51 protein-coding genes, 1 tRNA gene, 2 pseudogenes and 1 riboswitch (2 of these 55 running past the window's edge) are annotated in these 56,370 nt (G+C 58.9%); of the genes and pseudogenes, 35 read left to right on the forward strand and 19 right to left on the reverse strand.

Annotated features, from left to right (window positions below; genetic code table 11):
- From AADW57_RS03120 to AADW57_RS03145, 6 genes and pseudogenes are all read right to left on the reverse strand, one after another.
- A pseudogene (locus tag AADW57_RS03120) lies at window positions 1-135 on the reverse strand (type VI secretion system Vgr family protein); it reaches 2,653 nt to the left of the window's first position.
- Window positions 136-736: 601 nt separating this feature from the next.
- Window positions 737-1,735: a tyrosine recombinase XerC gene (gene xerC, locus AADW57_RS03125; protein WP_341668604.1), complete on the reverse strand. Its 999-nt coding sequence runs from the start codon at window positions 1,733-1,735 to the stop codon at window positions 737-739.
- The gene (locus AADW57_RS03130) at window positions 1,723-2,397 is read right to left on the reverse strand and encodes a DUF484 family protein (RefSeq protein WP_341668605.1); all 675 of its coding nucleotides are present in this window, start codon (window positions 2,395-2,397) and stop codon (window positions 1,723-1,725) included. The genes xerC and AADW57_RS03130 overlap by 13 nt, the downstream gene beginning before the upstream one ends.
- A gap of 1 nt (window position 2,398) precedes the next feature.
- Window positions 2,399-3,322: a diaminopimelate epimerase gene (gene dapF, locus AADW57_RS03135; protein WP_341668606.1), complete on the reverse strand. Its 924-nt coding sequence runs from the start codon at window positions 3,320-3,322 to the stop codon at window positions 2,399-2,401.
- A gap of 8 nt (window positions 3,323-3,330) precedes the next feature.
- A complete protein-coding gene (locus AADW57_RS03140; RefSeq protein WP_341668607.1) occupies window positions 3,331-4,221 on the reverse strand; it encodes a lysophospholipid acyltransferase family protein in 891 nt (296 codons plus the stop codon).
- On the reverse strand, window positions 4,218-5,072 hold the full coding sequence (locus AADW57_RS03145) for a lysophospholipid acyltransferase family protein (protein WP_341668608.1): 855 nt from the start codon (window positions 5,070-5,072) through the stop codon (window positions 4,218-4,220). Before AADW57_RS03145 ends, AADW57_RS03140 begins: the two co-directional genes overlap by 4 nt.
- Before the next feature lie 241 nt (window positions 5,073-5,313).
- On the opposite strand from AADW57_RS03145, the gene metK reads away from it, so the two are divergent.
- The 4 genes from metK to metF all read left to right on the forward strand — a co-directional run bounded on the left by metK (window position 5,314) and on the right by metF (window position 9,479).
- Window positions 5,314-6,477 (forward strand): methionine adenosyltransferase, encoded by a 1,164-nt coding sequence (gene metK, locus AADW57_RS03150; RefSeq protein WP_341668609.1) that lies wholly within the window; start codon window positions 5,314-5,316, stop codon window positions 6,475-6,477.
- A gap of 219 nt (window positions 6,478-6,696) precedes the next feature.
- Window positions 6,697-6,789: riboswitch (S-adenosyl-L-homocysteine riboswitch) on the forward strand.
- A 72-nt stretch (window positions 6,790-6,861) separates the two neighbouring features.
- Window positions 6,862-8,259 (forward strand): adenosylhomocysteinase, encoded by a 1,398-nt coding sequence (gene ahcY / locus AADW57_RS03155; RefSeq protein WP_341668610.1) that lies wholly within the window; start codon window positions 6,862-6,864, stop codon window positions 8,257-8,259.
- Between the two features lie 45 nt (window positions 8,260-8,304).
- On the forward strand, window positions 8,305-8,643 hold the full coding sequence (locus tag AADW57_RS03160) for a phage holin family protein (protein ID WP_341668611.1): 339 nt from the start codon (window positions 8,305-8,307) through the stop codon (window positions 8,641-8,643).
- Window positions 8,640-9,479, forward strand: coding sequence for a methylenetetrahydrofolate reductase [NAD(P)H] (gene metF / locus AADW57_RS03165; protein ID WP_341668612.1), 840 nt, complete (start codon window positions 8,640-8,642; stop codon window positions 9,477-9,479). Before AADW57_RS03160 ends, metF begins: the two co-directional genes overlap by 4 nt.
- A 154-nt stretch (window positions 9,480-9,633) precedes the next feature.
- Here the strand turns inward: metF and AADW57_RS03170 are convergent, their stop codons facing one another.
- A complete protein-coding gene (locus AADW57_RS03170; RefSeq protein WP_341668613.1) occupies window positions 9,634-10,263 on the reverse strand; it encodes a 5-formyltetrahydrofolate cyclo-ligase in 630 nt (209 codons plus the stop codon).
- On the opposite strand from AADW57_RS03170, the gene AADW57_RS03175 reads away from it, so the two are divergent.
- From AADW57_RS03175 to AADW57_RS03185, 3 genes are all read left to right on the forward strand, one after another.
- Entirely contained in the window at window positions 10,262-12,400 is a 2,139-nt protein-coding gene (locus AADW57_RS03175) for a lytic transglycosylase domain-containing protein (protein ID WP_341668614.1), read from the forward strand. The genes AADW57_RS03170 and AADW57_RS03175 overlap by 2 nt on opposite strands.
- 50 nt (window positions 12,401-12,450) lie before the next feature.
- Window positions 12,451-13,554, forward strand: a complete 1,104-nt coding sequence (locus AADW57_RS03180) for a tRNA CCA-pyrophosphorylase (protein ID WP_341669644.1) — start codon at window positions 12,451-12,453, stop codon at window positions 13,552-13,554.
- 83 nt (window positions 13,555-13,637) lie between these two features.
- Window positions 13,638-14,234: a glutathione S-transferase family protein gene (locus AADW57_RS03185; RefSeq protein ID WP_341668615.1), complete on the forward strand. Its 597-nt coding sequence runs from the start codon at window positions 13,638-13,640 to the stop codon at window positions 14,232-14,234.
- Window positions 14,235-14,266: 32 nt separating this feature from the next.
- On the opposite strand, the gene AADW57_RS03190 is transcribed toward AADW57_RS03185, so the two are convergent.
- Together AADW57_RS03190 and AADW57_RS03195 are read right to left on the reverse strand one after the other, a co-directional pair.
- A complete protein-coding gene (locus tag AADW57_RS03190) occupies window positions 14,267-15,481 on the reverse strand; it encodes a class I SAM-dependent methyltransferase (RefSeq protein ID WP_341668616.1) in 1,215 nt (404 codons plus the stop codon).
- Between the two features lie 4 nt (window positions 15,482-15,485).
- Window positions 15,486-15,695: a hypothetical protein gene (locus tag AADW57_RS03195; protein WP_341668617.1), complete on the reverse strand. Its 210-nt coding sequence runs from the start codon at window positions 15,693-15,695 to the stop codon at window positions 15,486-15,488.
- 120 nt (window positions 15,696-15,815) lie between these two features.
- On the opposite strand from AADW57_RS03195, the gene AADW57_RS03200 reads away from it, so the two are divergent.
- Window positions 15,816-16,388 carry a class I SAM-dependent methyltransferase gene (locus AADW57_RS03200; RefSeq protein WP_341668618.1) on the forward strand — a complete coding sequence of 191 codons (573 nt, stop codon included), beginning with the start codon at window positions 15,816-15,818 and terminating at the stop codon, window positions 16,386-16,388.
- A 781-nt stretch (window positions 16,389-17,169) separates the two neighbouring features.
- Here AADW57_RS03200 and AADW57_RS03205 read toward each other — a convergent pair.
- The 3 genes from AADW57_RS03205 to ppc all read right to left on the reverse strand — a co-directional run bounded on the left by AADW57_RS03205 (window position 17,170) and on the right by ppc (window position 21,531).
- Window positions 17,170-17,454, reverse strand: coding sequence for a hypothetical protein (locus tag AADW57_RS03205; RefSeq protein ID WP_341668619.1), 285 nt, complete (start codon window positions 17,452-17,454; stop codon window positions 17,170-17,172).
- Between the two features lie 320 nt (window positions 17,455-17,774).
- Window positions 17,775-18,557 carry a sulfite exporter TauE/SafE family protein gene (locus AADW57_RS03210; RefSeq protein ID WP_341669645.1) on the reverse strand — a complete coding sequence of 261 codons (783 nt, stop codon included), beginning with the start codon at window positions 18,555-18,557 and terminating at the stop codon, window positions 17,775-17,777.
- Window positions 18,558-18,693: 136 nt separating this feature from the next.
- On the reverse strand, window positions 18,694-21,531 hold the full coding sequence (gene ppc / locus AADW57_RS03215) for a phosphoenolpyruvate carboxylase (RefSeq protein ID WP_341668620.1): 2,838 nt from the start codon (window positions 21,529-21,531) through the stop codon (window positions 18,694-18,696).
- Window positions 21,532-21,693: 162 nt separating this feature from the next.
- Between ppc and ilvD the strand changes: the two genes are divergently transcribed.
- From ilvD to AADW57_RS03260, 9 genes and pseudogenes are all read left to right on the forward strand, one after another.
- Complete coding sequence (ilvD, locus tag AADW57_RS03220; protein WP_341668621.1) at window positions 21,694-23,553, forward strand: dihydroxy-acid dehydratase; 1,860 nt, start codon at window positions 21,694-21,696, stop codon at window positions 23,551-23,553.
- A gap of 126 nt (window positions 23,554-23,679) precedes the next feature.
- A complete protein-coding gene (nadE, locus tag AADW57_RS03225; RefSeq protein ID WP_341668622.1) occupies window positions 23,680-24,507 on the forward strand; it encodes an ammonia-dependent NAD(+) synthetase in 828 nt (275 codons plus the stop codon).
- Between the two features lie 237 nt (window positions 24,508-24,744).
- Window positions 24,745-25,821 (forward strand): AI-2E family transporter, encoded by a 1,077-nt coding sequence (locus tag AADW57_RS03230; protein WP_341668623.1) that lies wholly within the window; start codon window positions 24,745-24,747, stop codon window positions 25,819-25,821.
- Window positions 25,822-26,042: 221 nt separating this feature from the next.
- Window positions 26,043-26,127: transfer RNA gene (locus AADW57_RS03235), tRNA-Leu, on the forward strand.
- A gap of 135 nt (window positions 26,128-26,262) precedes the next feature.
- Window positions 26,263-26,973 (forward strand): annotated as a pseudogene (locus AADW57_RS03240) (site-specific integrase); the annotation flags it as partial.
- Window positions 26,974-27,684: 711 nt separating this feature from the next.
- The gene (locus tag AADW57_RS03245; protein WP_341668624.1) at window positions 27,685-27,909 is read left to right on the forward strand and encodes an antitoxin VbhA family protein; all 225 of its coding nucleotides are present in this window, start codon (window positions 27,685-27,687) and stop codon (window positions 27,907-27,909) included.
- A 250-nt stretch (window positions 27,910-28,159) separates the two neighbouring features.
- A complete protein-coding gene (locus AADW57_RS03250; RefSeq protein ID WP_341668625.1) occupies window positions 28,160-31,624 on the forward strand; it encodes a hypothetical protein in 3,465 nt (1,154 codons plus the stop codon).
- Window positions 31,621-32,091 carry a hypothetical protein gene (locus tag AADW57_RS03255; RefSeq protein ID WP_341668626.1) on the forward strand — a complete coding sequence of 157 codons (471 nt, stop codon included), beginning with the start codon at window positions 31,621-31,623 and terminating at the stop codon, window positions 32,089-32,091. Before AADW57_RS03250 ends, AADW57_RS03255 begins: the two co-directional genes overlap by 4 nt.
- Window positions 32,072-33,277 carry a phosphorylase family protein gene (locus AADW57_RS03260; protein WP_341668627.1) on the forward strand — a complete coding sequence of 402 codons (1,206 nt, stop codon included), beginning with the start codon at window positions 32,072-32,074 and terminating at the stop codon, window positions 33,275-33,277. Before AADW57_RS03255 ends, AADW57_RS03260 begins: the two co-directional genes overlap by 20 nt.
- A 371-nt stretch (window positions 33,278-33,648) precedes the next feature.
- Here AADW57_RS03260 and AADW57_RS03265 read toward each other — a convergent pair whose 3' ends face one another.
- Window positions 33,649-34,470 (reverse strand): lysozyme inhibitor LprI family protein, encoded by an 822-nt coding sequence (locus AADW57_RS03265; protein ID WP_341668628.1) that lies wholly within the window; start codon window positions 34,468-34,470, stop codon window positions 33,649-33,651.
- A 406-nt stretch (window positions 34,471-34,876) separates the two neighbouring features.
- Window positions 34,877-36,772, reverse strand: a complete 1,896-nt coding sequence (locus AADW57_RS03270) for an alkaline phosphatase family protein (protein ID WP_341669646.1) — start codon at window positions 36,770-36,772, stop codon at window positions 34,877-34,879.
- Between the two features lie 351 nt (window positions 36,773-37,123).
- Between AADW57_RS03270 and AADW57_RS03275 the strand changes: the two genes are divergently transcribed.
- From AADW57_RS03275 to AADW57_RS03305, 7 genes are all read left to right on the forward strand, one after another.
- Window positions 37,124-37,939 (forward strand): IclR family transcriptional regulator, encoded by an 816-nt coding sequence (locus AADW57_RS03275; RefSeq protein WP_341668629.1) that lies wholly within the window; start codon window positions 37,124-37,126, stop codon window positions 37,937-37,939.
- A 410-nt stretch (window positions 37,940-38,349) separates the two neighbouring features.
- The gene (locus AADW57_RS03280) at window positions 38,350-38,877 is read left to right on the forward strand and encodes a 2,4'-dihydroxyacetophenone dioxygenase family protein (protein WP_341668630.1); all 528 of its coding nucleotides are present in this window, start codon (window positions 38,350-38,352) and stop codon (window positions 38,875-38,877) included.
- 9 nt (window positions 38,878-38,886) lie between these two features.
- Window positions 38,887-39,615, forward strand: a complete 729-nt coding sequence (locus AADW57_RS03285) for an SDR family NAD(P)-dependent oxidoreductase (protein ID WP_341668631.1) — start codon at window positions 38,887-38,889, stop codon at window positions 39,613-39,615.
- Window positions 39,616-39,658: 43 nt separating this feature from the next.
- Window positions 39,659-40,633 carry a tripartite tricarboxylate transporter substrate binding protein gene (locus AADW57_RS03290; RefSeq protein ID WP_341668632.1) on the forward strand — a complete coding sequence of 325 codons (975 nt, stop codon included), beginning with the start codon at window positions 39,659-39,661 and terminating at the stop codon, window positions 40,631-40,633.
- Between the two features lie 19 nt (window positions 40,634-40,652).
- Window positions 40,653-41,120 carry a tripartite tricarboxylate transporter TctB family protein gene (locus AADW57_RS03295; protein ID WP_341668633.1) on the forward strand — a complete coding sequence of 156 codons (468 nt, stop codon included), beginning with the start codon at window positions 40,653-40,655 and terminating at the stop codon, window positions 41,118-41,120.
- A 21-nt stretch (window positions 41,121-41,141) separates the two neighbouring features.
- Window positions 41,142-42,659: a tripartite tricarboxylate transporter permease gene (locus AADW57_RS03300; protein ID WP_341668634.1), complete on the forward strand. Its 1,518-nt coding sequence runs from the start codon at window positions 41,142-41,144 to the stop codon at window positions 42,657-42,659.
- Between the two features lie 25 nt (window positions 42,660-42,684).
- Entirely contained in the window at window positions 42,685-43,404 is a 720-nt protein-coding gene (locus tag AADW57_RS03305) for an SDR family NAD(P)-dependent oxidoreductase (RefSeq protein ID WP_341668635.1), read from the forward strand.
- A gap of 9 nt (window positions 43,405-43,413) precedes the next feature.
- Here AADW57_RS03305 and AADW57_RS03310 read toward each other — a convergent pair whose 3' ends face one another.
- The 3 genes from AADW57_RS03310 to AADW57_RS03320 are packed head-to-tail and all read right to left on the reverse strand — an operon-like array spanning window position 43,414 to window position 46,346.
- Window positions 43,414-44,895, reverse strand: a complete 1,482-nt coding sequence (locus AADW57_RS03310; RefSeq protein WP_341668636.1) for a tripartite tricarboxylate transporter permease — start codon at window positions 44,893-44,895, stop codon at window positions 43,414-43,416.
- Entirely contained in the window at window positions 44,896-45,369 is a 474-nt protein-coding gene (locus AADW57_RS03315; protein ID WP_341668637.1) for a tripartite tricarboxylate transporter TctB family protein, read from the reverse strand. It lies immediately after the preceding gene.
- A gap of 17 nt (window positions 45,370-45,386) precedes the next feature.
- A complete protein-coding gene (locus tag AADW57_RS03320) occupies window positions 45,387-46,346 on the reverse strand; it encodes a Bug family tripartite tricarboxylate transporter substrate binding protein (protein ID WP_341668638.1) in 960 nt (319 codons plus the stop codon).
- 224 nt (window positions 46,347-46,570) lie between these two features.
- On the opposite strand from AADW57_RS03320, the gene AADW57_RS03325 reads away from it, so the two are divergent.
- The 8 genes from AADW57_RS03325 to AADW57_RS03360 all read left to right on the forward strand — a co-directional run bounded on the left by AADW57_RS03325 (window position 46,571) and on the right by AADW57_RS03360 (window position 53,659).
- The gene (locus AADW57_RS03325; protein WP_341668639.1) at window positions 46,571-47,341 is read left to right on the forward strand and encodes a DeoR/GlpR family DNA-binding transcription regulator; all 771 of its coding nucleotides are present in this window, start codon (window positions 46,571-46,573) and stop codon (window positions 47,339-47,341) included.
- The gene (locus AADW57_RS03330; protein ID WP_341668640.1) at window positions 47,338-48,408 is read left to right on the forward strand and encodes an ABC transporter ATP-binding protein; all 1,071 of its coding nucleotides are present in this window, start codon (window positions 47,338-47,340) and stop codon (window positions 48,406-48,408) included. Before AADW57_RS03325 ends, AADW57_RS03330 begins: the two co-directional genes overlap by 4 nt.
- An 18-nt stretch (window positions 48,409-48,426) precedes the next feature.
- Window positions 48,427-49,689 carry an ABC transporter substrate-binding protein gene (locus AADW57_RS03335; protein WP_341668641.1) on the forward strand — a complete coding sequence of 421 codons (1,263 nt, stop codon included), beginning with the start codon at window positions 48,427-48,429 and terminating at the stop codon, window positions 49,687-49,689.
- A 12-nt stretch (window positions 49,690-49,701) separates the two neighbouring features.
- Window positions 49,702-50,592, forward strand: coding sequence for a carbohydrate ABC transporter permease (locus AADW57_RS03340; RefSeq protein WP_341668642.1), 891 nt, complete (start codon window positions 49,702-49,704; stop codon window positions 50,590-50,592).
- Between the two features lie 5 nt (window positions 50,593-50,597).
- Window positions 50,598-51,440, forward strand: coding sequence for a carbohydrate ABC transporter permease (locus AADW57_RS03345; protein WP_341668643.1), 843 nt, complete (start codon window positions 50,598-50,600; stop codon window positions 51,438-51,440).
- A 9-nt stretch (window positions 51,441-51,449) separates the two neighbouring features.
- The gene (locus AADW57_RS03350) at window positions 51,450-52,259 is read left to right on the forward strand and encodes a phosphodiesterase (protein ID WP_341668644.1); all 810 of its coding nucleotides are present in this window, start codon (window positions 51,450-51,452) and stop codon (window positions 52,257-52,259) included.
- Between the two features lie 328 nt (window positions 52,260-52,587).
- On the forward strand, window positions 52,588-53,292 hold the full coding sequence (locus tag AADW57_RS03355; RefSeq protein WP_341668645.1) for a TerC family protein: 705 nt from the start codon (window positions 52,588-52,590) through the stop codon (window positions 53,290-53,292).
- An 85-nt stretch (window positions 53,293-53,377) separates the two neighbouring features.
- Window positions 53,378-53,659 (forward strand): peptidylprolyl isomerase, encoded by a 282-nt coding sequence (locus AADW57_RS03360; protein WP_341668646.1) that lies wholly within the window; start codon window positions 53,378-53,380, stop codon window positions 53,657-53,659.
- Window positions 53,660-53,872: 213 nt separating this feature from the next.
- Here AADW57_RS03360 and AADW57_RS03365 read toward each other — a convergent pair whose 3' ends face one another.
- A complete protein-coding gene (locus tag AADW57_RS03365) occupies window positions 53,873-54,106 on the reverse strand; it encodes a hypothetical protein (protein WP_341668647.1) in 234 nt (77 codons plus the stop codon).
- A gap of 582 nt (window positions 54,107-54,688) precedes the next feature.
- Between AADW57_RS03365 and AADW57_RS03370 the strand changes: the two genes are divergently transcribed.
- The 3 genes from AADW57_RS03370 (at window position 54,689) to AADW57_RS03380 (ending at window position 55,910) form a co-directional block, all read left to right on the forward strand.
- Complete coding sequence (locus tag AADW57_RS03370) at window positions 54,689-54,952, forward strand: hypothetical protein (RefSeq protein WP_341668648.1); 264 nt, start codon at window positions 54,689-54,691, stop codon at window positions 54,950-54,952.
- 3 nt (window positions 54,953-54,955) lie between these two features.
- The gene (locus AADW57_RS03375; protein WP_341668649.1) at window positions 54,956-55,417 is read left to right on the forward strand and encodes a YaiI/YqxD family protein; all 462 of its coding nucleotides are present in this window, start codon (window positions 54,956-54,958) and stop codon (window positions 55,415-55,417) included.
- A 142-nt stretch (window positions 55,418-55,559) separates the two neighbouring features.
- Window positions 55,560-55,910, forward strand: coding sequence for a nucleotide pyrophosphohydrolase (locus AADW57_RS03380; RefSeq protein ID WP_341669647.1), 351 nt, complete (start codon window positions 55,560-55,562; stop codon window positions 55,908-55,910).
- A 30-nt stretch (window positions 55,911-55,940) separates the two neighbouring features.
- On the opposite strand, the gene AADW57_RS03385 is transcribed toward AADW57_RS03380, so the two are convergent.
- On the reverse strand, window positions 55,941-56,370 hold the 3' portion of the coding sequence (locus AADW57_RS03385) for an HD domain-containing protein (protein WP_341668650.1). It continues 212 nt past the right edge of the window; 430 of the gene's 642 nt are visible here — the last part of the coding sequence; its start codon lies off the right edge, out of view; the stop codon is at window positions 55,941-55,943.

Below are 56,370 nucleotides of genomic sequence, written 5' to 3' on the forward strand. Positions count from 1 at the left end.
GCGTGCATGCTGCACAGCCAGAAAGCGTCCCAGCACATCCTGCGCCGGTCCGAAGGACAGTGTGACGGGACGCCGTTCCCACTGCAGGGCACCCTGTGCAAAACGATCGATGGTTTCCAAGAACGACACTGGCATTACCTCTCTATCAGGCCTGTGCGATGCGACAGCCACGGCGAGCTTCGGTAGAAAAGCCGGTTGCCGATGATGAGCAGAAAAGTACCGGTTTTTTCAACGCCGAATTAGATTTTTAAAGCCGTATGTTTGGGAGTTGAATGGAAGCTAATTTTTGGCAACGTATGGTAAGCCATTTTCTAGCGGAATTGAATAGTAATTATTTATTGAGCTAGATTTAGTTCTTTTTTTGTGTGTCTGTGAGTTTTTTGTGGGGTGGTTTAGTAAAGTAAATATTATTAAAAACAAGGTGTTAATTGGTTTTTTGGTTTATTTTGTTTATAAATAAAGTTTAATTTTATTTTTGAAACTAGTTATTTCAATTTCGACTATTTTATTTAGGTGGATATAATAAATAGCCTTATTATTATTTTATTTAAAGGGCTGGGTCGATTGATGGCTTTCTGTGAAGACGGCCGCTTTAGTGGTGGGATGTCCAAGGCACTGTAAGAACGGTCGTTTCATCCGCTTGCGGATTTTTCTGATGCAGGGTTGGCAAGCGTTCGGGGAGGCCCGATTAGAAAGATCCTATTGCTGCCCGGTTGTGCAGGGGCCTGGCCCTACGTCAGGGCGAAGGTTTCTTTGCCTGTTTTTGATCTTCGTCTTGATTGTTATGCTTGCGGCGCGCCCGAGGATGGGCCTGGTCGTAGGCTTGGGCCAGATGCTGAAAGTCCAGCCGTGTGTAGATCTGAGTGGTAGAAATGTTGGCGTGGCCCAGCAACTCCTGCACGGCGCGTAGATCCTGGGCCGATTGCAGCAGGTGGCTGGCAAAACTGTGGCGCAGGCTGTGCGGATGCACGTGCATGGGCAGGCCGCTGGTTTGCGCGTATTTTTCCAGTTGCTGCTGGACGATGCGCGGATGGATGCGTGCGCCGCGCGCGCCCAGGAACAGGGCGGCTCGGGCGTCAGTGTCGCGTGCCTGTGCGGCGAGTTCCCCCCGTTTTTCCAGCCAGTGTTGCAGCGCCAGCAGCGCCTTTTCTCCGACAGGTAGGCGGCGCTGTTTTTCGCCTTTGCCCGTAACCAGCACTTCACGGTCGTTCAGCAGCAGCCAGCTTTGCGACTGATAATTGCCGTCCTGGTGGTAGTGCGTGTCCAGGCTGACCAGTTCGGACAGGCGCAGGCCACTGGAGTAGAACAGCTCGAACATGGCCTGATCGCGCCGGGCAATCGGATCGTCCTGTACCGGCAGGGCGGGGCGGTCCAGCAACTGCTGGGTCTGATCGACTGACAGCGCTTTGGGTAAGGGGCGGCCTGCCTTTGGGGCGCGCAGTCCCGCTGCTGGATTGCGTGGCCAGCCTTGTTGACGGGTCTGCCATTGATAATAGCCGCGCCAGGTAGCCAGGATACGGGCCAGGCTGCGCGGGGCAAGCCCTTGGGCATGCAGGCGGGCGACGCCTTGCCGTAGTTCGGTTTCGTTCAGGCTGTCGGGATCGCGTTGCGGGAACTGGGCCAGCAGATGCGCCAGGTCGCGGCGGTACGCCTGTACTGTGTGATCCGAATAGCGTTTTTCCAGCGCCAGCAGATGTAGCCAGCGTTGCATGGGCTCGGTGATCAGGCCGTGCATCCGGGTTCGGGCGCAATGGCGTGTGCCTGCAGGCGGCTTAGGGCGGCACTGCTCAGTTCGCCGATGCCTTCCAGGAAATCGGTGCCCATGTCCGATGTAAAACGGTCGGCCTCGGGGGAGCCCAGCACCAGCAGGCCAAAGAGTTGTTCGTCCCCGGCTTGCTTGAGGGGAATGATGGCAACGGACAGGGCATCCTGTTGCAGTTCGGCCAGGAAAGCCTCGTCGCGGCGTTGTCCGCAATACGGGGCTGGCAATGTGTGCCCCCAGCCAGCGATGGCGTCATCGGCCAGGATTTCGTCGGGATTCCAGAGGTGCAGGCGCACGACCGGCATTTCGAAAATGTTTTCCAGGCTGCGGCAGATCAGGTCGGGCAGGGTGTTCGGGTCGGACGCGGCCAGCATCTGGCAGTTCCACTGGTGCAGCAGGCGCGAGATTTTTTCGTTGCCGCGCGCATTGGCAACCAGGGTGGCCAGTTGCCGCTCGGTTTTCTTGCCTCTGTCGCGCAGCAGCAGGATCTGGCGTTCGCCCAAGGAAATAGCGCGACTTTGGTGCGGATGCGGCACCATCAGATTGGCAAATAAATCGGCGTGGGCGTCGAAGAAATCAGGATTGGCTTTCAGGAACTGGGCCACATCCACGGCGCTAAGGCTGGGGGTATCCATTCTAGAAGGTTTCCTTTTTGGCTAAGGACGCGCAGAGCGCGACAATGTCGACTTGACCGTTAAAGACGGTTTGGGCTGGGCCGCTCATGCGCAATTGCTGCCCGTCCCACTGAATGCGCAAAGCACCTCCACGAGTATCCACGACAACCGGACTCTGGAGCAATCCCCGCCGTATGCCGGCTACGACAGCGGCGCAAGCACCGGTTCCGCACGCCAGCGTCTCGCCCGCGCCGCGTTCGTACACGCGCAGGCGAATGTGGTGGGGGTCCAGCACCTGCATGAATCCGGCGTTGACCTTGCGGGCAAAGCGCGCATGCGACTCGATAAAAGGCCCGACGGTCTGTACGGGGGCTGTCTGCACATCGTCCACCACCTGGACTGCGTGCGGGTTGGAAATGGACACCAGCGACAGCGCCACAGGCTGCTCCTGGCCGGGCACGGGCAGCAGCCACAGGGTGTCCTGGCCTTGGGCGGTCTGCTCCAGTCCCTGAGTGTCGAAATGAACATCGGCAGGGGCAAAGCGCGTCATGCCCATGCTGACTTCCACGCTTTGATCGGGGGCTTCGTTCAGGGAAAGAATGCCGGTGCGTATTTGCGCCCGCAGCGGATTGGCGTGCGACAGACCTTGTTCGTGTACGAAGCGTACAAAGCAGCGCGCCCCGTTGCCGCAATGCTCTACTTCGCTGCCGTCGGCATTGAAGATACGGTATCGGAAATCGGCTTGGTCTGTGTCGGCGGGTTCGACCAGCAAGATTTGGTCGGCACCAATACCAAAATGGCGGTCGGCCAGGGCGCGCGCTCGCTCGGGGGTCAGAGCTATGGGTTGGGTGACGCCATCGAGCACGACGAAATCGTTGCCCGCGCCGTGCATCTTGCTAAAACGCCATAGAGACGCGTCTGGGGAGGATGGGGCGGTGTGGCTCATGGGTGTACTCAGTAAATGCGTGCTTGCCCTTCGGGCCGGGTTTTAAAGCGCCGATGTACCCAATAATACTGCGTGGGGTCCTGACGCACGTATTTTTCGATCAGGGCGTTCATGCGTGCGGTGGCCTCTTCCAGCGAGTCCTGGCCGGGGAAGTCGGCCATCGGTTCCAGCACTTGTATTTGGTAATGGCCGCTCTGGGCATTGAGCCGGGAGATAACGGGAATGACCACGGCATCCTGGTTGCGGGCGATCTGCGCCGTGGTCAGCAAGGTGGCCGCCGGCACATTGAAGAACGGCACGAACGCGGCTCCCTTGATGCCGAAGTCCATGTCTGGCAAGTAATAAATGGGTTGGCCTTTCTGCAAAGCGCGCATCAGGCCGCGTATGCCGTCTTTGCGTGAAATAAGGGGAGCCGTGGAAAAGCGGCTGCGTCCTTCAAGCATCAGCTTGTCTACACTGGGATCGCGTTGGGGGGTGTAAAAGGCCACCAGCGGCGAGATCGACATCGACAGGCGTGTTCCGGCGGCATCCATGCCCAGAAAGTGGGGTACCAGCAACATGACACGCCGGCCTTGCTCCAGGGCGTGGGTAATGTATTCTTCGCCTGTCAGCTCCAGGGTGTTGAGGATGGTGCTGGGCAGCCCGAACCAGAGCAGGCCACGGTCCAGATAGGATTGGGCCAGTAGGCGAAAGTGTTGCCGCTCCCAGGCGCGACGGGTGCTTTCGGATTCGTCGGGAAAACACAACGCCAGATTGGTGCGTACGATATGGCGGCGACGGCTTGCCAGCTTGTGGGTCAGCCAGCCTAAGACGGCTCCCCAGCGTTGGCGCCGGCGCACCGAGATCCGTCCGAAATACGTGAAGATGGACTTGAGCAGCGGATAGGAATTGAAACTCATGGCGTCGGATCGCTAGGAATGGGAGGGGCGTCGTGCGGAACTTTGTAACGGTTGTAGCCCCACAGATACTGCTCGGGGAAACGCCGTATCAGGGTTTCCATCGATTGGTTGATCAGGGTGGACAAGGCGATCGGGTCCTGGGGCAGCGGTTCGGGCAGGCGCAAGGTGTGGATATGCCAGCCACGGCCCTTGGGCAGGCGTTCGGCGGCGGTGACGATGACCGGCACATCGGACTGGCGGGCCAGTTTGCCGGCCAGCGTCATGGTCAGAGCAGGGCGGCCGAAAAACGGAGCCCATACGCCATCGCCGCCGCTGGGCACCTGATCGGGCAGCATGCCCACGGACTGGCCTTGGCGAAAGGCGCGTACGAACTCGCGCACGCCTTTCATATTGGCGGGCACGGCGTGCAAGCCCGGCAGCTCGCGCGCCTGCACCATTAATGGCTCCAGTGCAGCCTGTCGAGGCGGGCGGAACATAACGGTCAGCGGGCCCAGACCCACCAGGTAGCGGGCGGTAATCTCGAAACAGCCCAGATGCGGGGTCAGATAAAGCACGCCCCGGCCTTCGGCGTGGGTGGCGCGCAGCAGCGCCACATCGTCCACGGTGCAGCGTGCCAGGCAGGCTTGCGGATGCAGCCAGACGCGCGGGGTCTCCAGAATCATGGCCCCGGTCTGCCCGGCGGCCCGGCGAAAAAAAGCCGGGTCATCGTAGCCGGCCTGGCGGCAGTTGGCTTGCAGGCGGCGGCGATAACGCCCAGGAAAGGCATAGACCAGACGCCCTATTGCCTGGCCCAGCAGGTGCAGGGCAGGAAGGGGCAGGCGAGCCGCCAGACGCAAGAGAGCCGCTAACATGGGCCGGACAGTCCTATGAAAAGTAGGTTTTGCTGAAACAATTGTGTATTTTCGCTTAAAATAGATTGTATCGCTGAGTTAAACGACAACTTGCGGAGCGATAGACCGGCCTAGCCGGTCACACAATACACCGCTAAAGCGTCGCGCCCCGTCTATCGTATCCACATCGTTGGCTTCGAGGTGCAACGCAGTTTGTTCAACCTCGTGCTGTAGATCAGCACCTAGCCAAGGAAGCACCGCTGTGGATAACAACGATTTCCTCTTTACCTCCGAATCCGTCTCCGAAGGCCACCCCGACAAGGTCGCGGACCAGATTTCCGACGCCATCCTGGACGCTATTTTCGAACAGGACCCGCAGGCCCGCGTTGCCGCTGAAACCCTGTGCAATACGGGTCTGGTCGTGTTGGCCGGCGAAATCACGACACATGCCAACGTGGACTACATCCAGGTGGCGCGCGATACCATCAAGCGCATCGGCTACGACAACGGCGACTACGGTATCGATTACAAGTCGTGCGCCGTGCTGGTGGCCTACGACAAACAGTCGCCCGACATCGCCCAGGGCGTGGACCGCAGCCCCGAAGAAATCTTGAATCAAGGCGCAGGCGACCAGGGCCTGATGTTCGGTTACGCGTGCGACGAAACCCCCGACCTGATGCCGGCTCCTATCTGGTATGCCCACCGTCTGGTGCAGCGTCAGAGCGAACTGCGTAAGGATGGCCGTCTGGCCTGGCTGCGTCCGGATGCCAAGTCCCAAGTCACCTTCCGCTATGTGGACGGCCGCCCCGTGGAGGTCGATACGGTCGTGCTGTCTACCCAACACGCACCGGATATTTCGCAGGAAGACATCCGCGAAGCCGTCATCGAGCATATCATCCGCCCTTGCATCCCCGAAGACCTGCTGTCAGACACGACGCGCTTTCTGGTCAATCCCACCGGCAAGTTCGTTATTGGCGGCCCGCAGGGCGATTGCGGCCTGACCGGACGCAAGATCATCGTGGATACCTACGGTGGCGCATGCCCGCACGGCGGCGGCGCGTTTTCGGGCAAGGACCCCTCCAAGGTGGATCGTTCGGCCGCTTACGCCGCACGCTACGTGGCCAAGAATATCGTGGCCGCCGGGTTGGCGCGTCAGTGCCAAGTGCAGTTGAGCTATGCGATCGGTGTGGCCGAGCCCATCAACATCACCATTTACACCGAAGGCACAGGCGTAGTGTCCGATACTGAACTGGCCAAGCTGGTGCGCGCCCATTTCGACCTGCGTCCGCGCGGCATCATCGAAATGCTGGATCTGCAGCGCCCCATCTACACCAAGACCGCTGCCTACGGTCACTTTGGCCGCAGCGAACCCGAGTTCAGTTGGGAAGCCACCGACAAGGCCCAGGCCCTGCGCCACGCGATCTAAGGCCTTGCCTTTGCAGTGCAAAAAAGCCAGTCAGGCGATTCTGACTGGCTTTTTTGTGGGTTTTTGCATGTTTTCGCTGGAGTTCGGCTTGTACGATCCTACTTGCTGGCTTTGGGGCCCATGACCGCGCTGGGCGATCTGCACAGTGATAAAGGGTGTTTTGTGTGCTGGCCGCTTCCCAAGTGTGCCTAAACGGGTACAATGTCCGGCATTATTGCCATGCCCGAGGAGCGTTGCGACAAGACCTGCGTCTTGCCAGGCTCGGATCATGGATGGGTGCTTTGCCGCCCTAACGAACGACGCTCGCCACGACCTGCACGACAGGCTGATGGCGAGGAGCATCGCTCGCGTCGCAGTCTGCGTGCCGTACTACGGAGCCTAACTGTGACTTTCTCTGATTACAAAATCGCCGATATCTCCCTGGCCGACTGGGGCCGCCGCGAATTGGCCATTGCCGAAACCGAAATGCCCGGCTTGATGGCGACCCGCGAAGAATTCGCCGCTGCCCAGCCCCTGAAAGGCGCGCGCATTGCGGGCAGTCTGCACATGACCATCCAGACCGGTGTTCTGATCGAAACGCTCAAGGCACTGGGTGCCGAGGTGCGCTGGGCATCGTGCAATATTTTCTCCACTCAGGACCACGCCGCTGCGGCTATTGCCGCCACTGGCACGCCCGTGTTCGCCGTCAAAGGCGAATCGTTGGAAGAATACTGGCAGTACACCCACGAAATTTTTAATTGGCCCGGTGAACAGGCCAATATGATTCTGGACGACGGCGGCGATGCCACGCTGTTGCTGCACCTGGGCGCGCGCGCCGAACAAGACCTGTCTGTGTTGGACAAGCCCGGCAGCGAAGAAGAGCGCGTGCTGTTTGCCGCCATCCGCGCTCGTCTGGAAACCGACAAGACCTGGTATTCCACCCGTCTGGCCCAGATCCAGGGCGTGACCGAAGAAACCACTACTGGCGTACATCGTCTGTATCAGATGTCCCAGAAGGGCGAACTGGCCTTCCCTGCCATCAACGTCAACGATTCGGTCACCAAGTCCAAGTTCGACAACCTGTACGGTTGCCGCGAATCGCTGGTGGACGGCATCAAGCGCGCCACCGACGTGATGGTGGCCGGCAAAATCGCCGTGGTGGCTGGTTTCGGCGATGTGGGCAAGGGCTGCGCCCAAGCTTTGGCGGCTCTGCGCGCCCAAGTGTGGGTGACCGAGATCGATCCGATCTGCGCCTTGCAGGCGTCGATGGAAGGCTACCGCGTGGTCACGATGGAAGAGGCCGCCGATAAGGCCGACATTTTCGTGACCGCCACCGGCAACTACCATGTCATCAACCGTTCCCACATGGAACGCATGAAAGACCAGGCCATTGTGTGCAACATCGGTCACTTCGACAACGAAATCGACGTGGCCTCGGTGGAAGACTTGCAGTGGGAAGAAATCAAGCCCCAGGTCGATCACATCATTTTCCCGGACGGCAAGCGCATCATCCTGCTGGCACAGGGCCGACTGGTGAACCTGGGTTGCGCCACCGGCCACCCTTCGTTCGTGATGTCGGCGTCCTTTACCAACCAGACCATTGCACAGATCGAGCTGTTCACGCGCGGTGATGCCTACGAAACGGGTAAAGTATATGTACTGCCTAAGCATCTGGACGAAAAAGTGGCCCGTCTGCATCTCAAGAAATTGGGTGTGAACCTGACCACCTTGTCCAAGGAACAGGCAGATTACATCAGCGTGCCGGTGCAGGGCCCCTTCAAACCTGAGCACTACCGCTATTAAGCCTACGCCCGAGCGTCTTCGGACGCTGCTTTTTGGAGTCCTATCATGACCTTGCTACTTGTCTGGATCCTGAACGCCGTCGCCTTGCTGGTTGTCGCTTATATCCTGCCAGGCATTACAGTGGCGTCTTTCGGGTCGGCGTTGATCGCCGCGCTGGTGTTGGGCCTGCTCAACACCTTGGTCAAGCCCGTACTGGTGTTGTTGACGCTGCCTATTACCCTTGTGACTTTGGGCTTGTTTTTGCTGGTGCTCAATGCGCTGATGTTCTGGTGGGCAGGCTCGATCCTTAAAGGCTTTCAGGTTGAAGGGTTCTGGTGGGCGGTCATAGGGGCCATTGTCTACAGCCTGGTTGCCGGGCTGCTGTCTGGACTGTTGATTAAATGACAAACAAGCAAACGCTAAGCCTCGAATTTTTCCCGCCGCGTGACATCGCGGCTCAGGAAAAACTGGTGCGCTCGGCCAAAACCCTGATGGGTCTGAATCCGGCCTACGTCAGCGTCACGTTCGGCGCAGGCGGTTCAACGCGGGCCGGTACAGTAGGTGCAGTGGAGTTGTTGCAGAAGCTGGGCTTTGATGTGGCTCCGCACCTTTCCTGCGTCGGTGCCAATCGTGAGCAGCTAGGGGGCCTGCTGGACAGTTATCGTCAGCAGGGCGTCAAGCGCATTGTCGCGCTGCGCGGCGACTTGCCTTCGGGCATGGGCGGCGGTGCTGGCGAATTGCGCTATGCCAGCGATCTGGTGGCCTTCATCCGCGAACGCTATGGCGATTATTTCCATGTGGAAGTGGCCGCCTATCCCGAAATGCATCCCCAGGCCACCGGTTTCGAGGATGATCTGGCGCATTTCGTGGCCAAGGTAAAGGCGGGGGCTCATGGGGCGATCACCCAGTACTTCTTCAACCCGGATGCATACTTCAGCTTTGTGGAGCGTGCCCAGGCCAAGGGAGTCACGGTGCCCATCATTCCCGGCATCATGCCCATCACCAATTCGGCCCAGTTGCTGCGTTTTTCCACTATGTGCGGCGCGGAAGTGCCGCGCTGGATACGTTTGCGTCTGGCCGATTTCGGCGATGATCGTGCATCGATTCGCGCCTTTGGTTTGGATGTGGTGTCGCGCCTGTGTCAGGACTTGCTGGACGGCGGTGCGCCCGGCTTGCATATGTATACCCTGAATGGGGCGGATGCCAGTATGGCGATTTTGCCGAGCTTGAACTGGCGCTGATCCGTCAGGCTGTACAGAAAAAAAAATCCGCCGGGCGCATGTCCGGCGGATTTTTTTATGGCTGACCTGTGCGCCCCAGACGGCATTGGGCGTGTAACGGATGGAGAAGCGCAGTCAGGCTTGGGCCAATTGTGAAACCCGCAGCCTATGCGGTTTACAGCTCCGGTGCCGGCACGGCCCAGCCTTTGTCGGTCAGGATGGTGTCCAGGCGCTGGTCGTGGGCGGCTGGCTGGTAGGCCATGCCGGACAGATCGCCGACCGCCCAGGCGATACCCACGCTGGTGAAGGCGTGGTTTTGCTGTTTTAACGCTGCTAACGTGCGGTCGTAGTATCCTTTCCCGTAACCGATGCGGTCGCCTTGACGAGTGTAGCCCAGCGTGGGCACCAGCACGATGTCGGGCAGCGGAGCTTTGCGCGATATGGGGATTTCAATACCGTAGCGGCCTGGCTCCATAGGGGTTTCCGGTGTCCATTCGTAGAAGGCCAGCGGTGCATCGGCCTGTTCGACCACGGGCAGGCAAACATTCAGGCCTTCTTCCTCTACCCATTGGGTCAGCAGGGGGCGCAGGTCCGGTTCGCCTTGGGTCGGCCAAAAAGCGGCGATGGTGCGGGGCTCGGGACGGCCTTGTTCGCGCAGGCGGCTGCGATTGCTCGCCAGCCAGGTAAACAGCCGGCCACGGATCAGCAAGCCTCCGCGATTGGTGTCTATGGAGGCTTGCCCCGCACGCAGGTCTTTTAGTCGCGTGCGCAGGTCGACTGCGTTATGCTCTACGTTCTGAATCATGGGTGATTTTTTAAAGGCCGTCACAATGGGTATCAACCAGCTAAAGTACCAGAAAACACGTGGCTGGGGCACGCCGCCTGCTTTCCAGCGCCCTTCATTGAGCGCTTTGCTGGTCTTGGCTGCCGGCCTGGCAGGCTGTGCGGGGGCGGAAGCGCCCAGGGCCCAGGCCAGCACGCCGGCACCATCGGTGGCGGCCGCGGCTCCGCTTGCACATGTGGCGCAGACACCGAAAGAAGCGGCGCGTCGCTGGGATCGCTTGCCGCCGGTGCCGCCTGTGGCGCGCCAGGCTCTGATTGATGCCCGCGATGCCGTCAATGCCAAGCGTTGGAGTGCCCTGGATGCGCTTGCTCCGGTGGCGGCGGCCGATCCCGTCTTGGGTTCGTATGCAGAATATTGGCGTTTGCGTCGAATTTTGCAGGACGACGCCCAACCCGTACCCGATGCCCAGGTGCGCCTGTTTCTAGCCAGCAATCAGGACGAGTATCTGGCCAATCGCTTGAAGTCGGACTGGATCGTGGCGGCCGCCCGCGCCGGCAATTATCAGTTGGTGCGTGATTTATGGCCCGTGCAGGCACCGAATTCCATGGTCAAGTGTTCGGTGGCTTTGGCCCAGAACGTGGCTGGCGAACGCGTGAATGTGGCCGACGTGCTGGATTCGTTCTCGCCCAGTCGCGCGTGCTGGTCGGCGCTGGATCAGTTGTACGCCCGCAAAGTCGTGTCGGCCGCTCAGGTGCGCGGCTTGATGCGCGAGGCGCTGGAAAACGGCAAGCCTGAACAGGCCCGCCGCTTGGCGGCTATCGTTTTTACTGCGCCGCAAATGAAAGACTACACCGCCCTGATGGCTGCCCCGCAAAAGTGGCTGGACCAGCAGGCGGGGCGCAGCAATGTCAATCCGGAACTGGTGGCCTTGGCGTTGTCGCGTCTGGCCCGTGGCGACCGTGCCAAAGCCGCTGCGTATATCGATCGGACCTGGGCGGGCAAGATCCCCCAGGAAAATCTGAACTGGGTCTGGGGGCAGTTTGGTCTGGTCAGCGCCTTGCGCGTAGAAAACGATGCTGCGCAGTGGTATCGCCGCTCGGGCCGCACACCCATGACCGATTACAACCATGCCTGGCAGGTCCGCGCCGAATTGCGGCAGGCCGACATTAATTGGAAGCAAGTGGCTGCCGCCATCAACAAGATGGGACCGGCTCAACGTGCCGAGCCGGTGTGGGTGTATTGGCATGCCCGCGCCCAACAGGCTTTGGGTCATAAGGAACAGGCGCGCGCCGAATTTCAGTCCATCGTGGGCGACCTGAATTTCTATGGGCAGTTGGCCACTGAAGAACTAGGCCTGACCCTGGCCTTGCCGCCACAACCGGCACCACTGACGCCGCAGGATATGCAGGACGCGCGTACCAATGCCGGTTTGCTGCGGGCCGTGGAACTGTTCAAGCTGGGCTGGCGGCCCGAAGCCGTGCCCGAATGGAATTTTGCCTTGCGCGGCATGAGCGACCGCCAATTGCGTGCCGCTGCCGAGTTCGCCCGCGAGCAGCATATTTACGATCGGGTGGTCAATACATCTTTGCTGACCAAGAACGAGATCGACTTCAGCCAGCGCTTTATTGCGCCCTTCGAGGGCCGAGTCACGCAGCAGGCCCAGTCCATCAATCTGGACCCAGCCTGGGTCTATGGGCTGATCCGCCAGGAGTCGCGCTTTATTACCGATGCGCGCTCGGGCGTGGGGGCGTCGGGCCTGATGCAGTTGATGCCGGCCACGGCCCGTTGGGTCGCCAAGAAGATCGATATGGCGGACTTCTCGCCGTCGCGCGTGAACGAGTTCGAAGTCAACACGGTGTTGGGCACCAATTACCTGAATATGGTGCTGGGTCAGTTGGGCGGTTCGCAGGTACTGGCCTCGGCCGGTTACAACGCAGGCCCAGGGCGTCCTATTCAGTGGCGTTCGCGCCTGAACGGTACAGTGGAAGGCGCCATTTTTGCCGAGACCATTCCGTTTACGGAAACGCGTCTGTATGTCAAAAACGTATTGTCCAATGCCACGTACTATTCCATGCTGTTCAGTGGTCAACCACAGTCGCTGAAGCAGCGCCTGGGTTCCATCGGCCCCAGTGGCGTTACGACTACGGCGCTACCCTAATGGTCGATGTTGTGCTGGATGCGCGTCGGCAGGCGGCCTTGGCCGCCATTATGGGGCATCCCGACCCGGTGCTGGACGGATTGGACGTGTATGTCGTGGGGGGGGCGGTGCGCGATGCGCTCCTGGATTTGCCGGCCGGCGACCGGGACTGGGTGGTAGTCGGTGCGCGTCCCGAAGACTTGGCGGCGCGGGGCTTTGTGCCGGTGGGTGGGGATTTTCCTGTTTTCCTGAATCCGCGCACCAAAGAAGAGTTCGCTCTGGCCCGTACAGAGCGTAAGTCCGGCCGGGGCTATAAAGGCTTTACTTTTTATACCGGCACCGACGTCACACTGGCCGACGATCTGCAACGGCGGGATCTGACCATCAATGCAATGGCGGTGGACAGGCAAGGATGCTTGCACGATCCCCTGAATGGTTTGGCAGACCTGCAGGCGCGGTTGTTGCGGCATGTGGGCACGGCGTTCAGCGAAGACCCTGTTCGCTTGTTGCGGCTGGCACGTTTTGCCGCCCGTTTCACGCAGTTTCAGGTGGCCGATGACACCTGGGCGCTGGCGCGCGCGCTGGTCGAACAGGGCGAGGTCGATGAACTGGTGCCCGAACGTGTTTACATGGAATTGGTCAAGGGCCTGGCGGCGGCGCGTCCGGCCCGTATGTTCGAGATATTGCGGGAAGTGGGCGCGCTGGCGCGAGTCATGCCGGGCCTGACCTATACCGATGCTATCGGCGAACGCGTGCAGACCGCCTGTGATCGCGGCCTGCCCTTACCGGGGCGCTTTGCCGTCTTATGCCATCTTTCGCGCAAACCGGCCGATGTAGCCGAACAGATCCGTGCGCCTTCCGAATGGAGAGATCAGGCTCGTTTGTTGCCTTTGCTGCTGGATAGCGTGGCTTTGCCGAACCCGCGTGCCCAGGTCGAACCGGCTCTGGCCTTGATGGAACAACTTGATGCCTTGCGTAAACCAGCACGCTTTGCCGAACTGTTGGCCGCTGCTGCGTGCTTGCAGGAGGTGCCGGTGGACGATTGGGAATATCTGCGCCACGTAATGGCGGCCGTGGATGCCGGGGCTGTCGCCGCGCAGTATAAGAGCGATCCTTCACAGATCCGCGACGCCGTACGGGCGGCGCGGCTGCAGGCGATGCATAGCGCGGCTTGAAGCTGTTTTGGGGCCTCTGTCGCCAAGGTAGCCTGCTTTGGCAGGGGCAATGGCGCAGTCTAGCTTTTAATGGTTGAGCAGCGATGAAGCTATATACCTATCCAAAAAGTAGGTCTTTCAGGGTTGTGTGGCTCTTGGAAGAAATGGGGATGCATTATGAAACGGTCAAGGTTGATATTTTCGACCCGGATTCGTGCATCAAGACCTTGCATCCAAGGGGCCAGGTTCCATTTCTGGTCGACGGTGATGTGTCTGTGGCAGAGACCTTGGCCATCTGCCTGTATATCGTCGAAAAGCAGGCTCCCACGTTACTGTATCCGGTTGATGCCGTACAGCGGGCAGCAGTTCATAGCTGCTTGAGTTATACGCTGACCGATCTGGAGTCGCCGGTGTGGAATTTGCTCAAACAGCAGGTTTTCGTGCCGCAGGACAAAAGAAACCCAGGCTTGATTGCGTATTCGCAGCAGGAAGCCAATAAAGCGGTCGGGCAGGTCACGCTGCCCGATAGTAGCGAATGGATCGCAGGTCCACACTTTACGCTGGCCGATATTTTCATGACGCATACTTTGTTATGGGCCAAAGCGTGCGGTATTGCGATTCGCCCTGATATGGCCGACTACTTGGACAGGGCCATGAGCCGTCCTGCCTATCTGCGCGCGCAGGACAGAAACAATCAATAAGCAGGTGCCTGTCGTGGGCGTCAAACGCCCACTTACAGCCTGTCGCGCCGGTCGCCGCTCAGGGTGCCTAGCAGCGGCGTCGTCATATGGCGGCCTACCAGCAGCACTTTGAACAGTTCGCCCATTTCGGCTTCGGACAAGAGCTTGTTGGCCGAGGACATGGTGTGTGCCCACTGCTGCTGGACAGCGGGCGTATTATCGGCGGGCGGACTGGCCAGATAATTCGCAATGCCGCAGTTCATCAAAAAGCGTGCCTGTGTGGTGTAGCCCAGCACATCCAACCCGCCTTCCAGCGCAGCATCGGCCATCGCGGTAAAGTCCACGTGCGTGGTGATGTCCTGCAGGCCCGCCAATACCAGTGGTTGCGCATGCGCCAGGTGGCGAAAGTGGCACATCAGCGTGCCTTGATCCCGCTGCGGGTGATAGTACTCGTGGCGGGGGAAGCCATAGTCCACCAGAATGGCTGCACCCCTGCTTAGCCAGGTTCCCATGCTGCGCATCCAGGCTTCAGCCTGCAGATTGATTTCCGATAGATAGAAGGGTTGGGGCTCCAGCCGTTCGGCCACCAGAAGCGCCAGATGCTCCGGTGCCGGACGGGTCGCCAGATAGAAGGGGGCGGGCAGGCCGCGTGCCGTTGTCTGGTCGGCGGCAATCACGCCGACTTCCAGCACCTGGCCATCCTGGCCGAAGGTAAACAGGCTGGCCGGCATGGCGTCCAGCACCTCGTTGGCGATGACACAGCCTTTGAAGTCGTCCGGCGTGCGGTCCAGCCATTGGATGTGCGCGCGTAGCGGAGCCAGACGCTGCTGCTGGCGTTCGCGCAAGTCTGGCGAGACTTCCAGAATAGAGTATTCCGGCTCGATGCCTTGCTGGCGCAGCTCGGTAATCAGTGCCTGGGCCAATGCGCCGCTGCCAGCGCCAAATTCCAGAATGGCAACCGACTGGCTGTCGTGCAGGATCTGGGATACCTGACGACTGAGTGTTTGGGCGAATAGGGACGACAGTTCCGGGGCCGTCGTAAAGTCGCCGGTTGGCAGATTGCTGCCGAACTTGGTGCTGCCGCCGGTGTAGTAGCCCAGCTCGGGCGCGTACAGGGCCTGATGCATCCATTGGTCGAAAGGCAGGAAACCGCCGGCGCGTTCGATATGACCCAGCAACGCGGCGTTGACCTGATCCAGGTGCGTCTTGAGCTCGTCCGACAGAGGCGGCAGGCCGTGTGGCAGGGCAGGGGCGGACAATACATTCATGGCGTCAGTCGGGGGTGTCGTTGGGGGGCGTGCGGACATCGGCGTTGCCTGTGTCCCGGTCACGGGACAGTTGCTGCAAGGTGCGCACCATGCCCACCAGCATGCTGATCAGGATGGATGCCGAGGCGGCCAGGATGAAATTGCCGAAAATAATCCACAGGGGCAAGCAAAGCACGGCCATCAGCAGCACGGGTTTGCGCAGCAAGGTATTCATACGCCGTTGGAAAAGAAGATAGGAATGGCCACGATTGTAGCCCAGGCAGGATCGTATTCCGATCATAGGGGAGGCTGGGCTACCATGAGCGTTTTATCCGGTTGCAGAGGAATCAGGACAATGAAAGACACAGGACAGCCCAGCGAGTGGATGCGTAAATGGGCCCATCTGGCCGCCAATCCCGGCACGGTGCTGGATGTGGCCTGCGGGCGCGGGCGCAATGCTTCCTGGCTGGCGCAGCGCGGGCATACCGTCATCGGGGTGGATCGCGACCCCGATGCCGTTGCTGCCAGCGCGCCCTATGGCGAAATCGTTCAGGCAGATATAGAAAATGGCCCGTGGCCCTTTGCAGGGCGGCGTTTTAACGCGGTCGTGGTCACCAAGTATCTGTGGCGGCCATTAATGCCGACGATTCTGGAAAGCCTGGAGCCGGGTGGCGTGCTGATCTATGAAACCTTCGGAGTGGGCAACGAGCACTACAACACGCCGCGCAACCCCGACTTTTTACTGCAGCCCGGCGAATTGCTGCGTTGGTGCGCCGATCTGGACATCGTGGCCTACGAACACGGCTTTCAGGCCAGTCCAGACCATATCGTGCAACGCATCGTGGCCGTGCGCCCGCACGACGACGGTAGCTCGTTCAGCCGCTACCCGATCAACCCAGGCGAAACGGCGGGTAGTGTGTGTAAATAACGATTAAGTAATGCTAAAAAGGCTGATTCTGGCTTTTTTATGGCTCCTCGAGAAATTTCGGGGATTTCTTCGTATTGCTTGGTCCGTTTGGGCCAAGCAGAGAGAACCCTGGGTTCTCACCAGGCCGACCCTAGCAGGTCGGCTTGGCTGGGTCCTTCGCCCGCGCTATGCGCGGGTTCCCTGGTCAGGATACCGGGGCGGGCGGAGCGTGAACTCGCAGGGTGATTCGTCCACTGGACGAATCACAAGCGCCCTGCTCGAACAGCACGCCCCTTGCCTCCCGCCCCGGCATCCCGCCTGCGGCGAAGGTCCTGATTCGCCCGCCGGCCGGCTAGGGTCGGCCTGGCGAGAACAGCACCGCTGTGCTTGGCCCAAACGGCGGGACGTCCGTGTACGCTGTACAAGATAGCAGCCATACGCGGAATGTTCCGTTGGGTATGAATACCTATAGCCGGGGCGATGTCATTGGTGTTTTGAGCCGTTCAAGGCACAGCACGCTTGGATGGGGCGGGTCGGATGGCTTGCCGCAGGCGGGGCACGGGGACGGGGTGCAAGCGTCGTTCTGTTTGACGGCGGCGCTTGTTGCTTGTCCGGCGGACAAGCAACCCGCCGGAGTTAACGATGCGCCCGGCCATGCGCCCCGACCAGGGCACCGGCGCAACGCGCCGGCAAGCCATCAGCCCTGTCCAAGCGTGCTGTGCCTTGAACGGCGTCTTCAAAAAGCCAGTTTGTCATCGACTGGGTAAACTGGTTCCCGAAATGCTTCGAAGAACCTTTTTTATTAAACTCGGATGTCTACGCCAATGGTTTTTCCTTGGTGGTGTTGCATGAGATTGATTGCGGCTTCTAGCATTTTTAGAGTTGTTGTGTCGTTTTTTAGCCGTGCGTTTTTTATTCCTTCTTGTGCCTTTTCTAGAAAATCAATTTTGGCCACGCCTGTTTTTTTGCTATTGTTTTCAGCGGGAATGTTGATTGTCATTGCCATGAAAGGTCGGCTTTCATCGAGTGATAGATCGCCATTGCGGATTTTTGTGTTCATCCAAGCTTGCAGCTCGTCGATGGTCATGCTGCTGAAGTCAGTTGTTTTTGCGGATGCTGTTTGTGGTTTTTTGCTTGCTTCTTCTGCCTTTGCGGGCGGCTCTACGTGATTGCGGTTTTTTTTGTATGCTGAGCGTCAAATGCAGGGCTGGCTGTTGTTCCTATTTTCATATTTTCTCCTAGGCTGGCATTGCAAATTTTCAGTGTTAATAATATACCTTTTGTTTTTCTTGTTTTTCTTGTTTTTTTTTGATTTTATTGTGCTGTAATATTTTATTTTTCTTTCAATTATTTATAAAATTTATTATTTTTGTCGATTTTTGATGGTTTTTCTCTTTTTCTGTGGTTTTATAATAAATAGCTACGCACCAGCATAGAAACAGCCACAACGACAGTCAGCAGGGAAAATCCTTGCTGTAGCCGATCGGACGGAATGCGGGGGGCCAGTTGGCGACCCAGGGCCATGCCGGCCATGGCGGCGGCTACGAAGACCCAGCCGCTGCTCGGAATACGCGCGCCGTGGGCCAGGCTGATGGCCGAGGCGCTTAGAGAGATCAATGCGATCAGCATCAGGGATGTGGCCACGATGCTGTGCATGCTCAGGTTGCTGAAGCGTTTGAGCGCGGGCACGATCAGAAATCCTCCGCCTACGCCCAGCATGCCCGAAAACAAGCCCGCCAGCGCGCCGATGGCCGCCAGCGTGGCGGTGCTGGCACCCGTCCAGCGCAGGCGGCCCGTATCGGGGTTCAGCCGGCAGGGGGGCTGGTGCGGGGTGTCGGCCGTCGGGCGGCGTAGCATCTTGCTGGCGATCCACAGCATGATGGCGGCAAACAGCGTAACCAGCAGTTTCTCGGGTAAAGCGTGACTGATGCGTATGCCGGCCGAGGTCAGCAAGGCACCAGCCACCGCCATAAAAATGGCGGCCCGATAGCGCACAATGTGTTTATGCAGGCCATCGAGCGCGCCCACCAGGGCGGCGGCACCCACCGCCAGCAGCGCGACCGGCGTGGCCGCCGTCATGCTGTAACCAAGGCCCAGCACCAGGGCGGGAACGGCCAGAATGCCGCCGCCTGCGCCAGTTAATCCCAGCGACAAGCCGGTCAGCATGCCCAAAACAATAGCAAGCACCATATAGCCAGCGCCACGGACCAGCATGGGCTGATCCGTGTGCGTCCAAAAGAAGAGTTTCGATCTACCGATTGTACTCTCTTAACTTCTTTTGGAAATTAGCTTATTTCTAATAATTATAATGGTGCGTGATAATCCGTCAGCCCGAGTTACGTAGACCGGCGGCAATGCCGTTGATGGTCAAGTGGATGACATGCTGTTTGTTGACGCCGTTGCGAATGGCTTTGCGGGCCTTGTCGCTTTGGGCGCGGTGGCGGCGCAACAGTTCCACCTGCAGGTGATTCAGTGGGTCGATATAGGCAAAGCGTTCGGCCAGCGCGTCCCGCAGCGCCTGATCATGTGCCAGCAGGTCATGGCCGGTCACCTGGCGGAACATTTCCACGGTCAGATGAAATTCGTGACGAATCTGCTTGAAGACGTGATCGCGCAGCGCCTCGTCTTTGACCAGACCGGCGTATTTGGCACCGATGTCCAGGTCCGTTTTGGCCAGTACCTGTTCCATATTGGACAGCAGCGTACGGAAGAAGGGCCAATTGGCGGCCATGTTCTGCAACTGTTCCAGGCGTTGCTGGCGGGTCAGGCCGTCGTCGGGCACGCCGTATTCCAGATAGCGGCTCAACGCCGTGCCCATGCCGTACCAGCCGGGGATGGGCAGGCGGCATTGCGCCCAGGAAAAACTCCAGGGGATGGCGCGCAGATCCTCGATGCGTTGATTGGGCTTGCGGGACGAGGGCCGCGAACCGATGTTCAGGCCGGCAATTTCCTGGATGGGCGTGGACTGGAAAAAATACTGGTCAAAATGCTCGGTGCCGTAGACCAGTTGGCGGTAGCTGTGGTGCGCCTGTTCGGACATCCAGGCCATCGCCTGGCCGTAGGCGGCCAACTGCTCGTCGTCGCTGGGCTGGTTGTGATGGCGGTTGCCCAGGCTGGCTTCCAGTGTGGCGGCCACAAACAGTTCCAGGTGCCAGCGGCCGACGTCGGCATCTTTATATCGGCCCTGGATCATTTCGCCTTGCTCGGTCAGGCGGATTTGGCCGTTGACTGTGCCGGGTGGCTGCGCCAGGATGGCATCGAAGCTGGAGCCGCCGCCCCGGCCTACCGAGCCGCCTCGGCCGTGGAACAGGCGCAGGCGCACCTTGCGGCGCGCAAAGACCTGTGCAAATTCGCGCTCGGCGCGGTACAGCGTCCAGTTGGAGGTCAGGTAGCCGCCGTCCTTGTTGCTGTCCGAATAGCCCAGCATGACCTCTTGCACGCTGTCTTGCGCATGGCGCACGCGTTGGCGGATTTCGGGCATGTCCAGCCATTCCTGCATAATGCTGGGGCCGCGCTCCAGGTCGGGTATGGTTTCAAACAGCGGCACGACCATCAGCCCTTGTTGATCCGGGTGGCTGGAGCCGGGTACGATCAGCCCGGTTTCCTGTTGCAGTACTAGCACTTCAAGCAGATCGCTCAGGGTTTCGGTGTGCGAGACAATGGTCTGCTCGATGGCGCGTGCGCCAAAGCGGCGGCGGCAGTCGGCGGCCTTGCGCAGAATGGCCAGTTCTTTTTCCGTTTCTTCGGAGTAGTGATACCAGGGCGATACCAGCGGACGGTGGTGTTGCAGTTCCGAGCGCAGCAGAGTGATGCGTTCTTGCTCGGACAGGTTGCGGTAGCTGACCAATTCGCCGTTAAATTCGGTGCCGGCCACGCGAAACAGCTCGTCCAGCACACGCTCGTGTACATCCGAACTTTGACGCAGATCTAGCGTGGCCAGATGAAAGCCGAACACTTCCACTGCCTGGATCAACGCATTCAGGCGCAGGCCTGCGATGGCTCCGCCCTTGTGGTCGGCCAGGGAATCGGCAATGACTTGCAGGTCGGCCGCGAAATCTTGTGGCGCGGCATAGGGCTCGGCCGGGTAGGTGGGGCGGTCGGCCAGTTCGCGCCCAAGCAAGGTCTGGGCGGTGGCGGCCATGCGCGCATATACATGGATGAAGCTGCGCCGGTAGGGTTCGTCCACCCGGTGTGGCGATGGGTCCTGGCTGCGTGCCGACAAGGCGGCCAGGTCTTTGCTGATGCGGCTCAGGCCATCGGATACGGAAATTTCGGTGCCCAGCAGGCGGATTTGTTCCAGGTAGTGGCGCAGCACGCAGGTGGCCTGGCGCATGACGGCCTGTTCCACGGTGTCCGGCCCTACATTGGGGTTGCCGTCCCGGTCGCCGCCGATCCAGCTGCCCATGCGTAAAAAGGCGGGCAGGGGGCGTGTTTTCTGGTCCAGCAGGTTTTTGCGCGGCTTGTCCAGCAAACGGTCCAGATCGCTGTAGAGCTGGGGGATGGTGGGCAGGAAGGTGGAGCCATAGTAGGCCAGGGCATTGTCGATTTCGTCCAATACCGTCAGGCGGTGCTCGCGCAGCATGCGGGTCTGCCACAGCAGCGAGATCAGTCCGGTCAACTTTTCCTGGATGCGCGCGGTTTGGGATTCGTTGGCATCGTGATCCAGGCTGTGCAGTTCGGCGGCAATGGCCATGTGTACCGCCAGAGTGCTTTGACGCTGCACTTCCGTGGGGTGGGCCGTCAGCACGGGCATCACGCAGGCTTCTTGCAGATAGCGGCGGATCTTGCGGGCGCTCAGGCCCTCGTCCATCAGGGTCTGGATGGCGTGCTGCAGGCTGCCTGGCAACTGTTCCGGGTTGTGCTCCAGACGGCGGCGGTTCTGGTCGCGGTCCTCGGCAATATTGGACAGGTGCAAAAAGTAGGCAAAGGCGCGCGCCACTGTGCGGGCCTGCGTGTCGCTGAGCGTGGGAATGTCCTGTTCCAGAATGCGTGCCTGCCGCGGATCGTGTTCGCGCCGAAAGCCGACAGCGGCCCGGCGCAGGGCTTCGATCAAAGTAAAAGTGGCCTTTCCTTCGCTGTCCCGGATGACTTCGCCCAGGGCCTTGCCCAGAAAGCGGATGTCCTGGCGAAGCAGGTTGGAAAGGTCAGGCGCGGCCTGCGGCATGGTACGTCTCCTGAAAATAGGTGGGTTTTACGGCATACGGGCAGGGACCGTGCGCCGCAAAGGGGCGCACGGTATGATGATCACCAGGGTCCGAAGCGCACAAAGCGGCGACGGACGATTATGATAGCTATCTTTACATAGTTTTTTGTCCAGAGAACAGTCATGCCTCAATATCGCTCCCGCACGTCGACCCACGGTCGCAATATGGCCGGTGCGCGTGCCCTGTGGCGCGCCACCGGTATGAAAGACGACGATTTTTCCAAACCCATTATTGCGGTGGTCAATTCGTTTACGCAGTTCGTACCCGGTCACGTACACCTGAAAGACATGGGGCAACTGGTCGCCCGCCAGATCGAGGCGGCCGGCGGCGTGGCCAAGGAATTCAACACCATTGCCGTGGACGACGGTATTGCGATGGGGCACGGCGGCATGCTGTATTCGCTGCCTTCGCGCGAACTGATCGCCGATTCGGTCGAATACATGGTCAATGCGCACTGCGCCGATGCGATGGTGTGTATCTCCAACTGCGACAAAATTACCCCCGGCATGCTCATGGCCGCGCTGCGCCTGAACATTCCCGTGGTCTTTGTGTCGGGCGGCCCGATGGAAGCGGGCAAGGTGTATTCGCCGGACGGCAAGACCGTGGTGCAAAAACTAGACCTGGTGGACGCCATGATCCAGGCGGCCGACCCCAATATTTCCGACGAACAGGCCGAAACCGTCGAGCGCAGCGCCTGTCCTACCTGTGGTTCGTGCTCGGGCATGTTCACGGCCAATTCCATGAACTGCCTGACCGAAGCCTTGGGCCTGTCCCTGCCCGGCAATGGTTCCATCGTGGCCACCCATGCGCGCCGTCAGGGTCTGTTCGAACGCGCCGGCAGCCTGGTCGTGGATCTGGCCAAACGGTACTACGAACAAGACGACGAGTCCGTGCTGCCGCGCAATATCGCCAATTTTGGCGCATTTGAAAACGCCATGACCCTGGATGTGGCGATGGGCGGCTCCACCAACACGGTGCTGCACCTGCTGGCCGCCGCGCAGGAAGCCGGCGTGGCTTTTACCATGGCCGACATCGACCGTATTTCGCGGCGCGTGCCTTGCCTGTGCAAAGTGGCACCGGCCACCCCCGAATACCACATGGAAGACGTACACCGCGCCGGCGGCATCATGGCCATCTTGGCCGAACTGGGCCGGGCCGGACTGCTGAATCTGGATGCGGGTAATGTGCACAGCGGCACGCTGCGCGAGGCCATCAAGCGTTGGGACATCATGGGCGAGAACGTCAAGGCTGTCAGCGATTTTTATCGCGCCTCGCCCGGCGGCATTCCGACTCAAGTGGCCTTCAGTCAGGATCGTTACTACGAAACCCTGGACACTGACCGCGCCAAAGGCTGCATCCGCGACAAGGCCAATGCCTACTCGCAGGACGGTGGCCTGGCTGTGCTGTACGGCAATCTGGCGATCAACGGCTGCATCGTCAAGACGGCGGGCGTGGATGAAAGCATCCTGACCTTTACCGGCACCGCCCGCGTCTACGAAAGCCAGGATGACTCGGTCAAAGCCATTCTGGATGGCGTCGTCAAGGCCGGCGATGTGGTCATCATCCGCTACGAAGGCCCCAAGGGCGGCCCTGGCATGCAGGAAATGCTCTACCCCACGTCCTATCTGAAATCGATGGGCCTGGGCAAAAGCTCTGCCTTGCTGACCGATGGCCGTTTTTCGGGCGGTTCTTCGGGGCTGGTTATCGGCCACGCTTCGCCCGAAGCGGCCGAAGGCGGCAATATCGCCCTGGTGCAGGATGGCGACACTATCGAGATCGACATCCCCAACCGTCGCATCCATTTGGCCATTTCCGACGAAGAGCTGGCGGCCCGCCGTACCGAAATGCAGTCGCGCGGTGCCAAGGCCTGGAAACCGGTCAACCGCGAACGCGTCGTCTCGCAAGCCCTGAAGGCGTATGCCGCATTGGCAACATCGGCCGACCGTGGCGCGGTGCGCGACGTCTCGCAGTTGGATCGGTAAGGCGCATTAGCCAATTGCCACATAACCCATCGCATCGACCGTGCGATGGGTTTTTTCTTGTCCTGCGACGGCAGGCCAGTCCTTTACAATACAGACATCCTTCACTTTGCTGCGAGAGCCTGCGCCATGACCGATGATCAACGCGCCCTGCAACACCGTATCCGTGCCGAACTGGGCCTGACCGACGCTTTCGATGTGGATCAGGAAATTGCCCGCCGAGTGGACTTTCTGGCGGCGTACCTGCAGCGTACCGGCTGCCGCAGCCTGGTGCTGGGTATTAGCGGCGGGGTGGATTCGCTGGCGGCCGGTTGCCTGTCGCAGCGTGCTGTCGAACAGGCGCGTCGGCAAGGCCATCAGGCGACGTTTTTTGCCGTGCGGCTGCCGTATGGCCAGCAGGCCGATGAAAGTGATGCACAGAGCGGCTTAGGTGTCATCCGGCCCGATCACTTGCTGACCGTCAACGTCAAACCAGCCACCGATGCCATGCTGGATCAGCTACTGGCTTCCGGACTGCAATTTCGCGATGCGGCGCATCAAGACTTTTTAGTGGGCAATATCAAAGCGCGTCAGCGCATGATCGCGCAGTACGCCATTGCCGGAGCCCATGCAGGGCTGGTGGTTGGAACCGACCATGCCGCCGAGGCCCTGATGGGCTTTTTCACCAAATTCGGCGATGGTGCAGCCGACATTACCCCTTTGGCGGGGCTGAACAAGCGGCGCGTGCGCGCCCTGGCGGCCGCAATGGATGCGCCGCATGCGCTGGTCTATAAAGTGCCGACCGCCGACCTGGAAAGCCTGACCCCCTTAAAGCCGGACGAAGATGCTTTTGGGGTCAGCTACGAGCAGATCGACGATTTTCTGGAAGGCAAGGACGTGGGGCAGGATGCCTTGCAGATCATTTTGCGCACCTATCAGGCTTCTGCGCATAAACGGGCCTTGCCCGTTGCGCCTTAGCATCCATTGTCGATAAGGTACTTGCTTAGGCGAGTTCAGGGCTGATGTGCCCAGGCTTTGGCTTGCGGGTGCCTTTGTTATGGTCGCCGGGCTGGATTCAAACGGGTGCAGGCGTAGAATAGTTCCCGCTCTTCTATAAAAAACGGGTATTCGACCTGTTTCTGTCATGCTATCGTCAAACGCGTTTCGGGCACCGGCCCACGCCCTGTCAATCGGACTCGAGGGTCTTCACGCTTTATGCAACCCGTCTTACCTGCATTTCTGATCGCCCGTTGGCTGCTGTTGCTGTTGCTTGCGGCCGGCGTTTACTTTCTAAGCGGTTTTCTGGTGCCCGTGCTGGCCGCCCTGATCATCGGCCTGGCCAGTTGGCCCTTGTACAAACGGCTGGTGGGGCGCTGCAATGGCCGCACGGTAATGGCGGCCAGTATTGCGCTGGTCATCATTACCCTGGTGCTGATTGTGCCGTTATCGCTGGCACTGTCCTTTGCCATACAGGAAGCCGGCAGCTTCATTACCTGGGCCTTGGCGGCTAACCGCTACGGTACGCCCACACCCGACTGGATCAAGGCCATGCCGCTGATCGGCCAGCGCCTGACCGAATATTGGCAGACTTATCTGGGCGAACCCCATGCCTTGGGCGAAATGGTGGAAATCGTCAGCGGTCAGCATCTGGGCAATATTTACCGCATGGTTCTGTCGGCGACCGGCAATGTGTTCCACCTACTGTTGACCGTGCTGTTCATGCTGATCACTCTGTTCTTTATTTTCAAAGACGGCGACCGCTTGCTGGGGCAACTGGACATCGTGGGCGAACGCATCCTGCCGGGGCGCTGGCAGCGTTTTTCGCGCGTCGTCCCCGCCACCGTTAACTCCACCGTCACCGGCATGGGCTTGATTGCGCTAGGCGAAGGCGTGGTTCTGGGCATTGCTTACTGGGTGGCCGGCGTGCCATCGCCTGTGCTGCTAGGCGTTATTACCGGCTTCATGGCCTTGATTCCAGGCGGCGCGCCCCTGTCCTTCACCCTGGTGTCCTTGTATCTGGTGGGCTCCGGCCATCTGGTGGCCGGCGTGGGCCTGTTCCTGTGGGGCTCCATCGAGCTGTTCATCGTGGACAAGACACTGCGCCCGCGCCTGGTGGGCGGCCCCGTCAAACTGCCGTTCTTGCCCACCTTCTTTGGACTGGTCGGCGGCGTGCAGACAATGGGCTTGGTGGGCCTGTTCATCGGCCCGGTGCTGATGGCCCTGCTGGTCGCCATCTGGCGGGAATGGATACGCAACAGCGACGTCGCCCACCCGCCCGTGGAAGTCGGCTAAGCCCAAGCGCGGTCAATCAAGGTCAATCGCATCCCCAAGCCCCCAAGCCCGGCCCCAGCGCCGGGCTTTTACATAGGGCAGCAGGGTGCCTACAAGCCACAACGCGGCGCAGAATCTCCAGCTGTAATAAAAAGCACACAGCGCTTGTCAAAACAGATCAAAATCTGCGTATAATAATAATCTTTCCCGACCACACCTGAACCTTTCAGGTGCCACACGAAGCCCGGGTGGTGAAATTGGTAGACGCAGGGGACTCAAAATCCCCCGCCGCAAGGCGTGCCGGTTCGATTCCGGCCCCGGGCACCACTCAAAAATCCCTAGTGTTCACAAGCACTTAGCGCGATTCAAGTCATAGCCCCAGTACTGGGGGATTTTCTTAAAAGTTCGCTTAGGTACAGTTTCGGTACACTGACGCAGCGCAATGCGTTCGACGGAGCATGTATGGCGACGATTGTTAAGACACCCTCTGGCACTTGGAAAGCACTCATTCGAAAGACGGGTTGGCCCCCTGTAGCCAAAACCTTTCGTACCAAGCGCGATGCCGAAGATTGGTCTCGCCGCACTGAAGATGAAATGGTGCGTGGTGTTTACATTCAGCGAGCCCCCGCTGAGCGCATGACGGTAGCCACGGCACTCAAGCGTTACCTGAAAGAGGTAACTCCTACCAAGCGTCCCTCTACGCAAGTTGGCGAGCACAAGAAAGCTCAAACCATTATCAATCACCTTGGCAAGTATTCTCTTGCTGCGCTCTCACCTGACATCATTGCTGACTTCCGAGATATGCGTCTCGCAGGTGATGAAGATGCCAAGGGGATACGTAAGCCGAGAAGCAACAACACGGTACGGCTGGAACTAGCTCTGTTGGGGCACTTATTTACGATTGCCATCAAAGAGTGGGGCATCGGCCTACCTACCAACCCAGTTGCCAATATTCGACGCCCCGCGCCTGGGGCTGGTCGTAATCGTCGATTGACCCCAGACGAGCAGAAACGCCTCCTAGTGACCGCAGACAGACATTCCAACCCCATGTTCGGATGGATCGTCAGAATCGCCGTAGAGACCAGTATGCGCTTGTCAGAGATCACAATGTGGAACCTAGCGTATCGGCGACACGTAATGCAGAACATGGGCAAAAACTGGGGGCCGGCCACAGGCGGCTCAGTCAAAGGTGAATAGCCTGCCATCTGCCCCTGCATTGGCCTCGCTTTCGGCGAGGCCCTTTCATTTCTAGCGGCAAATCTCCGCGCTTCGCTTGGGCAACCTCTTCGGTTGCATCCCGCGTCCGATCTTGCCGGACTTGCTGCGGGGGCAGGCCCGGCGGCTTCGCCTTGTTCCTACCCCTTACCACAGGTTGCATGGCGTCCAGATGGGTCAAGGGTGAAGGCTGCGCCCGGCATCCTCACCCGTTCCCTACGCTTTGCTTCGGGCTGCGGCCTCCGGTCCCGCCCTTGACACCTCTTCCAGCCAGAATCATCACCTACATGTCCAATCGCGCCATAGACAGCGCGGATGACGGGTCAAGGGGTTGGTGCGGCCCGAAGCCCTATGGGCGAGGACACGGCCCCTTGACGCGGCAGGAGTGCTCACACGCTGCGCCCGGGGGGAGGTGTTTAGGGCCATCGGCCCGTAACTCCTGCCCCCGAGGTCCCGCCGGCGAGGGTGGAGAGTCCAGAGAGGCAAAGCCTCTTTGGGAAGTACGCTCACCAATGGAAGCCCGTATAGCTGTTAATCGGGAAGACCTATTGATAGGCAGAAAAACAAGACAATTTCTGCGTGAAGTCTTATTTGCTGGTTTTCCCTACAAATTACCAAAAAAATCCTACACCTTGTAAAATAACGTTACCTAAAGCACGGGAGACAACCATGGCTGAGATCGGCTCGCGCGAAACGGAACTAATTAAAACGATATCCGGTGCTGAGCGCGACCGGCGTGTAGCGGCCGTCAATTACGCACGCTCATCAGTCGGTTTGGAGGGATTCTCGCTCAGTGCAGCAGATGAAGAACATGCTCAACGGTTCATCAACGGGGACATTGACCTCGAAGAATTTGTGCAACCGCGGAGTGCCTTGGTAAGCCCAAAAGCTTAGTCATGACGAAGAAATTATAGGTGGTTGAAGCTAGTGCAGGATAGGCTGTCGCCGGGTTTCGTTGCACACTGCCCTCCCAAAAGAATACAAACCAGCGCAGGGAGAGCTTTATCTTGCGAGAAAATGGATACGTAGCTCGGATTCGAACCGTCTCAAGAAATTCGGTTTAGTCAAACGTCAGAGAACTGGCCCGGATGTTTAATACCGGCCCATTAAATCTTAAGTAAAGCTGGCCGATTGGAACTGAAGTATGAAAGCAAAAACTGACAACAATAACTTTTTAGCAATTCAGGCAAGATTAAGACGCCCTAAAAGTCGATTTTCTGCCATTCATCAAGTTCGTGCCGGCGTTGAGCATGCCTCGCTATTCAATATCTATCAGAGACTCTTCCCATTCAAGACTTCCTTACAGGATTACCACGGCAACCCTTTTCCGAAGCGAGCGGATCAAATACTATCAAACAGAGCACCAGGGCAACCCGTAAATGCGTATAGAGAGATCCTCTGGGCTATCGCACGTTGCTATCAATTCAAAGAATCATTAAAAGAGTATTGTGTGCAACGGCAGAAATTCGAAAGAGCCGTTCTATTAAATGACTACGCTACCTCTTTCGCAGTTTTAAATGAAATAGACTGCCGCTTCGGAAAATCAATTTGGCTATACCAAAATCGCTTGGCAAGTGCCCACATTGCGCACAGCGAGAATGCACCAGCCGAGGTAGCCTCAGGAATTCTGGAAGAGGCTCGAGGAAATTCGTTGCTGTATATTGTTTTACATTATGTTCGCCAACGAATAGAAAGCGCGACTCTGCGAGATAAGTTACGCTCTGAAATTGAAGATCTGATGGCGTCTCAAATTTATTCAAGTTATTTTCGCTCTAAAATTTTTGACATTACAGACTCGAGCGAAGAAGCAGTTTCCAACCTGTTATTCATGGACTCAAGAGCATCAGTAATTGATCACTATTGCTCTTTGGTACTTGTTCTACAGGCTGCGGCTTCCGACAGGATGCTCACCGGGGAAATGGTCGGCTGGATGCTGCCCTGTCTAACACGCCTATACGAGGGAACAAACGACCCGCGCCTCCTTGGCGTCATAAGCTCGATGGGCAAGCCAATAATTCAGACATCCCCCGCCTCACTCGAACGTCTAGCTGCGATTGAGTACTACACGATTGGCGATTACGACTCGTGCGCCAAGAAGACATTAGACATACTTAAACAAGATCCGGCTGATAGTGCGATGCGGCTACTTCGATTAAAGGCTGAAGTGGCCCTGCAACGTCAACCCGATAGTGAAGAAGGCCTCTGCGGAGAGCTGAACGGGCATCTATTCAACATTCTTTCTGCAAACGATAGTTTTTATTCCAGCGTACATGCTTTTATTGTGCTTGCAGATCGCTTCAATGATCACCAGTGGATGCTATATCTCCGTGCTGCGCTTTGGTATGAAATTGGCACTGAAGAAAGAAGGCGAATTCCAAGTTGGATGAGGGACTTCTATGTCCGGGAACAAGAAATATCACCCTTTGCGGCATTAGTATTAGAACCAGCAGGTGCCGAGGATGCGTTAAGACAGTTTGAAAAATGTGGCAACTGCCCTGAAACCATTAAGTTGGTTAGGCAGATTATGGCAGGAGCACCAGCATCGCCTGAAGTCAGTCCAAGAGCAGCCAAATATCTCGCGCGTGAGCTCCTCTCTAAGCAGGATTACGGGGCCGCTGCAAATCTATACAGAATTGCGGCGGAGGGGGATGTTCGTCCTGCAGCACAGCTTCGGGCATGCGGAGGTCAATCCTTGGCCTTAATGCTAAAAGGTGATTACGTCCCTGCCCTGGACATAATAGTTGGCGCCTTTTTGAGTAATCCACATGCACCGCTACTTTTGCCTTTTAGAGAGCTAGTGGAACTGCTACCAGATGTGGATCAGTGGCCACATACCATCAGCTTGAGCTTGATGCTCGCATTGGCGAGTCAATTCGATATTGAAGGAGACCTTAGCAAGACTCGACTGGCCTTTGAAAGATTTTGTGAAGAAAACGGAATATTTAGCCCTTCCCAACTTGTCGATCGCATCAGCGAGTTTGGTCAGTCGAACATTGTTGCCTATCTTGATAATGTCTGGCAGCCCGAAATTATGCGGCAAACTCTTCTGTACATGAAGCCCGACCAGATTGAAGAAGCACGAATTGAGGCATGCCAGCAATTGGCAAAGATTGATTTACCCCGAGCGAGAATTCACAAAGAAGAATTAGCCTCCCGGATTAAACAACAGGAAATATCAAAAACAACAGCACTTGTTGAGCAAAGCAGAGTATATGTGGATATTGAGGCGATTAAACGAGCATTGCGAACCAAGCTCAAATCTTCTTACACGCAGTACAAAGGCGCTATTGCCCAACTCGGAAGGCCGCAGAATGATCTTGTCGACAAGCTGCAATTCCTCTTGGAAGGATTCGATAATGGAAAATCGCTCTCGACTGTACTATCGACATTCCATGTCGTAGATGAAAAAGATGCCCCTACTCAAACCGACATCCAATTCAGTACTTTATTCAGCGAGATAACTAAGGAATTCTTGACGGGTGACCACGGCCTAAATGCTTATCTCAGCACTAGAGTGCGTCACGGAAAATTTGTAGATGCCCTTAGGAAATCCGTAGCTAATGAGCATCTCGTAACAGCGAGGCAGGATGATGGAACGTATGTCTCGAACTCATACTGGTCTACCGCACTGGCTGATCACGAACATAAGGAAGCTGTACTAATAGCACTTCAAACTTTTTCGACAAATTTTGATGCAAAGCTTTTCTACGTTAGAGACAGGCGTCTACAAATTCATTCCTACTATGACCTAAAGGCCTTGGATGACAATACTGAAGGTCTGCTGGTATATCAATTTTCAAACTTAGAACGTAGACTTATGCAGAGCTATGACTCAGATTTTAAAGATTTTGATGAGCTCATAGTTAAATGCGTTGATTCATTGTGGGAAAAAACTGATTCCAATCTAGCTTCCGTTCGGGAATATTTGGCTCAAACTCTTCGGCCTGATCTGATGAAATTGTTTGACGACTTAACTGCAGACATCGAGTCTATTGGTCGACAAGTAATGCCTCCCGGTCTATCAAACGCAATAGCAAGAGCACGCACAGCAGTTCAACAATCATTGGATGGTGTAGCCGGTTGGTTTAAGCGAAGCGAAGTCTACGATCGACAGGATTTCGATATTGACTTCCCATGCCTCATCGCAGCAAACATGGTCAACCGTACACTTTCTATGCCGCCAGATTGGCAAGGACCAAATTACTTGCAGATAGAAGCCGATGGAAAAGTACCCGGTCGTGCACTAGATACTCTAGTCGATGTTTTCTATGTGTTCTTCGAAAATTCTTTCAAGTACGCAGAATCGGAACATGTGCCACTCAAGATCGATGTCTCAATGAGCATGAAATCCGGGGATTTTAAGGCCACTGTTTCAAGCAACGCTTTGCCTCCGACACAACAACGTTTAGATGAGTTGGCCAAATTGCGTTCATCTCTGGCGACTCAAGAATCGCGACGGCTTGCACAAGGAGAAGGGAGGAGTGGCTTCAGAAAAGTATTGCTGGCGCTTAGCAGCCCGCTATATAAATCATCATTCTTGAATTTTGAGCACACAGTGGATGGCGAATTCAAGGTTAACTTCGGCTTCAAGATGCAGGAAGTCATATGAATCTACTTTTCGTTGAAGATGACGATGACAAAGCGGAAAAAATCTCTGCTCAAATATTGATTATTGATCCACTAATTAGATTAACAAGAGCGCGATCTTTTACGTCCGCATTACACGCGCTTGTTAAAAGAACATCTGAAATTGACGGTGTGATCCTCGACATGAGCATGCCAAACTACGATGACTCCCCAGACCCGCCCGAAAATTTCGCAGGAAGGGATTTGTTGCGACAGTGCAAACTACGAAAAATAACTAAACCAACATTCGTAGTAACTATGCTTGACTCATTTGGTGGGGCTGGAAGGCAATTAAATTTGGAACAATTGGACTCGCAGCTTGCTAATGAGTTTTCGCCCGCTTATCTCGGGATTGTTTACTATAGTTCTGCACAGGAGTCGTGGAAGTCGCAACTCGCTACCAAGATAGATATAATTCGTGAGAACAAACGTGAAGCTGCTAATAGTTGACGACAGTCATACCAAAGTTGAGAAAGTGGCAATCGCCATTCAACACGCTGGAGTCGAAGTCGACATCGCACATGAAACCAATGCAACTAGTGCACGACATAGACTTCGAACGGAAGAGTTCGATCTTCTTTTAATTGATCTGCAGCTTCCTGATATTGCGGGGGCTAGTCCAAACCAGAGCGGCGGTTTACATTTTTTTGATCTAGTTATTAACGACACAAAAACCATTCTACCTGGCGAAGTTCTTTTTGTAACTAGTCAGACGGGACTAGAACAAGCCGGACGAAAAGAGGTAGAGCAGCGGGGGAGTGCACTATGTGTTATTTCTGACGGATTAGTCGATTGGATGAGTGTCTTAGTAGGTCAAATTCAACTTGCCGCGAAGAGATCCTCTCGCAAACTTTTGCCAGCAGATGTTGCCATAATTACAGCGCTTGGCTCTGAATTAGATGCAGTACTCAAATTAGATTTCGGGTGGAAGAATTTCCGCGTGGCTGGTGATCCAACGTTGTATCACAGAGGAGAAATCCAGACTCAGCAAGGAAAGAAAAGTATTGTGGTGGCGAGCGCCTTGCGAAAAGGCATGGCCGCGTCAGCAGTAATCGCAACGAAACTGGCATTGAAATTTAAGCCTGGTATTCTGGCAATGACAGGCATATGTGCAGGCGTGAAAGGAAAGACCAATCTTGGTGATGTAGTTATTGGCGATCCCACTTGGGACTGGGGTAGCGGAAAGCACGCTCATAATGATGAAGGCTCACCAGTATTCCACCTCTCCCCAAAGCAGAGTGATTTAAACGTGGATCTTGCAAATCGTTGCGATGAAATCGCGCGGTGTGCTGAGTTCCATAGAAATATTAGAGCTAATTGGGAAGGCGCGGTGCCTCCTGGTAAGTTCGGCTGTCATATTGGTCCCATGGCATCGGGAGCTAGCGTGGTCGCGAATTCTTCAATCGCCAGAGAGATTTCCGCTCAGAATCGAGACTTGATAGCAATAGAGATGGAGGCCTTCGCGGTCATGGTGGCAGCCGAATATGCGACAACCTCTCCTTTATTGTCTGTCGCAGTGAAAAGTGTTTGTGACTATGCGGATAAAGACAAGCACGATGATTGGCAAGCATATGCCGCATATACTAGTGCGCAGTTTGTAGCTGAATTGCTCAGACGGCATTTCTCCGAACTTTGATGCTGTCGAAGAACCCAATCGAGGTGAAAGGCTGGTGGATATCTATTTTGTAGCACTGTAGCTATAAGCTCTGGAATCCGCAGACGATCACCCAACAACCCACTGTACCGGATTTTCGGTACAGTACAGGTACAGTGACCAGTTTTCAGAAGTTTCACAAAAATGCCCTAACCTACTGATTTTAAACTGGTTTTACCTTTTTCAACCTACGCTAAAATTCGCCCTATTTCCCTGTGGAAACACTGTAAACCGCCAAATCAAAATCCCCCGCCGCAACGCGTACCGGTGTAACTTCCCCCCAGGCACCAGACTTTAAAAAGCCATTCCTACACACATAGGAACGGCTTTTTTATTTGCTAAAACGTAGTTCCTTATCCAGGCTGCGGTTCTGCATGACCGATGTAAAAGTAGACCCCGCTTAGGGTGCCGTTCAGGCCGCAGTAGGGTGGGGCGGTGTGGGCGGGGCCGTGTTCGGTGATGTGCAGTGTTGTGTCTTGACTTTGCAGGGACAGGGGCCAGTCGGGTGCGTCGGCGGAGATGGCGGTGCCGTGTTGTGGGTTTGTGCTGGTGATCTTGCCGTCTAGTGTGCAGGTCCAGCGTCCGGTGTTTTGTTCGGCGGTGCTGGCGGAAAATGCGAGCGTGTTGTCGTTGGCGCTAGTGCCTGTCCCCGTCCCCGTCCCCGTGATGGTCAGGGTGCCGTGGTGGTTGCGCCATTGGCCGGCTAGGCTGGGTGGTGGCGTGGTTTGGATGGCGTTGAGCAGGTTCAGTCTGTGCTGGAGTGCTTGCCGGACGGGTTCGCGGTGGGGTGTTGCGTCGGGGATGGCCGGTTTGGGGGCTGCATTCAGGTCGGCCAGGTAGTGGCGTTGATCGGTGCGCAGGGCTTGCGCGGCTTGGGGCGTGAGTGTGGCGCGTAGTGTGGCGTAGCGCGCGGCGATGTCGCGGTCTAGTCGGGCCAGTTCGGGAAAGGTGCAGATGGCGTGTTCGGCGGCGCTGGCGGCTTGTTTGCAGTCGAAGGAGGGGGCTGCCAGGCTGGCTTGGGCGGTACCGAGCAGGCCGAACAGGATTACGGCGGCCAGGGGGCGATGTCGCCCAGATTGATGGGCAGGCACGGCGCAACGGGTGTTTTGGATCGATATCGTGATACGGCGCTGCGTCATGGTCTGGATCTCCATTGCTTGCTCTTGAGTCAACATGGTCGGTGGCCAAAAAGCCATCATCATTGCCCAGGCGGGTCAGTATTGCACCGGCGATGGCACTTAGGTGCGGCGGACGAGTCTGTAGGGGTATCGCTGCGGCCATCATACACAGGAGGGTGCGTGTGGGCGGTGACAGATTATTTGTTACGACGGTGCGGGCATTGCTGTGCTGCTGGGATGGCCGATGTGCGGTCGCTGGCAGGAGATCCATCGCATCGCAGGCGTTCGACGAAGCGTTGTGGCGCACATTCTAGGCGTGGGGTTTAGGCGTTCTATGGCTGCGCCGCTGTGGGCATGCGACGGGATGGTCCGTGCCTGGAAACCGTTGCATGGTGTGCCGCGGGGCTGGCCGGCAGCCGCTGCCACCACCCCACCCGCCACGAAGCGCCGTGCTGGCCGCTTGTTAGGTGCCTGAGCGGGGTTGGGCGATGGTGGCGGGGGTGTCGGCGGGTTGGTCTTGTGCCAGGAACTGGGTGGAGGGGCGGCCGTCGGCGTTGTGTTGCAGGATGCGGGCGGGGCGGCCTTGGGCGTCCAGCCAGATCTGGCCGATGCCGGCACCGTTCCACAGGCGTTCGCCACGTTGACGGTGTTCGGGCAGGCGCGGAACAATGGCCAGGTCGCGGCGCTGGGTAAACCAGTTCAGCGGCGAGCGCGGCGCGTACAGCCAGCGGTTCAGGCGGTCCAGCCAGTCCAGAAGGCGGCGCGGAAATTCGTTTTTGATGCCGCTGCTGGTGATTTGCCAGATGTGGGGCGTGCGGTCTTGATCGCGTACCTGTACGTCGTAGGCAAAGGAATAGTGCACATCGCCCGACAGGATGACGTAGTTGCCCGGTGTGCGGGAGTGGCGAAAGATATTCAGCATGACGCTGGCGGCACCACGGTGCGCCATCCAGTTTTCGGCGTCCACGGTCAGGGCGTGGCCGGCGTAGGTACAGATCCGTTGTATGACTTCGATCAGCTTGACCCCGAACATGGGCGTGGGCGAGACGATGACGGCGGCGCTTTCGTCGAGCAGCTCGTGTTGCAGGTCGGTCAGCGATTCCCAGTCCATCAGCCCGGACGGGCGGCTGGGCAGGCGTCGGCTGCGCCAGCGGCGTGTGCGTGTATCCAGCACGATGACGGTGGGTTGGGTGCGCAGCACGTAATTCCACTGGTCAAAGGTCAGCAGGCGACCGATCAGCGCGTCCTGGGCGACCGGGTCCAGCCTGTCCTGCTCGTCGGGCGCGTTCATCAGCGCATTGCTGTCGTCCAGCAGCGGGCCAAAGACGTCGGGGCGGTTGCCCCAGCCCTGGCACAGCATATAGGCCAGCAGGGCATTGCCCACGATGCGGCGCGAAAAAGGGTGGCCGTAGGCAATGGTTTCCCACTTGGCCGACAGATTCCAGTCGTCGGTAATGTCGTGATCGTCAAAGATCATCAAGGTCTGAAGGTGGGCCAACAGGCGCGCGGCCTGGGGCAGCTCGTCCCTAAAACCGTCCAGCGCCCGGGCTTCGCGCTGCCAGCGTTGCTCGTGCTGTTCGTCCAGCGCGGGCTTGGGCGGCTCGGGCACCAGTTGCCAGGGAATGGGCGACCAGACCAGCAGGTACATGGCCATGACTTCGGCCAGGGTGACCAGGTGATTGTGCGCGTTGGCCGTGGTGAAAATGGGTTTTTCCACGCCGCCGAAAAAGCGTTCGCGCAGGGCCTCGTTGGATTTGAAGGCGGGCAGCAGGTCTTCGCGGCGGTAGTAGCCGGCCGGGTGCGCGTACAACTGTTCGCTGTCGGCCACGACCGCGCCGTCCAGGCATTCGCCGTACAGACCCAGACGCCGGATCAGGGCATGGATGGCAGCCAGCATGGGGCCGGCCACGTCGTCGGCGTAGACCTGGTCGCCGCACAGCATCAGCATGGCAGGCCGGGCATCGCTTTGGTCGATATGCGGGGCCAGCAGGCTGTCGGCGCGCGCCAGACCGTCGCGGGCGGCGTGGTGCGGTTTGCGGCAGGAGCCGAACAGAATATTGTCGGCGCGGCTGCGCAACACCAGGCTGGGGCGCGTGGCACCGGTGTGCAGCAGGTGCGGGGCCCAGTGGGCGATGCCGGCCGGGCTGCCGCCTTCTTGCGCAACGAGCAGGTCGTAATGAATCAGCGTGTCTTGCGGCAAGGCCTGTTCCAGCGCAACATCGATCAGGTGCAGATAGGCGTGGCGGCCTATGGGTACCAGACGGCACTGCGTGGCATCCAGCACGATATGGCGGCGTGCCTGGTCGGCGGGCTGCACTTCCAGGGTCAGGGACAAGGGGGCGCTGCCGACCAGCCACATGACCAGGCGACCCGGCTCAAGGCGTCGCAGTATGGGACCGGCAAGAACGGAAGGCAGGGTGCTGAAGTCGGGGTTTGGGCTCAATCGATGTGCGACGATATAGGCTGAAAAAGACAGGTTTAGTGTAACCGTAACCCCGGTGGCTGCGCATCCGCCGTTGCGGCTGGATACGGATTACGGCAGGTTTGGGGTGGCAGCGGCCCCGGCGCTGCGTTCGCCGCCGCGCCTATTGCTGGCGCTATACTACGCGGCGGTGATGCGCACGGATCGGTTCCTGTCGGGGTATCGCAAGGTGCCGATGGCGGTCGCATTCAGACGGGTGGATGGTTCAGGTATTTTTTACAGTGGATTATGACTCAGCACGACTCTGGCACGCCTAAGCCCACGGGAACGGCGGCTTTTTCTAAGTTTGTTCATTTGCTGCAACTGGTGGCAGACAGCCCGGAGCCCCTGAGCATCCCCAAGCTGGCGGCGCTTAGCGGGTATCCGCGGCCGACGGTGTATCGCAGCGTAGGAGGGCTGGTGGCCGAGGGGCTGCTGATCGAGTCCTTGAATGGCGAAACCTACCAGTTGGGGCCACGTCTGATCCAGTTTGCCAGCCGTAGCTGGGATCGTTCCGAACTGCGTCTGGTGGCGGTGCAGGCACTGAAAGCCTTGCGTGACCAGACGGGGGAAACGGTACACTTGGCCGTGCCCAGCGACGACCGCATGGTGTATATCGAAAAGCTGGAAAGCACCAGTGCGGTACGCATGGCCTCGTACATTGGTTCCAGTGTCTGCATGCACTCGTCCTCGGTGGGCAAGGCCTATCTGGCCGCTTTGCCGCAGGCCCAGTGTCTGGAGCTTGTGCAGCGCCTGGAGTACACGCGCTTTACCGATCATACCGTGACCACGCCACAAGGCTTGTTGGAGCAGGTGCGCCAGGTACAAGAACAAGGCTGGTCGGTCGATGACGAGGAAAACGAAGCGGGCATTTACTGTTTCGGGGCGGTGATTCTAGGGGCGGGGCAAAAACCGGTCGCGGCCATCAGTATCAGTACCTTGAAGTTCATGCAGGCCCCCGACCCTATCCAGGCCTATGTGCAGCCTTTGCTGGACACGTGCCGGCACATCTCCCAGCGCATTATTCAAAGCCCGGTCTTGGCCGACAGCAAGCATATCTGGTAAGTTCACAGCCCGGTTCCGGCGGGTAGCCGGTACATCGGGGCCGTCCACGGCGTCGGTCTTGGGCTATGGCAAGCACAGCGTCTAGGTCCAAGCCCGATTTTGGCCGACAGCCATTCGCGTGCGCCGTTCTACACCACTTCTTTGATTTTCTCCTGATCTTGTCTGGCCGGCCCTGTCCGGCGGGCTGGCAGCGGCATTCCGTGTGCGGCGATCTGTCTGCGGACACGACGGCGGCACTGGGTTTGCAGCCGTTTGCCGATTTTGTAGACTCCCTGCGCCATCCTGTTTTGACCCCTCCTGATTTTTTATACCTCAATATTCCAGGGTTATCCCTAATGGGCGTTGCTTGAGTTGAATCAATAAAATCTCATCCATAATATGGACTGTTTGACCACAATATGGATAACGCAATGACCGACTCAAAGCCCGATTTCGATAAGCTCACGCCCTATCAGTACCCCAATCCCAAGGAAGCGGCCCTGGAAATCGTGGTTCCGCATGCGATTCCCGAGGACGAGCGGGTCTGGGTGCCCCAGGCTGAAAATGTCTGGTTCCGCCCGCTCTGTCTGAACGCCAGCCAGGGCTACTGGACCAATTTGCTGCGCGTGCGCAAGTCGGGCGTGTTGAGCCGCCACCGTCACCCCCAGGCGGTGCATGGTTTTGTGCTGAAAGGCCGCTGGCGTTATCTGGAGCACGATTGGGAAGCCACCGAAGGCAGCTACGTGTACGAGCCGCCTGGCGAAACCCACACCTTGTACGTGCCCGAGGACGTGGAAGAGATGATTACCTACTTCACCGTGAACGGCCTGATGTACTACACCGATCCCTGGGGCAACGGCACTGGTTTCGAGGACGTGTTCACCAAGATCGACATGTGCCGCAAGCACTACACCGAAGTCGGTCTGGGCGAAGACTTCGTTGACCAGTTCATTCGTTGAGCACCGATCATGACCGCATCGGTTCACTATGATTTTTCCGACCAGGTCGCCGTGGTTACCGGCGGCCGGGCGGGCATTGGCAAAGCCATTGCCGACAAGCTGGCCCAGGCCGGTGCCAGGGTGTCGATCTGGGACCTGAATGCCGATTTGTCCCAGCCGTTGCAGTTTCAGGTGGATATCGCCGATCCGCAATCGGTGCAGCGGGCGGCCCAGATGCTGTACGAGCAGACCGGACGCATCGATATGTTGGTGAACAATGCGGGCTACGCCGGGCCGACCACGCCCTTGTGGGAGTACCCGGCCGACATCTGGCAAAAGATCATCGACATCAATCTGGTCGGGGTGTTTACCACTTGTCAGGTGGTGGTGCCGTATCTGCTCAAGCAGCCGCAGGGGCGCATTGTTAATATCGCGTCCCTGGCGGGTAAGGAGGGCACGGCCAACGCTTCCGCATACAGCGCGGCCAAGGCGGGCGTGCTGGCTTTGACCAAGTCCTTGGGCAAAGAGCTGGCAGCCAGCAGCGTGCGGGTCAATGCGATTGCGCCGGCCGCCATCAAGACGGCTTTGCTGGAGCAGATGTCGCCCCAGCATGTGCAGACCATGATAGATAAAAGCCCCATGCAGCGTCTGGGCACGGTGCAGGAAGTGGCCGAAATGACGGCTTGGCTGTGCTCGGATGCCTGCTCCTTCAATACGGGCGCGGTCTTTGATTTGTCCGGTGGCCGGGCGACGTACTGATTTTTTCGCAGCACACAATAAACAACACACACGAGACACATTTATGACTCTGTTCAAACACACTTTGTTGGCCGCGTTTTCCTTCGCGGCTTTGTCCGCCACCCCGGCCCTGGCCGAGTACCCCAAGCGCCCGATCCAGATGATCGTGCCTTGGGCAGCGGGCGGCGGCACCGATACGGTGGCGCGCCTGGTGGCCGTGGGCCTGGAAAAAGAGCTGGGCAAGCCGGTCAATGTGGTCAACCGTCCGGGTGCCGGCGGGGTGATCGGTCACGCCGCGATCAGCAATGCCAAGGCGGACGGCTACACCATCGGTCTGGCGACGGCTGAATTGGTCAGCTACCGCTGGATGAAGACCTCGCCGCTGGCCTATAGCGATTTGCAGCCCGTGTCGCAGATGAACTTCGACGCGGCCGCGTTCAGCGTCAAGGCCGATGGCGGTTGGGACAGCATCGATGCGGCCTTCGAGGACATTCGCAAGGAGCCGGCCGGCAAGTACAAGCTGTCGGGTATTCCTGCCGGTGCGGCGTACCACTTGGCCTTGGCCCAGGCGCTGACGCTGGCCGATATTGATCCCAAGAAAGTCACCGTGGTGCCTAGCCAGGGCGCGGCTCCCGGGTTCCAGGAACTGGCGGCCGGTGGCGTGCAGATCGTGGCGTCGGCCCTGCCCGAAGGCAAGACCATGCGCGATGCGGGGCTGGTCAAGACCTTGGCGGTCATGGCCGACGAGCGGCTGGCCTCCTTTCCCGACGTGCCTACGATAGGCGAAGCCACGGGACGTCCCCTGGCTGCCGGTACCTGGCGCGGTCTGGTCGGCCCTAAAGGCATGCCGGACGAGGCTGTGCAGGCCATTGCCGCTGCTGCGCAGAAAGTGGCCCAGTCGCCGGAGTTTCTGGACGCCATGAACCGTGCCGGTTTTGGCGTGAAGTGGAGCAGCCCGCAGGATTTCGGGCAGTTCATGGCCAGTGCCGATGAAGCCAGCGGCAAGCTGATTCAAGAGCTTGGACTGGTGCAGCGCTGATTGCGCGAAGGGTGGTCACATGCGAATCAATGATGCTGTAACGGGGCTGGTTCTGGCGATAGGCAGTGTGTGCCTGTTTCTGTATGCCCGCACGCTGCCCCAACTTCCCGGCCTGCCGTATGGCTTAGGCACTTTTCCGTCCGTGATCGCATGTGGCTTGTTGCTGGGCAGTGTGGGGCTGATTTTTTCCGGCCTGCGCGACTGTCTGGCCGCCAAGGGGCAGGCGCAGGGGGCACCGGCCAAGGCCGCCGTGTCCTGGCGCGCCTTGCTGTATGCCGCCAGCGTGCCCGGTGCCATTGTGCTGTATATGGCGCTGGAGTCCTGGGTGGGCTTTGCACCCCTGTGTTTTGCGATTGTCTTTGCCATGATTGCCTGGCTGACCCGGCGCTGGAAAATGGCCGCCGTGGTCGCGGCATGCACCACGGCCGTTATGTGGCTGGTGTTTGCCAAGATTCTGCAGGTTCCTTTGCCAACCATGCCGTTTTGATTTTTCTTCAAAGGAACTACTGTGTCTGCATTTTTAGATGCGCTGAACCAGGTGTTCAGCCTGCACGTCTTTCTGACGATTGTGTGCGCGGCGGTGTTCGGCCTGTTCATGGGCGCGATTCCCGGACTGACCGCCACGATGGCCACCGCCTTGCTGGTGCCGGTGACGTTTTTTATGGAGCCTATCCAGGCGATTGCGGCGATTGTGTCGGCCACCGTCATGACCATGTTTGCCGGCGACATTCCCTGTGCCTTGCTGCGGATTCCCGGCACGCCCGCCTCGGCGGCCTATGCCGATGATGCCTACCTGATGGGCCGCAAGGGCCAGCCCGGCCAGACTTTGGGCGTGATGCTGCTGTGTTCGGCATTGGGCGGGATTCTGGCTATTTTGGTGATTTCGCAGTTTGCGCCGTCGCTGGCGATGGTGTCGCTGAATTTCACCAGTTACGAGTATTTCTGGCTGGCGTTGCTGGGCCTGTCCAGCGCGGTGCTGGTCTCCCAGGGCAAGCCCTTGAAAGGCTGTATTTCCCTGGGGCTGGGTTTGCTGCTGTCCACGGTGGGCATGGATTCGGTCGTGGGCATGCCGCGCCTGACTTTTGGTAGCCTGGATCTGAGCGCCGGTATTTCCGTGCTGCCCACCATGATCGGCATTTTTGCGGTGACCGAACTGCTGCGCAAGCTGCCGACGCTGCGCCATCCGCAGGAGACCTTACGGCCTTTGCAGACTAGCCATGTGTTCAAGGGCGCGGGCAAGCTGATTGCCCAGAACAAGCGCTCGGCGCTGGGCGGCACGACCATAGGTACGTTGATCGGCATTTTGCCGGGCGCGGGTGCCGATATCGCCGCCTGGGTGGCGTATGCGATTTCCAAGCGTTTTTCCAAGACACCCGAAAAGTATGGCACCGGCCATCCCGAGGGGCTGATTGCGGCGGCGTCGTCCAATAATGCCTCGCTGACGGGCACCTATGTGCCGGCCCTGGTGTTCGGGATTCCGGGCGATACGGTAACCGCGATTGTGATCGGCGTCTTGCTGATGAAAGGTATTACCCCCGGCCCGATGGTATTTGTGACGGAAGCGCCGCTGGTGTATTCGGTCTACATCTCGTTTGTGGTGGCCAGCCTGTTGATGATTCCGCTGGGCTGGCTGGCGATACGCAGCGCGGGCCGGGTCTTGTCGGTGCCTGCCAGCATTCTGTACCCGATTATTTTGATGTTCTGCATTGTGGGTGCGTATTCGGCCAATAACTCGATTTTTGATGTGGGCATCATGTTGTGCATGGGTTTGGTGGCGTATTTCCTGGAAGAAAACGGCTTCCCGTCGGCACCGCTGATTCTGGCCTTGATTCTGGGCCCGCTGATCGAGGAGAACCTGATGAAGTCCTTGATTAAGGCCGACGGCGATCTGTCCATGTTTTATGACCGTCCGCTGGCCATGTGGCTGGGCGCAATGACGGTCGTGATCTGGTTCTTCCTGGTGTTTGGGGGGGCGCTGCGCAAGCTGTTGCCTGCCCGCCAGTCCGGCGCTGTATCGGCGCGCTAATACGCTTTACCGAGAAAGACGAATCATGAGTTTTAAAGAGCAGTTGTTTGCAGGGCAAACCATTCTGGTGACGGGCGCGACCCAGGGCATAGGCGCAGGGATCGCGAATTATCTGCACAGTCTGGGTGCGCGGGTGGTGGCGGCCGGTCTGGGGGCCGAGCAGTCGGTGCTGCATCCGCAGATCGAGGTCAAGTTGGTCGATGTCAGCGATGCGGCATCGGTTCAGAGCCTGTTCGATGGGGACGAGCCGTTGCACCATGTGGTGAACTGCGCCGGGGTGATCCGGCGTCAGGCCGAGCACCAGTTGGATGTGTTCGAGCAGGTACTGGACATTAACCTGACCGGCACCATGCGCGTGTGCAGCGGCGCGCGCGCCAAGCTGAAAGACTCCGGCGGCACGATTGTGAATATGGCGTCCATGCTGAGCTTTTTCGGCGGTTCGCTGGTGCCGGCGTATGCTGCCAGCAAGGGCGGTGTGGCCCAGTTGACCAAGTCCCTGGCCTTGGCCTATGCCGCCGACGGCATTCGTGTCAATGCCGTGGCACCCGGCTGGATTGCCACGCCGCTGACCCAGGATCTGCAAAACGATGCGGCGCGCTCCGGTGCCATCTTGTCGCGCACCCCCTTGAACCGCTGGGGTACGCCCGATGATATCGCCCATGCCGTGGCCTTTTTGTGCTCCGGCGCGGCTTCCTTCATGACCGGCGTGATTCTGCCGGTCGATGGCGGGTATCTAGTCGCCTGATTCCGGCCTTTAACGCTGCACCCGCTTCAGTATCCACGGCACGGCCAGGAACAGGGCGGCGGCGATATAGAAGCTGACGGCAATCGGGCTGTGCAGCAGCACCATGAAGTTGCCCTGGCCAGCGGCCAGGGCGGTGCGCAACTGGTTTTCGGCCATTGGCACCAGGATCATGCCGATCAGCAAAGGGGCGATGGGAAAACCGTAGACGCGCATGACATAGCTGAGCACACCCAGTCCGGCCATCATGCCCAGCTCGAAGGCCGAGCCGGACACCCCCCAGATGCCTATCATGGCAAAGACCAGAATACCGGCGTAGAGCTGCGGCTTGGGAATGTAGAGCAGCCGCACCCACAGACCCACCAGGGGCAGGTTCAGCACCAGTAGCATGCAGTTGCCTACGTACAGCGAAGCGATCAGGCCCCAGATCAGTTCCGGATTACTGGTAAATAAAAAGGGACCGGGTTGCAGGCCGTAGTTCTGGAAGGCCACCAGCAAAATGGCGGCCGTGGCCGATGTGGGTAGGCCCAGCGTCAGCAACGGCACCAGAATGCCGGCCGCAGCGGCATTGTTGGCGGCTTCCGGCCCGGCCACGCCTTCGATGGCACCGTGTCCGAATTCCTGTTTGTTTTTGGACAGGTTTTTTTCCAGCGAATACGACAGCATGGTGGGTAACTCGGACCCGCCGCCCGGAATGGCCCCCATAGGAAAACCAATGGCGGTGCCGCGCAGCCAGGGTTTCCAGGAACGCTTCCATTCGTCGCGGGTCATGAAGGCTTTACCGCGTATGGGAATGATTTCTTCGTTCTGATGCCGAAAGCGGCTGGCCACATATAGGATTTCGCCCACGGCAAAGACCGAAACCAGCACCACGGTCAATTCCACGCCGTCCAGCAGGTCGGGCATGCCGAAGGTCATGCGTGGCTGGCCGGTCATGGCATCGATGCCGATCACACCCAGGGCCAGCCCCAGGAACAGCGAGATAAAGCCCCGCACCCGTGAGGTGCCCATAACGACCGCGACCGAGGTAAAGGCCATGACGGTCAGCGCGAAGTAGTCCGCCGGGGTAAAAATAAAGGCCAGCTCGGCCACGGCGGGGGCGGCGAAGGTCAGCGCCAGCGTGGCGATGGTGCCGGCAATGAAAGAGCCGATGGCAGCGGTGGCCAGGGCGGCGGCACCGCGTCCGCGCCGGGCCATCTTGTTGCCTTCCAGCGCCGTCATCATGGAGCCGGCTTCGCCGGGGGTGTTGATGAGGATGGCGGTGGTGGACCCGCCGTACATGGCACCGTACAGCACGCCGGCAAACATGATGAACGCCGATACCGGCCCGACCGACACGGTGACGGGCAGCAGCAGCGCGATGGTCAAGGCCGGGCCTATGCCGGGCAATATGCCGATGGCGGTGCCCAGTACGGAACCGATCAAGGCCCACATCAGATTCATGGGCTGCAGGGCCACGCCAAAGCCGTGCAGCAGCATGGACAAGGTATCCATTTACACCCCCGCGATCGGTAAAAAGCTGCCAAGTTGCAGGCCCAGCCTGCCGAACAGGAACCAGCAGGCGCTGCCCAGTGCCAGTCCTGATATCAGGTCCAGCAGCGCGCGGCGCGATCCTAGGGCACGGGCCACCAGCATGAAGCACACGGCGGCGGTCAGGGGCAGGCCCAGCGGCTCCATCAATAGCGACGGCAGCACGGCGGCCAGCAGCACGGTCAGAAAGGGGCCTTTGTCCATGCCGGGGTCGGCGGCCCGCTCCTGTTCGTCAAAAGCCGTGCCCCGGCTCATCTGCACCAGCAGCAAAATACCCAGCGCGATCAGTCCCGCCCCGACCAGCGCCACGAACAGGCCCGGGCCGATGGCGGCGTATTGCGCGCTCAGCGTCAGGGACGAGGATGCATACAGACAGACGGCCCCCGCAAGGATGACCGCCAGCCCCAGCCACCAGGGCTGCCGGGGTACAGATGTCATGGACTATCTCCGCAGGCTTACTTGACCAGGCCCGCGTCGTGCAGGATGGTGTTGATGCGTTGACTGTCGGCCTGGATGAACTGGCCGAAGGCTTCGCCGCCCAGGAAGTAGGGCTCCCAGCCCAGGCGCTCCATTGTGGCCTGCCATTGCGGGCTGTCGTTCAGCTTGGCGAACCGCTCCACCCACTGGCGGTAGTTTTCTTCGGGCATGTCCACCGAGCCCAGAATGCCGCGCCAATTGGCGATTTCCACGTCGTAGCCGGCTTCCTTGAAAGTGGGCACATTGTCCAGGCCTTTCATGCGTTTGTCCGAGGATACGGCCAGGATGCGGATGCGACCGCTGTCGGCAAACTGTTGGAACTCGGAAATGCCCGAAATACCGGCTTTTAGCGTGCCGTTGACGATGCCGGTGACGGTATCGGCTCCGCCGGCCTGGGGAATGTAGTTCAGCGCGGCGACCGGTACCTGGCCTTTCTGGGCCAGCAGGGCCAGCGCAATGTGGTCCACGCCGCCGGCTGAACCGCCGCCCACCGGCGTGCCGCCGGGGCTGGCTTTCAAGGCCTGCACGAAGTCGTCCAGTGTCTTGTAGGGCGAATCGGCCTTGACCGCCAGCACCAGGTATTCGGCGGTCAGGCGCGCCACCGGCTTGAACTTGCTTAGGTCGATGGGCGATTTGTTCATGGAAATCGAACCCACCGTAATGGCACCGAACACGGCCAGCGCATCGGGCTTGCCTTTTTGCGAGCGCTGAAAGTCCGCCAGACCGATGGTGCCGCCTGCGCCGCCTTTATTGGTAAAGCTGACGGTGCCGGTATAGATGCCTGCCTCGTTCATGGCGTGCATGGCTTGCCGGCCGGTGGAATCCCAGCCGCCGCCGGGGTTGGCGGGCAGCATCATGCTGACCTGGGCCTGGGCGGCCAGGGAGCCGCCCAGCAAGGCAGCGGCCAGCAAAGGGCGCAGAAAACGGTGGATTTTCATGGTTTGTCTCCTAGTAAAAGGCGCAGTGATGTTTTGATTTTTTTCATTCATGCACAGGGGATAGTACCCCATGATGGCGTCGTGGCGTTGGGGCTGACCAAAGACTGTTCAGTATTGTTCATACGAACATTTTTGAGTCATAAAACTTTCATCTGAGCGTAACGGGGGCGTCATATAGGATTTCTACACTGCCTGCTATTCAAACGAAACCCATGTGCAGTGTTATGAATCTTTCCGTTCGGCAGAGCATTATTGTGGACTTGCTGCGGGCCCAGGGCATGGTGTCGGTGGATGGCCTGGCTACGCATTTCGGCGTGACCCCGCAGACCATACGCCGCGATCTGAACCATCTGTACGAGGCCGATCTGGTGCGCCGCCGACATGGCGGTGCCGAACTGAACGTGACCGAGCGCAATGTGTCGTTTCAGACGCGCCGCATCACGCAGTTGCAGGGCAAGGCGCGCATCGGTCGCGCCGTGGCCGGGTTGATTCCGCCCGGTGCCAGCGTGTTGCTGGGCTTTGGCACGACGCCCGAGCAGGTGGCATTGGCCTTGGCCGATCACCAGGACCTGACGGTGGTGACCAACAATATCAGCGCCGCGTTGGCACTGACGCATAACCTGAGCCACCGCGTGGTGCTGGCAGGCGGGCAGTTGCGCCAGCCCAATCCGGAAATACTGGGGCCGGAGGCCGAGCGCCTGTTCAATAGCTTCAAGGCGGATTTCGGCGTGTCGGGGGTCGGCGGCTTTGATTCGGACGGCGCTTTGCTGGATTTTGATATGGCCGAGTCCGATTGCCACAAGGCGTTGCGCGGCAACTGTCGGGTGCGCATTCTGGTGCTGGACCACACCAAGTTCGGGCGTCGCGCGCCGGTGCGCAGCGGTTCGCTGGACGATGTGGATATTCTGGTCTGCGACCGCGCCATACCGCAGCCGTATCGGGAGCAGATCCCGGACCGGGTGCAGGTCGTCATTGCCGACGAGGTGCAGCCATGAGCCGCGCCGCGATCGAGCTGCAAGGCATCGGCAAGTCCTGGGGCGAGCACGCCGTGCTCAAGCAAATGGATCTGTCCATACAGGAAGGGCAGTTTACCGCTTTGCTGGGGCCGTCGGGTTGTGGCAAGTCCACGTTGCTGCGCATTATTGCCGGTCTGGAAACGCCCGATCAGGGGCGCTTGTTGATTAATGGCGTCGATGCAACCGAGCTGGAACCCGCCCAGCGCGGTTTGAGCATGGTGTTCCAGTCCTATGCCTTGTTTCCGCATTTAAGCGTGGCCGACAATATTTTGTTTGGCCTGAAGGTGCGCCGTGCCGACCGCAAACAACAACAAGAGCGGCTGCGCGAAGCCCTGGCCCTGACCAATCTGGAGGGGTTGGAAGAACGCAAGCCCGGCCAGTTGTCGGGCGGTCAACGCCAACGCGTGGCCCTGGCGCGCAGCATTGTGTCGGGACACCGCATCTGTCTGATGGACGAACCCCTGTCCAATCTGGACGCCAAGCTGCGCCATACGGTGCGCCACGAGATCCGCGCCCTGCAACAGCGTCTGGGCTTGACCGTGGTGTATGTGACGCACGATCAGACCGAGGCAATGGGCATGGCGGACCACGTGGTGCTGCTCAATGCCGGTCGTATCGAGCAGCAGGGCGCTGCCCAGGCGCTGTATGGCGAACCTAACAGTGTGTTTACCGCCGGTTTTATCGGCAGTCCACCCATGATGATGATCCCCAGCGACCACGTGCCGCTGGGCTTGTGGCCCTCGCGCCGCCAGTTCGATCAGCCGCATCGCGTGCTGGTGGGCGTGCGCCCGGAAAATCTGCGCTTGCAGGACGCCGCGCCCGAGCATGTCGAGGCGACCGTGGAGCACCAGGAGTTCCAGGGAGCCGATGCCTATGTCTATGTCCGTCTGAACGATGGCCGCACCTTGATCGTGCGCGCGCCGCACAGCCACCGTGTTTCGGCGGGCATGCGTTGCGGTCTCAGTTGGGACCCGGTCCATGCCTTTTATTTTCACCAGGACAGCGGGGCGTGTCTGCCCACGCCGTCATCCGCACTTCCAGCCTAACCTTACAGCGAGTCTTTCATGTTGAAGAAGTATCTGCTTGCCACATCCAGCGCCGTGTTGATGGGCCTGGGCACCAATGCCTACAGCGCGGTGGAGTTGACCATGTATTACCCCATTTCGGTCGGCGGTCCGCTGACCGAGGTGGTGGACGGCCTGATCAAGGACTTCCAGGCCGAAAACCCCGAAGTTAAGGTCAAGGCCGTGTACTCCGGCAATTACGATGAAACCCGCATTCGCGCCCTGTCGGCGCTGCGCGCCGGCGAACCCGTGCAATTGTCTGTATTGGGCGCGCTGGATACCCATGATCTGGTCGAGCAGGGTCTGGTCGAATCGTTCAGCGACCTGGCAACGGACAAAGCCAGCCAGGACTGGCTGAAAAGCTTCTACCCGGCGTTGATGGCCAATGGCACCCTGGAAGGCAAGGTCTGGGGCATTCCTTTCCAGCGTTCGACCATTGTCATGTTCTACAACAAGGACATGTTCCGCGAAGCCGGGCTGAACCCGGATCAGCCGCCCAAGAATTGGGACGAACTGGTGCAGACGGCCCAGAAGCTGACCACGGACAAGCGCCACGGCCTGATGATTCCGTCCACTGGCTACCCGTACTGGATGTTCCAGGCGATGGCCTTGCAAAATGGCCGCCAGCTGATGAACGAAAACGGGAATCAGGTTTACCTGAACGATCCCAAATCGGTCGAGGCTTTGCAGTTTTTCCATGATCTGGCCTACAAGCACAAGGTCAGCCCGGCCGGCACGATTGAATGGGGCACGCTGCGCCAGTCGTTTGTGCAAGGTCAGACGGCCATGATGTGGCACACCACCGGCAACCTGACGGCCGTCAAGAACGAAGCCAAGTTCGACTTTGGCGTGGCCATGCTGCCTGCCAAAGAAAAAGCGGCTTCGCCCACGGGCGGCGGTAACTTCTACCTGTTCAAGGGGGCCAGCGACGAGCAAAAGCAGGCAGCCCTGGGCTTTGTGCGTTGGATGACGGCTCCCGAGCGTGCCGCCAAATGGTCGATGGCCACGGGTTATGTGGGCATCAGTCCCGCTGCGTACGAAACCCAGGCCCTGACGGAATACGCCAAGACCTTCCCGCAGGCCTTGGTGGCGCGCGATCAGTTGGCCGTAGCTTCGCCCGAGTTTGCGACTTACGAGACGGCCCGCGTGCGCGAACTGCTGTCCAACGCCGTGCAAGCCGCCCTGACCCAGGCCAAGACGCCCAAGGCCGCTCTGGATGATGCCCAGACGGCAGCCGAGCGTTTGCTGCGTCCTTTCAACTAAGCGGATCGGACCATGGCTGAACCATTGCGAGTGCTGCGTAAAGAATGGGTGTTTGCCTACCTGTTGCTGACGCCGCTGTTTGTGCTGTTGAGCATGTTCGCCTTTATTCCGGCGCTGCAAACGCTCTGGTCCAGCCTGCACAGCAAGGGGACGGCTCGCCGTCCCGCCCAGTTCGTCGGCATGGAAAATTACGATGCCATGCTGGCGGACCCGACTTTCTGGCTGGTGCTGGAGAACAACCTTTGGTATGCGGCCGTCGTGATTCCTGTGTCGATGGCGCTGGCTTTGCTGATGGCGCTGTGGGCCAACCGGGCCATGAGCATGCGGGGCTGGGTGCGCTGCGCCTACTTCACGCCCACCATGCTGCCCATGATTGCGGCCGCCAATCTGTGGTTGTTCTTCTATACCCCCGACTTGGGTTTGCTGGACCAGATTACCGGCCTGTTCGGGCAAGGCCCCACTAACTGGCTGGGTCAACCGCAGACGGCGCTGGGTGCCGTCATGGTGGTAACGATCTGGAAGGAGGCGGGGTTTTTCATGATTTTCTACCTGGCTGCCTTGCAGACCATTCCGCCCGAATTGCGCGATGCGGCCCGCCTGGAAGGGGCCAGTCGCTGGCAGTATGGGCGGCGCGTGCTGTGGCCGTTGCTGGCACCCACTACCTTGTTCATCTTGATCAACGCGCTGATTAATTCGGTCAAGCTGGTCGATCATCTGTTCATCCTGACCAAGGGTGGCCCCAACAATGCATCCAAGCTGCTCTTGTATTGGATCTGGGAAACCGCGTTTGCCTATATGGATACGCCGAGCGCCGCCGTGCTGACCGTGATTTTGCTGGCGGGTCTGGGGCTGATCGCTGTTTTTCAATTCCGCTACGCCGAACGCCGCGTGCATTACCAGTAAGCGCTATGGATACCGTCTTGATTGCTCCTGCTACGCGGCGCGCTGTGCGCCTGCCGTCCCTGGATACGCTGGGTGCGCATGCCCTGGCCCTGCTTTGGATCGCCCCTTTGCTGTATGCCTGCTGGGCGGCGTTCCGCGACCCGTCGGCCGCGCTTAATTTTGACTGGCGTTCGGGCTGGACGTTGCAAAATTTCAGCGCGGCCTGGGATAGGGCGCCCTGGCTGCGCTACATCCTGAACACGACCTTGTTGGTGCTGACCATTCTGGCCGGACAGTTTGTGCTCTGCACCTTGGCTGCCTATGCCTTTGCGCGTTTTCGTTTTTTTGGCAGTCAGTTTTTATTCATGCTGCTGCTGTTGCAGTTGTTCATCCTGCCCGAAGTGCTGATTGTGGAAAATTACCGCATGGTTGCCTTGCTGGGTTGGACCGATACGGTCTGGGGCATGGGCGTGCCGTACATGGCCAGTGCCTTTGGCGTGTTTTTGCTGCGTCAGGCTTTCAAGCAGGTGCCGCGCGAGCTGGAGGATGCAGCCCGGCTGGAAGGCTGTAGTCGCCTGGGCGTGCTGTGGCGTGTATACGTGCCGCTGGTCAAACCGGTGTATCTGGCCTATGCGCTGGTGTCCGTGTCCTCGCACTGGAACAATTTTCTGTGGCCGCTGGTCATCAGCAGCTCCGAACATACCCGGCCGTTGACGGTGGGCCTGTCCTTGTTCGGCGCGCCCGAAAGCGGGGTCAGCATCGCCTTGATCAGCGCCGCCACCTTGATGACCATTTTTCCGCTGTTGCTGGGCTTTTTGTTGTTCCAGAAGCAGTTCATGCAGGCGTTTTTGCGCGCCGGCATACGTTAAGGATTATTCATGAAAATCATCCAGATCTCGGATCTGCACATTACCCCACCCGGTGGTCTGTTGTTTGGCTCGGACCCGGCAGACCGCTTGCGCAGTTGCGTGCGGCACATCAATCGCTACCATCCGGATGCCGACCTGTGCGTGCTGACCGGCGACCTGACCCATGCTGGCCACCCTTTGGCCTACGAGCGGCTGCGCGCTGTCTTGCAGGAGCTGACGGTGCCCACGCGCCTGCTGATGGGCAACCATGACAGCCGCGAGGCGTTCTGGAGCTATTTCCCCGCTACGCACACCGATGTTCCGGGCTTTGTGCAGCATGCCCAGACGCTGGGTCAGTGGCGGGCTATTTATTTGGATACCTTGCAGGATGGCTACACCAATGGCTATCTGTGCCAGACGCGCCTGGACTGGTTGCAGGACGAGCTGGCCCGGCATGCCGGGCCGGTGCTGCTGTTTTCGCACCATCCCTTGCCTGCTTTGCAATACCCGTCCATGGATTGGCTGCGCCTGAGCAATGCCCAGGCGCTGTTGCCTATGCTCCAGGCGCACCCGGCACCTGTGCATTTGTTTTCCGGCCATGTGCATCGTTGTTCGGCCGGTATCTGGAACGGCTTGCCGTTTACGACCGTCAGCGGCACCAACCATCAGCACGAATTGGATCTGGTGCGCACCGGCGCGGCCACGTCCACGTTCGAGCCGGCCAGCTACGCCGTGATCCTGCCCAACGAGGACGGACTGACCGTGCATTTCCAGCCCTTTGGCTACGAAGAGCTGCGTTTTCCGTATACCGGGGATATCGGCGCACTCAAGTGCATGTAAGCCACACTTTGTTTTACATCAAACTTTCCAGTTGAGCGCAAGATCGATATACTTAGCGCCTATCAAGGGGAGTAGCTTATCTTCCGGCGCATCGTCATTACGGCAGTGTTGCAGTCATCTGCACATTCCCGGTGCCTGGGCAACCACAGGTTGCAAGCAAGACCTTGCCATCATGGGCAAGGTGAACTCTCCACAATCGAGATGGCCTGTGTCCCTGGTGGAGCAGGCCATTTTGTTTGGCGTCGTAAGCGGGCCGTTCCTGCAGGCGACGGACTGTGCAAGATGGCCGACTGGTTTCCATTAAAAAACTTGAAGAGGCGGGCAACAGATGCTTGAGCTTTTGCAGACAATCAGTTGGGCGGCAGTGTTTCAGATCATCATGATCGACATTTTGCTGGGGGGCGATAACGCCGTGGTTATTGCGCTTGCCTGCCGGAATCTTCCGGCCAAGCAGCGTATGCAGGGCGTGTTGTGGGGTACGGCCGGCGCCATTGGCCTGCGCGTGGTGCTGATCGCCTTTGCGCTGACGCTGTTGGCGGTGCCTTACCTGAAGATCGTGGGCGCTTTGCTGTTGGTGTGGATCGGCGTCAAGCTGCTGATCCCCGAAGATGACGCACACGGCAATGTGGAAGGTGGCGCGACTTTGTGGAAAGCCATCAAGACCATTATCGTGGCCGACTTTGTCATGAGCCTGGATAACGTCATCGCCATTGCCGGTGCTGCACAGACGGCCGACCCCGATCATCAGATCGGTCTGGTGGTCTTTGGCCTGGTGGTCAGTGTGCCTATCATTATCTGGGGCAGCACGCTGGTGCTCAAGCTGATCGACCGTTTCCCGCTGGTGGTGACGCTGGGCGCGGCCTTGCTGGGCTGGATCGCCGGCGGCATGCTGGTGACCGACGTGGTCTTTGTGGAGCATTTCGGCACTCCTTCCACCACGACCAAGCTGATTGCCGAAGCCGTTGGCGCTGCCTTGATCGTTGTGCTGGGCAAGGGCATCGCTGCCCGCAAGCGCAAGTCGGTTCAGGCCTGATTCTGAACCCGTTCTGGCCCAGGGGCTTCGCGCCTGGGCCGGTTCCGGGTTAAGCTTGAATGATTTTCCAAACAAGGAGTACATCATGGCACAAGCCTCCGCTCGCCACATTCTGGTCAGCACCGAAGACAAAGCGAACGAACTGAAAGCCGCCATCGAAGCCGGCGCTGAATTCGCTCAGGTCGCCAAGGAAAATTCCAGCTGCCCATCGTCGCGCCAGGGCGGCGAACTGGGTACGTTTGGCCGCGGCCAGATGGTTCCCGAGTTCGACCAGGTCGTGTTCAGCGCCCCAGTGGGCGTGGTTCAGGGCCCTGTCAAGACACAGTTCGGCTACCACCTGGTGGAAGTGACCGACCGTCAGGACTGATTTCTGGCCCCGACGCTCAACCCGCCACGGCGGGTTGGCCCGATCCCTGCGCAGCGCAACGACGCTACGCAGGGATTTTTTTTGGTTCTTTGCCTATTGTCGAGAACCATTGCTCATTAATAAGCGGAATACAAACGCTAGAAATCGCCGTTCAAGTCTGGGGCTGGGCCGTCCGGGCTGATGGTTTGCCGGTGCTGCGCACCGGTGCCCTTGTCAAGCACGCGGGCCGGGCGCAGCCTGAACTCCTGGGGTGTCTCGTCCATTGGACGAGACACAAGCGCCCCAGTCGAACAGCAGGCCGCTTGCCTCCCGGCCCACGTACTTGCCGGCGGCAAACCATCTGACCCGCCCGCTCGCCCCAGCCCCAGACTTGAACGGCTTTTGTTCGTTAGATTGCGTATCAATGGTCTTGAATACGTCGCTGCCTTCCTTACTCTGATGGTTCATTGGCGTGTTCCAACGAAGAAACGTACGGAGCCGTTCGCAGGTGTGCAGGTCTCGTTCGGGCGGATCGGAGGGCTTGCCGCAGGCGCAGGAGCGATCTGGGAGGCAAGCGCCGTTCTGTTCGAGCCCGGCGTGTGTTGTTCGCCTGGGGGGCGAACAACCGGGCGAGTTAACGGCGCGCCCAGATCGCTTCTGCGACCAGGGAACCGGTGCGCAGCACCGGCAAGCCGTCAGCCCGGGCGAGACCTGCACACCTGCGAATGGCGGCTTGCCGTCGTACTTCTTCTGTCCGAGGGCAGGTTCAGCCCGAAAATCTGTGAAGAACCATTTTGTTGGGGAGGCCATCTTGGATCTTGTGACGCTTAGCGGTGTCTGCGTGGCAAGCGCGACGTGTTTTTTGCCGGTGCCTTTCAAGACCGGGTGCGGGGCGGGGGCCGGTGATACGGAGGCTGAATGCTGTCTTGCGTTAAATCCCTGGACATTTGCGCCTGTCCTGCGCAGTATGCATGCCATGCTGGCACATGGCGCGGCCATGAGCAGCCTGCTTGTTTTGAGCGGGCATGCCGGTTTTTTAGCGAAATGCGTATGAAACGTACCGATCTGGAAAAAAATAAAGCCCTGAAAATCATGGGCAAGATGAAGGCGGCCACGCCGCCTGCCCGCTTTGCCGGTGAAACCGTGCTTGACCGCCGCGAACAGCGTCGTCTGGATCAGGCCGCCGGTCTGGTGTCGTTCCCGGTCAAGCTGACCCAGCCTGTGATCGATGCGCTGAACGCCCGCGCCGCCGCCGATGGCGTCAGCATGAACGAGCTGGTGAACCGCTTGTTGGGCCAGGCGCTGGAGCAGTAGGCCGTGCATATCTGGGTGGATGCCGATGCGTGCCCGGCGGTCATCAAAGACATTCTTTACCGGGCGGCCCAGCGCTGGGAGCGGCATCTGACCCTGGTGGCCAACCAGATGCTGCGCACGCCGCCGTCGCCCTGGCTGCACGCGGTGCAGGTGCCGCGCGGCTTTGACGTGGCCGACGACTATATTGTTCAGCGCGCCGTGGCGGGCGATTTGGTGATTACCGCCGATATCCCTTTGGCCGCGCAGGTGCTGGCGGGGCAGGCGCTGGTGCTAAGTCCGCGCGGCGAACGTCTGGATACTGGCAGCATCGGCGAGCGGCTGGCCATGCGCGACATGATGGAAGAATTGCGCAGCGCCGGTATCGACACCGGCGGCCCGCCGCCGTTCAGTCAGTCCGACCGTCGCGAGTTCGCCAATGCGCTGGATCGTTTGCTGGCGGGGCAGGCGCGTGCAGCGAAAGCATAGTATGGGAGCCGCGTGCGGGGGGGCGTGCTGGATCGGTCTATTTACGTGCTGGTGTGGGTGGCCTGATTCCCCCTAGAATGCAAGAGACGTATTTTTTGAAGTGATTGCCGCCGTGTCTGATGTCTCTTCCGATCATCCCTTGATGGATCTGTCCGCCCTGAATGCCAAAGTGGCGCAGTTCGCGCGCGAGCGCGACTGGGAACAGTTTCATAGCCCCAAGAACCTGGCGATGGCGCTGACCAACGAGGTCGGCGAACTGGTGGAAATTTTCCAGTGGCTGACCGAGGACCAGTCCCGCCAGGCCGGCTCCGACCCGCGCACGGCTCAGGCGGTGCGCGACGAATTGGCTGATGTGCAGATCTACTTGAGCCGGCTGGCCTATGTGCTGGGCGTGGACATGAACGAAGCGGTAACCAGCAAGATCGCCAAGAACGCGCAGAAGTACCCGGCCGATAAGGTGCGCGGCACCAACAAGAAGTACACCGAGCTTTAGGCGCGTGCTTCCAGGCGCTTGCGCCGGTGCTTATAGCTCGGTCAGCAGGTCGTGCAGATATTGCTGCATGCGCGCCTGCCGCTGGCCGGCCAACTGGCGGCCTGTTTCTGTCTGAAAGCCATCGGCCAGTTTCAGCAGTTTGGCGGGAAAGTGATCCAGGGCGTAGCGCGCATCGTCCAGCGGGCGCTGCTGTGCCTTGGGGTCTTGCGGGTGGTACAGGCGGGAACCCATGCGCCCGGCGGTATAGAAGCAACGTGCAATGCCCAGTGCGCCGATGGCGTCCAGCCGGTCTGCATCCTGCAATATGCGGGCCTCCAGGCTGATGGCAGGCAAGGCGGCCGAAAAACTGTGTGTCTGCACGGCATGCCTGACGGCCTGACGGGTATCGGCGCACCAGCCCAGATCGCGCAGGATATCGTCTGCTTTTTCGGCCGCCAGTGTTGATGCGCGGTTGCGCAAC

The organism is Alcaligenes sp. SDU_A2 (assembly GCF_038237375.1).
Lineage (GTDB): Bacteria > Pseudomonadota > Gammaproteobacteria > Burkholderiales > Burkholderiaceae_B > Alcaligenes.

What these genes read in the sequence shown, in the direction of transcription:
- xerC (WP_341668604.1), bottom strand. Translation starts at nt 1,735, where the DNA reads ATGCACGGCCTGATCACCGAGCCCATGCAACGCTGGCTACATCTGCTG.
- AADW57_RS03130 (WP_341668605.1), bottom strand. Translation starts at nt 2,397, where the DNA reads ATGGATACCCCCAGCCTTAGCGCCGTGGATGTGGCCCAGTTCCTGAAA.
- dapF (WP_341668606.1), bottom strand. Translation starts at nt 3,322, where the DNA reads ATGAGCCACACCGCCCCATCCTCCCCAGACGCGTCTCTATGGCGTTTT.
- AADW57_RS03140 (WP_341668607.1), bottom strand. Translation starts at nt 4,221, where the DNA reads ATGAGTTTCAATTCCTATCCGCTGCTCAAGTCCATCTTCACGTATTTC.
- AADW57_RS03145 (WP_341668608.1), bottom strand. Translation starts at nt 5,072, where the DNA reads ATGTTAGCGGCTCTCTTGCGTCTGGCGGCTCGCCTGCCCCTTCCTGCC.
- AADW57_RS03160 (WP_341668611.1), top strand. Translation starts at nt 8,305, where the DNA reads ATGACCTTGCTACTTGTCTGGATCCTGAACGCCGTCGCCTTGCTGGTT.
- metF (WP_341668612.1), top strand. Translation starts at nt 8,640, where the DNA reads ATGACAAACAAGCAAACGCTAAGCCTCGAATTTTTCCCGCCGCGTGAC.
- AADW57_RS03175 (WP_341668614.1), top strand. Translation starts at nt 10,262, where the DNA reads ATGGGTGATTTTTTAAAGGCCGTCACAATGGGTATCAACCAGCTAAAG.
- AADW57_RS03170 (WP_341668613.1), bottom strand. Translation starts at nt 10,263, where the DNA reads ATGATTCAGAACGTAGAGCATAACGCAGTCGACCTGCGCACGCGACTA.
- AADW57_RS03180 (WP_341669644.1), top strand. Translation starts at nt 12,451, where the DNA reads ATGGGGCATCCCGACCCGGTGCTGGACGGATTGGACGTGTATGTCGTG.
- AADW57_RS03185 (WP_341668615.1), top strand. Translation starts at nt 13,638, where the DNA reads ATGAAGCTATATACCTATCCAAAAAGTAGGTCTTTCAGGGTTGTGTGG.
- AADW57_RS03190 (WP_341668616.1), bottom strand. Translation starts at nt 15,481, where the DNA reads ATGAATGTATTGTCCGCCCCTGCCCTGCCACACGGCCTGCCGCCTCTG.
- AADW57_RS03195 (WP_341668617.1), bottom strand. Translation starts at nt 15,695, where the DNA reads ATGAATACCTTGCTGCGCAAACCCGTGCTGCTGATGGCCGTGCTTTGC.
- AADW57_RS03200 (WP_341668618.1), top strand. Translation starts at nt 15,816, where the DNA reads ATGAAAGACACAGGACAGCCCAGCGAGTGGATGCGTAAATGGGCCCAT.
- AADW57_RS03205 (WP_341668619.1), bottom strand. Translation starts at nt 17,454, where the DNA reads ATGACCATCGACGAGCTGCAAGCTTGGATGAACACAAAAATCCGCAAT.
- AADW57_RS03210 (WP_341669645.1), bottom strand. Translation starts at nt 18,557, where the DNA reads ATGGTGCTTGCTATTGTTTTGGGCATGCTGACCGGCTTGTCGCTGGGA.
- ppc (WP_341668620.1), bottom strand. Translation starts at nt 21,531, where the DNA reads ATGCCGCAGGCCGCGCCTGACCTTTCCAACCTGCTTCGCCAGGACATC.
- ilvD (WP_341668621.1), top strand. Translation starts at nt 21,694, where the DNA reads ATGCCTCAATATCGCTCCCGCACGTCGACCCACGGTCGCAATATGGCC.
- nadE (WP_341668622.1), top strand. Translation starts at nt 23,680, where the DNA reads ATGACCGATGATCAACGCGCCCTGCAACACCGTATCCGTGCCGAACTG.
- AADW57_RS03230 (WP_341668623.1), top strand. Translation starts at nt 24,745, where the DNA reads ATGCAACCCGTCTTACCTGCATTTCTGATCGCCCGTTGGCTGCTGTTG.
- AADW57_RS03245 (WP_341668624.1), top strand. Translation starts at nt 27,685, where the DNA reads ATGGCTGAGATCGGCTCGCGCGAAACGGAACTAATTAAAACGATATCC.
- AADW57_RS03250 (WP_341668625.1), top strand. Translation starts at nt 28,160, where the DNA reads ATGAAAGCAAAAACTGACAACAATAACTTTTTAGCAATTCAGGCAAGA.
- AADW57_RS03255 (WP_341668626.1), top strand. Translation starts at nt 31,621, where the DNA reads ATGAATCTACTTTTCGTTGAAGATGACGATGACAAAGCGGAAAAAATC.
- AADW57_RS03265 (WP_341668628.1), bottom strand. Translation starts at nt 34,470, where the DNA reads ATGTTGACTCAAGAGCAAGCAATGGAGATCCAGACCATGACGCAGCGC.
- AADW57_RS03270 (WP_341669646.1), bottom strand. Translation starts at nt 36,772, where the DNA reads ATGTGGCTGGTCGGCAGCGCCCCCTTGTCCCTGACCCTGGAAGTGCAG.
- AADW57_RS03275 (WP_341668629.1), top strand. Translation starts at nt 37,124, where the DNA reads ATGACTCAGCACGACTCTGGCACGCCTAAGCCCACGGGAACGGCGGCT.
- AADW57_RS03280 (WP_341668630.1), top strand. Translation starts at nt 38,350, where the DNA reads ATGACCGACTCAAAGCCCGATTTCGATAAGCTCACGCCCTATCAGTAC.
- AADW57_RS03285 (WP_341668631.1), top strand. Translation starts at nt 38,887, where the DNA reads ATGACCGCATCGGTTCACTATGATTTTTCCGACCAGGTCGCCGTGGTT.
- AADW57_RS03290 (WP_341668632.1), top strand. Translation starts at nt 39,659, where the DNA reads ATGACTCTGTTCAAACACACTTTGTTGGCCGCGTTTTCCTTCGCGGCT.
- AADW57_RS03295 (WP_341668633.1), top strand. Translation starts at nt 40,653, where the DNA reads ATGCGAATCAATGATGCTGTAACGGGGCTGGTTCTGGCGATAGGCAGT.
- AADW57_RS03305 (WP_341668635.1), top strand. Translation starts at nt 42,685, where the DNA reads ATGAGTTTTAAAGAGCAGTTGTTTGCAGGGCAAACCATTCTGGTGACG.
- AADW57_RS03310 (WP_341668636.1), bottom strand. Translation starts at nt 44,895, where the DNA reads ATGGATACCTTGTCCATGCTGCTGCACGGCTTTGGCGTGGCCCTGCAG.
- AADW57_RS03315 (WP_341668637.1), bottom strand. Translation starts at nt 45,369, where the DNA reads ATGACATCTGTACCCCGGCAGCCCTGGTGGCTGGGGCTGGCGGTCATC.
- AADW57_RS03320 (WP_341668638.1), bottom strand. Translation starts at nt 46,346, where the DNA reads ATGAAAATCCACCGTTTTCTGCGCCCTTTGCTGGCCGCTGCCTTGCTG.
- AADW57_RS03325 (WP_341668639.1), top strand. Translation starts at nt 46,571, where the DNA reads ATGAATCTTTCCGTTCGGCAGAGCATTATTGTGGACTTGCTGCGGGCC.
- AADW57_RS03330 (WP_341668640.1), top strand. Translation starts at nt 47,338, where the DNA reads ATGAGCCGCGCCGCGATCGAGCTGCAAGGCATCGGCAAGTCCTGGGGC.
- AADW57_RS03335 (WP_341668641.1), top strand. Translation starts at nt 48,427, where the DNA reads ATGTTGAAGAAGTATCTGCTTGCCACATCCAGCGCCGTGTTGATGGGC.
- AADW57_RS03340 (WP_341668642.1), top strand. Translation starts at nt 49,702, where the DNA reads ATGGCTGAACCATTGCGAGTGCTGCGTAAAGAATGGGTGTTTGCCTAC.
- AADW57_RS03345 (WP_341668643.1), top strand. Translation starts at nt 50,598, where the DNA reads ATGGATACCGTCTTGATTGCTCCTGCTACGCGGCGCGCTGTGCGCCTG.
- AADW57_RS03350 (WP_341668644.1), top strand. Translation starts at nt 51,450, where the DNA reads ATGAAAATCATCCAGATCTCGGATCTGCACATTACCCCACCCGGTGGT.
- AADW57_RS03355 (WP_341668645.1), top strand. Translation starts at nt 52,588, where the DNA reads ATGCTTGAGCTTTTGCAGACAATCAGTTGGGCGGCAGTGTTTCAGATC.
- AADW57_RS03360 (WP_341668646.1), top strand. Translation starts at nt 53,378, where the DNA reads ATGGCACAAGCCTCCGCTCGCCACATTCTGGTCAGCACCGAAGACAAA.
- AADW57_RS03365 (WP_341668647.1), bottom strand. Translation starts at nt 54,106, where the DNA reads ATGAACCATCAGAGTAAGGAAGGCAGCGACGTATTCAAGACCATTGAT.
- AADW57_RS03370 (WP_341668648.1), top strand. Translation starts at nt 54,689, where the DNA reads ATGAAACGTACCGATCTGGAAAAAAATAAAGCCCTGAAAATCATGGGC.
- AADW57_RS03380 (WP_341669647.1), top strand. Translation starts at nt 55,560, where the DNA reads ATGGATCTGTCCGCCCTGAATGCCAAAGTGGCGCAGTTCGCGCGCGAG.